The following is a 53940-nucleotide window of genomic DNA, read 5'->3' as shown; positions in this document are numbered from 1 at the left end:
AGCATCGCCGCCCGGCCGCGGATAGCATCCTGGGTCCGGCCCATCTCTCTCGCGATAACCGTCACGGGTTCGCGAGAGACGACGCGCCGGCGCAGCTCAGCGTCCGCCTCCTGCGTCCAGCGCGCGCCCTTTCGCCCGGTCATATCGCCCTCAAGGGTGCAGGTGGTGATTATCCTCGCACGCTTCGGCCAGCGCCTCGGTCTGGATCGTGCAATGCTCGATGCCGAACTGGCGATCGAGCGTATCTGCGACCGCCTTCCTGACCGCATCGGCATCGGCGCCTTCGGCGAGGGTGACGTGCGCGGTGCAGGTGATGTCGTCCGACGACATCGACCAGACGTGAAGGTCGTGAACCCCGGAGACGCCGGGAAGCCCGGCGATTCCCGCGCGCAGCTCGGGTAGCTTGATCCCTCCGGGGACGCCTTCCAGCAGGACGTTGGTGGTATCGCGGAGCAGCACCCAGGTTCGTGGCAGTACCCATAGCCCGATGCCCACTGCGACGATCGGATCGACCCACGTCCACCCCGTGAAGCGGATCGCAACCGCGCCCGCGATCACGCCGATCGAGCCGATCATGTCCGCCCATACCTCGAGGTAGGCGCCCTTGACGTTCATGCTCGCGTCCTTGCCCGACGTCAGCAGCTTCATGGATACGAGGTTCACCACGAGCCCGATCGCGGCGACGATCATCATGCCGGTCGACTGGACGGCTTCGGGTTGACGGAAGCGCTGGATGGCCTCCACCAGCACGTAGATCGCTACCGCGAACAGCAGCAGCGCGTTGAAGGCCGCGGCGAGGATCTCGAACCTCTTGTAACCGAACGTCCGCTTGTCGTCGGCCGGCTTCTGGCCGAACCGGATCGCCATCAGCGCGATCACCAGCGCGGCGACATCGGTCAGCATGTGCGCCGCGTCGGACAGCAGGGCGAGGCTGTTGAAGACGAACGCGCCGACGACTTCGGCGACGAGATAGGCGGTGGTCAGCGCCAGCGCCCACCCCAGCATCCTGGCGTTGGCCCCGGCGGTATGATCGTGGGCGTGTCCGCCCGCTGCATGGTCGTGCATCGTCTGGTCTTTCAATGGGCCGGAGCGGGGAGGGGGGGCAGTTCGAGATGGTCGCTCGACGGTGCCGGCAGCGTGCGCGCGCCGAAGCGCGCGTAGAGCGTCGGCAGCACGAACAAGGTCAGCAGCGTCGCCGAGATCAGGCCACCGATGACGACGGTGGCGAGGGGCTTTTGCACCTCGGCACCGGCACCATGTCCCAGCGCCATCGGCACGAAGCCGAGCGAAGCGACGAGCGCGGTCATCGCCACCGGCCTGAGCCTGGCGAGTGCCCCTTGGTGCGCCGCCACGGCCCGATTCACGCCGGTACGCATCAGGTCGTGGATGGAAGACACCATGACCAGCCCGTTGAGGACGGCGATACCCGACAGCGCGATGAAGCCTACAGCTGCGGAAATCGAGAACGGCATCCCACGCAGCACCAGCGCCAGCACGCCGCCCACCAACGCCAGCGGCACGCCGGTGAACACGATCAGCGCGTCCCGCACCGAACCGAGCGCTCCGTAGAGCAACAGCATGATGACGGCGAAGCAGATCGGCACGACGATGGCGAGCCGGTCCCGCGCCGACGCCAGGTTCTCGAACTGTCCGCCCCATTCGAGATAGGTGCCGGCAGGCAGTTTCACCTGGGCGTCGATCGCAGCGCGCGCGTCGGCGACGACGCCCGCCACGTCGCGGTCGCGGACGTTCGCCTGCACCACGACACGCCGCTTGCCGTTCTCGCGGCTGATCTGGTTGGGGCCGTCGACCACGGCGATATCCGCAACAGTCGACAGCGGCACGAAGCCGCCGCTGGCTGTCGGCACGGGCACCTGCGCGACCGCAGTCAGGTCGGAGCGTGAGCTTTCCGCCATCCGGATCACGACGGGGAAGCGTCGATCCCCCTCGAAGATGACGCCCGCCTGTCGTCCTCCGATCGCCGCGGCGACCGTGTCCTGCACGTCGCCGGCCGTCACCCCGACCCGCGACATGGCGGTGCGGTTGGGGCGGATATCGAGCATCGGGAGCCCCTCGGTCTGCTCGACCCGCACGTCTGCTGCGCCTTGTGTCCGGCGCAGGATGCCGGCGATGCGATTGGCGGTCGCGTTCATCTCGCCGAAGTCGTCGCCGAAAACCTTGATCGCGATGTCGCCGCGCACGCCCGCGATCAGCTCGTTGAAGCGCATCTGGATCGGCTGGGTGATCTCGTAAGCGTTGCCCGGCAGAGTAGAGAGACGCTTTTCCAACCGCTCGACCAGCGCCTCCTTGGACAGGCCGGGGTCGGGCCATTCCTTCTTGGGTTTCAGGATGACGAAGGTGTCGGTCGCGTTCGCCGGCATTGGATCGGAGGCGATCTCCGACGTGCCGGTGCGCGAGAAAGCGAACCGAACCTCCGGCGCCTTGGCGAGCGCCTTTTCGACCTGGAACTGCATCGCCTGGCTTTGGTCGACCGACGTGCCGGGGATGCGGACGGCCTGCACGAGGACGTTGCCTTCATCGAGCTGGGGCAGGAACTCTTGGCCCAGGGTGGTGAAGGCGACGCCGGCGAGCGCCAGCGCGCCGATCGCGACGCCGATCGTCAGGCTCGGCCGGCGCATGGCCGCGTCGAGGCCCGGTTCGTAGCGTTGCCGCAGGAACGCCACGACGCGGCTTTCCTTCTCTTCCACCCGCTCGCTGAGCCAGATGGCGATGGCCGCGGGCACGAAGGTCAGCGACAGGATGAAGGCGAAGACGAGCGCGATGATGACGGTCAGCGCCATCGGCTCGAACATCTTGCCCTCGACGCCGGTGAAGGTGAGGAGCGGCGCATAGACGAGGATGATGATCGCCTGCCCGTAGACCGACGGGCGGATCATCTCGCGGGCGGACGCAGCGACCAGGCCGAGCCGCTGTTGCATCGTCAGCTCGCCCTCGCGACCGTGTTGGGCCTCGGCAAGGCGGCGTAGCGCATTCTCGACGATGATGACGGCACCGTCGACGATCAGGCCGAAATCGAGCGCGCCGAGACTCATCAGGTTCGCCGACACGCCGGCTTCCAACATGCCGATGCTGGTGAGCAGCATCGTGATGGGGATGACGAACGCGGCGATCAGCGCCGCCCGGAAATTGCCGAGCAGCGCGAACAGGACGACGATGACCAGCACCGCGCCTTCGGCAAGATTGCGGGCGACCGTGGCGATGGTGGAGTTCACCAGCTCGGTTCGGTTCATGACCGGCTTCACCACCACGTCGACGGGCAGCGATCGGCCGATCTGCGTCAGCCGCTCCGCGACGCCCGTCGATACGGTCCGGCTGTTCTCGCCGATCCGCATGACCGCGGTCCCGACCACGACCTCATGGCCGTTCTCGGATGCCGAACCCATGCGCAGTGCCTGGCCGGTGCGGACGGTCGCGATCTGGTTGAGCAGGATCGGCACGCCCTCGCGCGTGGCAACGACGGTTCGGGCAAGCTCGTCGGCATTGCGCACGCGGCCGTCCGAGCGGACGGCAAGTCCTTCGCCGTTGCGGTCGACGACGCCCGCGCCGGCGCTGGTATTGTTGCGGTCGAGCGCGGTCGAGAGATCCTGCAGCGTGAGGCGCATCGCGGCCATCCGCTGCACATCGGGGACGACGAGATATTCCTTGGTGTAGCCGCCGAGTGAGTCGACGCCGGCGAGCCCCGCCGCACTCTTGAGCTGTGGCGTGACGATCCAGTCCTGCACCGTGCGCAGATAGGTCGCCTTGTCGGCATCGCTGACGAGGTGATCGCCTTCGGGCGTGATGTAACTGCCGTCGCGTTGCAGCCCGGGTTCGCCGTTGCGATGGTGGACCTGATCGAGTTCACGATATTCGACCGTCCACATGAAGATGTCGCCGAGCCCGGTCGCGATCGGCCCCATTTCCGGGTTCACGCCTTGCGGCAGATCTTCCTCAGCGGTGCGCAGTCGCTCCGCGACCTGCGCCCGCGCAAAGTAGATGTCGGTCTTTTCGGTGAAGACGGCGGTGATCTGCGCGAAGCCGTTCCGACTGAGCGAACGGGTATATTCTAGGCCCGGGATGCCGGCGAGCGCCGTCTCGACGGTGAAGGCGACCTGCTTCTCGATCTGGTCGGGCGATAGGGCAGGAGCGACGACGTTGATCTGCACCTGGTTGTTGGTGATGTCGGGAACGGCGTCGATCGGGAGCTGGCGCAGCGCGCCGATCCCGAGCAACGCCGCGGCGATCGTGAGGAGCAGGACCAGCCAGCGCTTCTCGACGGAGAGGGTGACGATGCGACCGATCATGGCTCAGTCCTCGTCCTCGGCCGTGCCTTTGCCGAGTTCGGCCTTGAGCGTGAAGCTGTTGGTGGATGCGATCCGCTCCGAGCCGGTGAGGCCCGACGTCACGACGACCTGACCGCCGTTGGTCCGGCCGAGTGTCACCGGGGTCGCGCGGAAGCCGGTCGGGGTGCGGACGAAGACGAACGGCTTGTCCTCGATCATCTGCACCGCGGCCGATGGCACGGCGACGGTGCGGTCCCCGCTGGCGGGCACGAGGATCGACACGTTGACCGTCTCGCCGACCCGCCACGTGCTGCCGGCATTGTCGAGCGTCGCGATCACCGGCACCAGTCGGGTGGTCTCGTCCAGCACGGGCGAGACGAACGTCACGCGTCCCTCTTGGCGACGGCCGGGAGCCGTCACCTCGACGCGCGCACCCGGCTTCACCCGACCCGCATCGTTCGGCACCAGCGACGTCGTGACGGTGACTTTGGAGAGGTTGGCGACGCGGAACAGTTCGGCGTCGGCCGCGACCGTCTGGCCGAGCGTGGCGGACCGCGCGATGACCTGACCGCCGATCGGCGAGCGCACGGCGATGCGGTTGAGCGCACCACCCCCGCTACCGGTCGCCGACAATTGCTGCTGGGCTAGGCGCAGTGCGATGCCGGCTTCCGTGGCGGCCGTGCGCGCGGCGACGAGATCCTGTTCGGGCGATACGCGCTCGGCGAACAGGCGTTGCTCGCGGCGCAGGTTCGATTGAGCGAGGGCGGCGCGCGCGCGCGCCGCTTCCACCTCGGCCTTGAGCGAGGCCGCCTCCCGGCTCTCGATGATCGCGAGCGGATCGCCGCGCCCGACCGACTGGCCGAGATTGCGGGTCAGCGAGACGAGCCGTCCTCCGACCGCTGCCGACACCACCTGGACGCCCTGCGGGTCGCCCTCGATCGTCGCCGACAGCTCGATCGCGCCGGCTTCGCCGCCTACGGTCGGCCGCGTGACCTCGATACCGGCGTCCGCGACCTGCTGGGCGGACAGCGTGACGATATCCTTAGGGGCCTCCTTGCCCTCGGCACCTTCGGCCGCCTCCGTCTTTTCGGCGCCGGCATTGCCGCCTGCCTCGCTCCCGCCCTTGCCGCACCCGGCCAGGAGGATCGCCAGTGTCACGGGCGCGAGCGCCCGCACGATGTTCTTCTTCATCGGTCGTTTTCCTCGCGCGAGGGCGCCGCGGCAACGAGCCGTTCCAGGCGTGCCTTGGCGTCATGATAGGTGGCGAGCGCGTCGATCGCGGCAGTGCGCGTCTCGGACAGGGTGCGTTCGGCATCGAGAAGGTCGAGCTGCCCGAACTTGCCTTCGCGGTAGCCGATCCGCGCGATCCGCGCGGCCTCGGTCGCGGATGCGAGTGCCGGTCCGCTGGCGTTGCGGGCGGACGTGGCCGCATTCGCCACCTCGACCTGGGCGCGGGCGATGTCCTGCGCCGTGTCCAGCTCGGCCGCACGCCGGAGCGCCTGTGCCTGATCGCTCTGCGCGCGCGCCTGCGTCACGCCCGCGCGACCGTTGTTGAAGAGGGGAATCGGGATCGACACGCCGAACACCGCGGCGACGTCGTTCGTCGCTTCGAGACGCCGCGCGCTGGCGCTGAGCGTCACGTCGGGAATGCGCTGCGATCGGGCAAGCCTGACCTGGGCCTCGGCGCTGGTTGCATCGGCGCGCGCTGCGGCGAGCGCGAGCGTGCCGGCCGGTGCGATCGGCTGCGCCGGCCCATAGCCCTCGACGCGATCGTACCATGCCATGTCGAGGACGCCGGTGACGGGCTGCCCGATCCGGCGCGCCAGATTGTCGCGGGCGACGTCGGCAAGGCGCTGCGCGCGCTCCACGGCGGTCTCGGCGTTGATGCGCAGCACGTCGGCTCGCTGCTGTTCGAGCGGCGAGGCACGCCCGGCCTGCACGCGAACCCCGGCCGCACGCAATGCCTCGCGAGCGATGCCCGCCTGTTCGCGCGCGGTGACGAGACGCCGTTCCGCCGCAGTGGCCTCGATATAGAGTTGGGTGACGGCGAGACGTAGATCGGCCTCGGCAAGGGCCGAGCCGATCCGGGCGCGATTGCCGATCGCGTCGGCGACGGCGATCCGCGCCGAGCGCTTGCCCCCCAGCTCGATCGGAAACGCCAGCCCTGCCGTCGTCTCGGCGCTGCGCACGCCGCGGTACTGGCCGCTGCCGGCGATATTCTCGGTTTCGGCGACGATCGACGGGTTGGGACGATAGCCGGCAACGGTGCGACCGGCCTCGGCCGCGCGCACCCCCGCTGTCGCTGCTTCGAGCGTCGGCGCGGCTGCGCCGGCAAGCGCCAGCGCGCGTTCGAGCGTGAGCGGGGGACTGGTCGATGCCGGCTCGGATGATTGCGCGTGCGCGATCGACGCGCACGACGCCACGGCCAAAAGGGCCGCGATAAAACGCTGCATGGGTAACGGACTCCTGACGAACGCTGGATTCCGCGCGGGCGTGCCCGGCGGAGCTTAGACGTCGCTCAGGCTTGGGGTGGTCGAAGCGCCGGGTCCGAAGGTGCGCGCGGCATCGGACCCTTGTCCCATGCCGACAGGGCTACGCGCAGTCCGGTGACGGACGCCACGGGATCGGGCGCCATCGGAACGCCGATATCGTGGCCGTGGCATCCACCATGATGATGCGGATAGCCCTTCTGGCTATCGGCCGGCACCTGATCGCCATCGCCATCGGCATGGCCGATCGACGTCACCGTGGACACCTCGACGCCCGGCCCCTCGGCCGCGTGCGCGACCGATCCGAACCCGAGCGACAGCACGAGCATCAGACAGAGGAAAAGGGCCGACAAACGGTGCATCGACCCTGCCCGTAGCAGTTTACCGGCTGCCATGTAACGATCCCTGGAAATCGACGGGCGCGGAAGGCGGGAAGGACCGCAACTCAGCACGGGCCTGCCGCATGATCTGGATGCCGCCCGACAATCCCAGCGCGGCCATCAGCGCCGCGACGACAAGATCGGGCCAGGCACTGTTCAGGCCGAAGACGCCGCCCGCGGCCAGGACGACCGCGATGTTGCCGATCGCGTCGTTGCGCGAGCAGATCCAGACCGATCGCATGTTCGCGTCGCCCTCACGGAAACGGTAGAGCATGACCGCCACGATGAAATTCGCGATCAGCGCGGCGATGCCGACGATCCCCATCACCTCGGCGTGGGGCGCGGCGCCGTAAACGGCCGCCCAGCCCGCGGCGGCGAGAACATAGAGGCCGAGCAGCGCGAGAGTCGCCCCCTTCAACATGGCCGCACGGGCGCGCCACGCTATCGCCATTCCCGCGACGCCGAGGCTGATCGCGTAATTTGCGGTGTCGCCGAAGAAGTCGAGCGCGTCGGCCTGGAGCGCCTTCGATCCGCCGGTGATACCGGCGACGATCTCGACGCCGAACATGGCGCCGTTGATCGCAAGCGCAATCCACAGCGCGCGCCGCCATTTCGGGTCGTTGAAATTGCCCGCCTTGTCGGACGCGCAGCTCGTGCAGGCCATGTTTCCGCCACCTCGATAGAATCGATCCGGCAGCCTATATGCACCCTCTAGTCACTAGAGGGTCAAGCGCCATGTCCGGCCAACTGACGATCGGAAAACTGGCCGGGGCGACCGGCACCAAGGTCGAGACGATCCGCTATTACGAGCAGATCGGCTTGCTGCCGGCGCCAGCGCGATCCGCTTCGAACTACCGGACCTATGACGCCGGGCATCTTCGCCGCCTGTCGTTCATCCGGCGCGCGCGCGATCTCGGCTTCTCGATCGACCAGGTGCGGGAATTGATGGGGCTTGCCGACCGGCGCGACCAATCCTGCATGGCTGTCGACGTCATCGCCAACCAGCACCGCGATGCGATCACCCGCAAGATTGCCGACCTGACGGCGTTGGCCAGCGAGCTGGATGCGCTGATCGATTCCTGTAGCCGCAACACCGTCGCCGACTGCCGGATCATCGAAGCCCTGGCTCCAAGCGTTTAGTGAAGCCGGCGCGGAGACAGCATTAGACAAGCTCCGTATATCCACTATGCTGGATACATGGAAAACGACTCAGCTATCGTTGCGCTAGGCGCACTTGCGCAGAGCACGCGCCTCGACGTGTTCCGGTTGCTGGTGCGTCACGAGCCGGACGGCATGGCCGCAGGCGATATCGCCCGCCAGCTCGACGTGCCGCAGAACACCATGTCGGCGCATCTTGGCATCCTCGCGCGCGCCGGCTTGGTCCGCTCCGAACGGCATAGCCGCTCGATCATCTACCGTGCCGATCTGGACGGCCTGCGCACATTGACGCTGTTCCTCGTCAAGGATTGCTGCGCCGGCAATGCGGCGCTGTGCGCGCCCCTTGTCGCCGAACTCACCCCCTGCTGCTGAAAGGACGTCCCATGGCCGTCGATATCGTCATCTATCACAACCCGGAGTGCGGCACGTCGCGCAACACGCTGGCGATGATCCGCAATGCCGGCATCGAGCCGCATGTGGTCGAGTATCTGAAAACCCCGCCCGCACGCGCGCTGCTCGTCGAGTTGATCGACCGCGCCGGCATGACACCCCGCGAACTGCTGCGCGAGAAGGGGACGCCCTATGCGGAGCTGGGCCTTGGCGACACGTCGCTGTCCGACGACGCGCTGGTGGACGCGATGATGGCGCATCCGATCCTCATCAACCGGCCCCTGGTCGTCTCGCCGCTCGGCGTGAAGCTGTGCCGGCCGTCCGAAGCCGTCCTCGACCTGCTGCCGAGCGACCAGCTCGGCGCGTTCGCCAAGGAAGACGGCGAGCAAGTGGTCGATGCTTCGGGCCAGCGCGTCGCCTGATGCTCCTTGCCGTCCTGATTTTCGTCGCCACGATCGCGCTCGTCATCTGGCAACCCAAGGGACTCGGCATCGGGTGGAGCGCGATGGGCGGGGCCGTCGTCGCGCTGCTCGCGGGCGTCGTCACGCTGTCCGACGTGCCGGTGGTGTGGGGTATCGTCTGGAACGCGACGGCCGCGTTCGTCGCGATCATCGTCATCAGCCTGCTGCTCGATGAGGCCGGATTCTTCGAATGGGCGGCGCTCCACGTCGCCCGCTGGGGCAGGGGGCATGGTCGCCGGCTGTTCGTCCTGATCGTGCTGCTCGGCGCGGCGGTGTCCGCGCTGTTCGCAAACGATGGCGCGGCGCTGATCCTGACGCCGATCGTCATCGCCATGCTGCGGGCGCTGGGGTTCAAGGACAAGGCGACGCTGGCGTTCGTCATGGCGGCGGGATTCATCGCCGACACCGCCAGCCTGCCGCTGGTCGTCTCGAACCTCGTCAACATCGTGTCGGCCGACTTCTTCCACGTCGGCTTCGGCGACTATGCGGCCGTGATGGTGCCGGTCGACCTGGTGTCGATCGCCGCCACGCTGGGTGCGCTGCTGCTGTTCTTCCGGCGCGACATACAGGCAGACTATGACGTGAGCGCTCTGCGCGCGCCGCGCGACGCGATCCGCGATGCCGCGACGTTCCGCGCCGGATGGATCGTTCTCGCGCTGCTGCTCGCCGGCTTCTTCCTGCTCGAACCGCTCGGCGTGCCGGTCAGCGCCGTGGCCGCAGCCGGCGCGATCCTGCTGTTGGTGATCGCGGGGCGGGGCCATGTGATTCAGACCGGCAAGGTGCTGCGCGGCGCACCGTGGCAGGTCGTGATCTTCTCGCTCGGCATGTATCTCGTCGTCTATGGCCTGCGGAACGCCGGCCTGACCGACCATCTGGCGGCGCTGCTCGATCGTACCGCGCAAGGCGGCGTATGGGGTGCGGCGCTGGGTACGGGCGTCATCGCGGCGGTCCTGTCGTCGGTGATGAACAACATGCCGACCGTGCTGGTGGGCGCGCTCTCGATCGACGCCACCCACGCCACGGGCGCGATCAAGGAAGCAATGATCTACGCCAACGTGATCGGCTGCGATCTCGGCCCCAAGCTGACGCCGATCGGGTCGCTCGCGACGCTGCTCTGGCTCCACGTCCTCGGGCAGAAGGGCGTTCGGATCGGATGGGGCTATTACTTTCGGGTCGGCGTCACGCTTACCGTGCCGGTGCTGCTCGTCACGCTCGCGGCGCTCGCGATCCGGATCAGCCTCGGGTGACGGGACTGACCATCACGGCGCTTGAACCCGCCGAGCTGGCCGGGCTGGCCGGGCTGGCATGGTTTCTCGATGCCGCCAGCCTGCCGAGCGCTGATCTCGCCGATCCCGGCCGCCTGTTCTTCCGGTTCGAGGCTGATAGCCTCGTCGGATATGGCGGCCTGGAGGGGGAGGGGGCCGACCGCCTGCTCCGCTCGATCGTCATCCTCGCCGATCGTCGCGGGCATGGCCTGGGCCGGGCGCTGGTCGCCACCCTCGAACAACAGGCGCGCACCCTCGGGGTGCGGCGCCTTCATCTGCTCACAACCACGGCCGTGCCATTCTTCCGGGCGCTCGGCTATGCCGACGCCGATCGCGGCGCGGCCCCCGCGGCCGTGGCCGCATCGCGCGAGTTTACCGCGCTATGCCCAGCGTCGGCCGTCTATCTCGTGAAAGCTCTCTGATGCCGCTCCGCACGCTTCCCGATCCCGATACCCTGCCGGCACTCGATCCCGCCTATGCCATTCAGCGGCCGGCGCTGGGGCTTGGCCCGCTTGATCCCGCACCGCGTATCCTTCTGCTCTACGGTTCGCTGCGCGAACGGTCCTTCTCCCGGCTGTGTGTCGAGGAAGCGGCGCGCCTGCTCCGCTTCTTCGGGTGCGAGACGCGCATCTTCGATCCATCGACCCTGCCGTTGCCCGACCAACATGCCGGCGACGATCATCCAGCCGTCCACGAGCTGCGTGAGCTGTCTTTATGGTCGGAGGGTCAGGTGTGGTGCAGCCCGGAACGTCACGGGCAGATCACTGGCATCATGAAGCTGCAGATTGACCATCTGCCGCTGTCGATGGGCGGGATGCGCCCGACGCAGGGGCGCACGCTCGCGGTCATGCAGGTATCGGCCGGATCGCAGTCGTTTAACAGCGTCAACACGCTACGCGTGCTGGGTCGCTGGATGCGGATGGTGACGATCCCGAACCAGTCGAGCGTCGCCAAGGCGTTCAACGAGTTCGATGACGCCGGACGCATGAAGCCGTCCAGCTACTATGACCGGATCGTCGATGTGATGGAGGAGCTGGTCCGCTTTACGGTGCTGCTGCGCCCGCACGCCGCCCAGCTCGTCGACCGCTATTCCGAACGCAAGGAAGCGGGCGTGCCGGTCGATACGGCGACGGATCTATCAAGCATCGCGACTGCCCGCGAAGGATAGCAGCCAACTCGATAGATAGCCGAGCGGAGCCATAGACGTTATCTTGGTGGTCAATCGAACCTAGCCGCAAGAGGACAGGAGATGGCGATCAATACGATCATTCAGCTCGGCGCGCACAGGGCAAAGACCTGTAAGACGCGGTTCGGCAATGTGACAGTCACGGCTCCCCCGCCCTCTAAGGCGATGGTCCAGCACAACGTGAAGGCCAGCACGCAAGCGCTCGAACGGGTAACGAAACGTTTGGCTAAAGCCGGCGTCCGTCTTTACGCTAAAAAAGACGTTCCTCTCTACTCGCTCGACAGCGACAATCCCGACGTGATGATCCGCAAGCTAAACGGGAAGGTCGAGCGAGGGAGCTTCATCGACGGCGCGTTTAACGCGGAGGCAAGGTAGGGTCGGCAGGAGGGTCGTTCGCCAGGTTCGCGTTCAAACTCTCACGATTGACCACCCATGTGCATCATGGTTGTCCTTTGTCGCGTAGTTTTCTAGATAGAAGATACTCGCGGCCTTCCTTTGGAAGTGTCCGTTTCCCGTAAGGGAACTAACAGGCCAGGGCCGTCCGAAAGGGCGGCCCTTGGTTTATCCGCCGCATCGTAAGCAGTGCCACGTGGCACACCCTCCGGTTGTCAGCGCTGAGCGCGCGCGCTCTCGATCCTGATAGTACATTGAACCGGCTTCCCGGTTTTGGTTGCCGCGCGCTGACACCGCTCGACTGCTGTGCGATTGGCGGTGACGATCCGGTCGCCCGCGGCGATATTGGCGAAGGCATCCGGCGCTGCGGTCCGCATCATGCGCTGCCCGCCTTCCCACATCGGCATGTCGAGCGTGCGCGCAGCCATCCGCTCCGACCATTGCCAACCTGTCGGCACTGAACGTGCCACGACGCCGGCGAACACTGCCCATACGATCATGCCGACGACGATCCCGCCGATCGCCGCCCGGACCAGCCATCGGTTCTGCTCGTCACCGCGCCGGGCTGATGCCGCGACACCATGCAGGGCACGCGTGGCGTCGCGCAGCTCGCCCGCCGCAGTTTTCACCGCCTGCCGGTCCTCGGCGACGGCACCCGTGATGCGGTTGGCGACTTGGCGGGCGACCGCTTCCTCCTCGATCGCCTTCCGCATGAACTCGGCGCGCTGGAGGGTGGCGTTCGCCAGCTTTGTGATCTGACCCAGCGTCTCGCCATAATCGGGCGGTTCGGGTCGATCGTCGCGCGCCGCGATCCCCTCGATCGCGCGCCTGAGCAACGCCAGCTCGCCGCGCACGCCCTCGAACGCTTCGGCCGCGGCATCCCGTTCATGATCTTCGTCGTCCATCCCGCCTCCTTCTCGTATCCGAAAGCACGAACTCTAGCGGCTCATGCCCCTGTCACGGTCGAGCGCCGGCCCGATCGATCGCGCCAGCGCATCGCCGATCGACCGCTCACGCTCGATCCTGATTTCCAGCTCGGGCGCACGACGGCGCAGCGCGGACTCAAGTTGCGGATCGCGGGCAAGCCCGCCCGCCGCCTGCGCCATGCGCCCGCGCGTCTTCTCCGCACCTTCATGGTCGCCGGCCCGTTCCAGGCCGGCACGCTGGCGCTGCATCGCCTGCCAGCCCGTCACGAACCGATCGGCACGCGCGTCCGGATCAAGCCGGATACGCTGCTCCTCGGCCATCGCGCGCGCCGCACCGCCCGTGTTGCCGCCCGATGCCTGCTCGATCAGCGACGGATCGCGACGGATCGCCGCGGCGAGATCACGCGCGGCATCGGGCCGGACGGCGTCCAGCGCTGCGCCCGCCTTGCGCAGCGCGTCTTCCTGATAGGGCAGCACGGGCAAGTCCCTAGCCGTCTGCCGGGCGATATCGCCGGCGGCACGGGCATAGTGTCCGATCGCCCTGGCCTGGTCGGGACGGTCGTTACCGATCGCCGCCCCGCCCCTTTCGGTTGCCGGTGCCTTTTCCATCGCGGGCTTCGGTTTGAACCCCGCGAACATGCCCCGCGCCTTGTCGCGCACCTTCTCGACCACTTGGCGCGCGAGTTCCGGGAACCGGATCTCGCGCCGATCGGCGAACGCGCGGGCATGGTCCTGCTCGCCACGTGTCGGCGCATAGTCGCCGGCCATGTCCTTGCCGCGGTCGCGCGACAGGGCCCGGACGAGCTGACGCTGATCGGCGAAGTCGTCGCGGCCATAATGGAGCTGCACATCGTCGCGATGCCGCGACATGCCGACATAGGCGCTGTGCCGGTCCATGCCGGGGGTAGCGAGGATGTGCGCGCGATCGACCGTCACGCCCTGCGATTTGTGGAATGTGGCAGCGTAGCCATGATCGACATGGGCATAGTCCTTTGCGTCGAACGCGACCTGACGCCCCCCGTCCAGCCGGACGGTCATGCCCTCCGGCGTCACCTGCTCGATCGTGCCGAGCGTGCCGTTCTTCACCCCCAGCGACCGCTCGTTCCGCAGGAACATCAGGCGGTCGCCGCTCGCGAACTGGCGCGCGCCCCGATCGGCGCTGAACGTCACGTCGCCGCCAAGGTCGCCGGTCGCGCGAAGTCGCCCGCGCGCCTCCTCGTTCAGCTCGCGAACCTCGGCGTTGGTGTGGGTGAGGATGACGCGGGATTTGTCCGGCTCGACCTGCCGCGCGCGATCCCAACCGTCCACCAGCTCGCCCCGCGCCTGCTCACGCGTGTCGGCCGCGTGGACCATGCCCTTGGCATCATAGGCATGGATCGCCTCGCCGGTGCGCCCCGTCGCGAGCGCGCGCGTCGCGTCGCGCTGCCAGTCCTCACGCTGCCGCCTGATCTCGGTAATCTCGGCCGCGCCGTGCCGCTCGGTGACACTGCGGAACGCCGCGCCGGCCTCGATCGCCTGCAACTGCTCGGGGTCGCCTACCATGACGACCTTGGCACCGGCGTCGCGGGCTTGGCCAAGCACGCGCTCCATCTGGCGCGTGCCGATCATACCGGCCTCGTCCAGGACCAGCACGTCCCTGGGGCCTAGCTGCTCGCGCCCCTGGCCCCATGCGTGTTCGAGGCTGGCGATCGTCCGCGACGTGATGCCGGACCCGCCCTCAAGGTTCTCCGCCGCGATGCCGGACAAGGCTGCGCCGCGCACCGTGTAGCCCTCCCGCTCCCACGCCTCGCGCGCGACGCCGAGCATCGCCGACTTGCCGCTGCCGGCGTAGCCGACGACGGACGCCAGCCCGGCGCTGCCGGTGACATGATCGAAGGCGTCGCGCTGCTCGGCCGAAAGGACAAGCCCCTTGGCGCTGGCCGCGTCGATCGCGGCGTCACGGTGCCGATCGCCGACGCCATGCCCGGCGCGACCCGCCAGCTCGTCGCCGGCCCGCTCAAGCCGGGCTTCCGTCGCGATCATGTCGCGGGACGTGAACCGCTCCTGGTCGCGCCCGTCCTTCCCCAATGCTACCAGCTCGGAGCTGCCACGCACCGCGCCCATCACCTGGTCGAACTGATCCTTGCCGTCGCTATGCCGAAACGCGAACGTTGCAAGGTCGCGGGTGGTGAACGTCGCCTGGCTGCGCGTGATAGCGTCCAGCGCAATTCCCGGATCGGCGATGATCTTCTCGCCGTTTTCGCGGGCGATGCGCGTGTGATCCTCGATCCGCTCGGCCTCAAGCCCCTGCTCCGGTCGCCGGGACGCTGCGGGGCCGATCTTGTGCTGCGGCTCCAACCCGATCCCCTGCGCCTCGTAGGAACGGTGATCGATCCGCCCCTCCAACCCCAGCTCGGCCATGCGCTCGTTGACGTGCGCCGCCCACGCCTCGCGCCACTCCTTCAACAGCTCGGTGCCGTTCCAGTCGCGGTTCTTCCTGCCAAACCCCTCCGGGCCTACGTCGCGCATGGTCATCATCACATGCGCGTGCGGCTTGGGGGTGCCGTCCTTCGCCTTGTCCCAATGCACGTTCAGGTCCGCGACCATCCCGCGATCGACAAACTGCCTCTTCACGAAATCCCGCGCGAGCTGGACGCCCTGCTTCTCGTTCATCTCGCGCGGAATCGAGAACTCCACCTCACGGGCAAGCTGCGCGTCCTTGCGCTTCTCCCCTGCCTCCACCTCGTTCCACAAAGTCGAGCGGTCGTTTAAACGTTCCGGCGCGCCCTCCGGCAACATCACTTCGGAATAGATGACGCCGGCCTTGTTGCTGAAATCATGATCGCGTCCGAGCCGGTCGTCGTGCAGCTCGGATGCCGAACGATAGGCAGCACTCGCGACGGCGCTCGATCCGTTCGCGCGGCTTACGACCTTGGCGGAGAAATGGTAGATCGCCATGACGCTTCGTACACTGCCTTACTTAGCGCACGTCGGCAACGACGTATAAGCGCGCACTCACGATCTGCTGCGCATCTCCTGACTGACTTGATGCTGCTTTCTGTTCGTTCCGGCTTTACCCATGTGCCGGACGCGCTAGGATGCTGCTGACCGATACGCGGAAAGGTGAAGGCGATGCGGAAGGTTCGCGATTACGATGCCGAGTTGAAGGCGCTGGGTGACAAGACTCGCGCACTCAAGGCGAAGCGGGTCGAACAGCTTGGCCAGCTTGTCACCGCGACCGGAGCCGACGCGCTCGATGCAGAAACCCTCGCCGGCGTATTGCTCGACGCGATCGGATCGAAGGATGCGGGTGCGAAGGAGGCATGGCGCGCGAAGGGCGCGGCCTTCTTTCAACGGCGTGGGCGCAAAGGTGGCGGCGCTGCTGCAATCGACGGATCGGGCGCTGCGGCTGAACCGGGCGGCGATGCTGCGGGCGGAAGCGGCGGAGCGGCGAACGGATAGCAGGGTCTGGGTCGTGCAACGTCGGACAAGAACACGCCACCTGATTGAGCTGGGCGGGCTGGTCCAGAAAGCCGGGCTTGTCGAACTGACGGATGACGATCGCGCCACGCTCTACGGCGCGCTGCTTGATATCGCCGGACGCGCGCGCGGCGATGATGCCGGTGATACGCTGGCGTTGTGGAAGCGCCGCGGCAGACGGGCGTTCGACGCGGAAGCGGAGAAGGTTGAATGACCGGGTTGAACATTGAAGCAATCCGCGCCGAAGTTCGCGCGCTCGACTATGTGCGGGGCACCCTGACCGACGCCGCGATGTGGCGCGAGGACGACGAGGATTCCCGGGCCAACCTCGCGATCGAAAACATGGCGCTGTCTGCTGAGGATGACGCGCTGTTCGACATGCTGCGCGACGAATGCGTGCCCCCTCCCCTCGCCACGCAAATACTCCTTAAACTGCTCGGCCATCCCGACGCCGATCCGGCGCTGGCGATCACGCCTGCCGGTGCGAGCTGCTGATGCCAGCGCGCATCGGACCGCTAGCGGCGCTGTTCATCGGCTTCGTGGTGCTGATGGCGAGCAATTCCTGGCTCAAAGGGATCTTCGGCGTCGGTGAAATCGCGACCGATGTGCCGTTCCTGCTGACGGGCCTGACGCTGTTCGCGATCTGGAAGTTCAATCGCCGCGGCGGCAACCGCGGTAACACCCTGTTCGGCTCGGCCCGGTTCGGCGATCGGCGCGATCTGGCGAAGCTTGAAGGCGCGGGCGATCTCATCATCGGCCGTTCGGGCAAGACCAACAAGCTGCTGCACTATGGCGGCGCGGCACACCTGCTGACGATGGCCCCTACCCGGTCGGGCAAGGGCGTCGGCACGATCATCCCCAACCTGCTGCTGCTCGATCGCGCCGTGATCTGCATCGATCCCAAGGGCGAGAACGCGCGCGTCACCGCCCGTGCGCGCGCCGCCAAGGGCAAGGTGTGGTGCCTCGATCCGTTCGGCGTCTCGGGTCAGCCGGTCGCGCGCTACAACCCGCTCGATCGGCTCGATCCCGCCTCGATCGACCTCGCGGAGGATGCCGGCACGCTTGCCGACGCACTGGTCCATGACGCGCCCGGCCAGGCCGGAGAAGCGCATTGGAATGAGGAAGCCAAGGCGCTGATCGCCGGGCTGATCCTCCACGTCGTCACCACCGAACCCGCCGATCGCCGCACGCTGGCGACGCTGCGCGAGCTGCTGACGCTTCCCCCTGCCCGCTTCGCGGCCCTGCTCGATGCCATGTCGGACAGTCCGGCCGCCGGCGGTCTGGTGGCGCGCGCCGCCAACCGCCACCTCAGCAAGTCCGATCGGGAAGCCGCGGGCGTGCTGTCTTCGGCTCAGCGTCACACCCACTTTCTCGACAGTCCGCGTATCGTGGACAGCACGTCCACGTCCGATTTTCGTTTTGCCGATTTGAAGGAGCGCCCCGCCACGGTGTTCCTCTGTCTGCCGCCCGATCGGCTTGACACTTACGCGCGCTGGCTGCGCCTACTGGTTGCGCAGGCCGTTACCGATATGGCGCGCTCCCCTGCCCGTCCCGATAAGCCCGTGCTATTCCTGCTGGACGAATTTGCCGCACTCGGCCGATTGGAGCCGGTGGAGCGGGCGATGGGTCTGATGGCAGGCTACGGGATGCAGCTCTGGCCGATCCTCCAGGACATGCATCAGCTCAAGGCCACCTATGGCGAACGTGCCGGCACGTTCATGTCCAATGCCGGCGTGATCCAAACGTTCGGCGTCAACGATCACGCTACGGCCGATATGCTCTCGAAGACGATCGGCGACACCACGATCGAATACACCACTTTTGGCTCGTCCGGCCCGGGAAGCGTATTCAGCAGCGGCACATATTCCGAAAGCTCCAGCAGCCACGTTGCGTCGCGCCGGCTAGCGACGCCCGATGAAATAATGCGGATGGACTCAGACAGCCTGCTACTGTTGCGGCAGGGCCAGATCCCTCTCGTAGTCGGCAAAATCCGCTATTACGCCGAGCGCGAATTTGCCGGCCTCTACGATCCGGGCTGAAAGGTCGTCGAAAGCACGAAAGGCATCCGAAATCCGCTTGCCAGTCGGCGCGACCACAGTGGTGGCCCTTCTGATCCATAAAATTTGCGGGCAGATTCGTGCTTTCGGCGACCGATTGATCCTGCCGCAGAAGGCCAGCCTAATCGCTGCCCTCCCTGTATACGCGTATACCGCGCAGACGTCTCCACCTGCCTGGCGTGAAAAGTGAGTTTTGGGGTAGTTCCTCACCGTTTGAGGGTAACAGTCGACACTGACCCGAACTGAACACCACAAGCGTCGCTGGCATCGCGGTTTAAGCGCCGCTGGTGGCGTGCGCTGCGTCCGGTACCCGGTTTGGTCCCGGAATGCCCTTCTCTCGCTCTCACAGCGCTTCTGTGCGGCTCTGGGGTGTAATCAGGCCCCGGCCGCCCTTCTTCTTCTCGCATAGCCTGCGGCGCTTGCGCCGCTCTGGTGACGGCGTAGCCGGCACGCGGCAAAAACGTATCGGCCGTATGGCCGATTCCTCATTATCTGTTTCTCTTGGTTATCCACAGATCGGCCTACCCTAAAGCTCACTTTTCGCCATTCAGATTCTCTAATTCTTCTGATTCAAGATTCAGGGTGCTGAAAGGCCAGGATTTCTGGGGAAAATCGGGCCTAACGGTGAGCTTTAGGGTCGATTCGCGTGAGTTTCGGGGTAGCGTGCGGTGAGCTTTGGGGCCGGTAAAAGTGAGTGTTCGGGCCGGTTGCGGTGAGCATTGGGGTAGCTGGCCGGCAGTGTCGGGAGTGACGGTGAGTTTTGGGGTAGCCCCTCACCGTTCTATCGGGGAGCCGGATCATTTGCCTGGCTCACTTTTCGCGTTTAAGGTGAGGCGATAAGTCCCTCTTGCTCACCGTTGGTCAAGTCTATGTCGCAACCTGCCGTGGTCGATATGTCGTTCCGCACACTGGCCCAGAAGGGGCGCGGCAACCCCTTTGATCCCGCCAACTATGGGGAAATCGTCAAACCCGGCGAGCTGGTCGATATTGTCGAGCTGAGCCCCCTCACCCTCGCCGATCGCCGTATCTATAACCTGCTCATCGCCAACGCCTGGGAGCGCATCGGCGAGCCGATCATCCATCGCATCGCAAAATCGGGACTGAAAGGGACGCATCAGGGCAATGAGCGCGTGGAAAGCTCGCTGCTGCGTCTCATGGGCACCATCGCGATCGTCACGATCCGCAAGGACGGCAAGAGCTACAAGCGCCGTGTTCAGCTCCTCGGTCCCAGCGATGAAAGCCTCGAGAAGGACGGCTTCCTTCACTACCGCATCCCGGAAGAGCTAATCGAGATACTACGGAACAGTCAGGTCTATGCCCGTCTCAAGACGCAGGTGATGTATTGCTTCGAGTCGAAGTACGCCCTTTGCCTCTATGAGATGATCGAGCGGCGTATCGGCCTCGAATACAAGCAGAAGGAGGAGTTCACGATTGAGGAGCTGCGTGGCTTGCTCAACGTCCCCGAAGGCAAGCTCGAACGCTTTGCCGATCTGAACAAATACTGCCTCAAGGTCGCCGTTGAGGAAATCAACAAGCTCTGCCCCTTCTATGTCGATTTCACGCCGATCAAGAACGGGCGCAAGGTCGAGCGGGTGGCACTCCATTGGTTCCCGAAAACGTCCAGCGGCAAGCGCGACGCACAGAACCTGATCGATCAACACAGCATCGTGCGGCGCGCCAAGCTGCGTGGCGGGATACCCGAACTGCCCGTGCTGGTGGATTTCAGTACGCCAGCCGCGCAAAGGTGAGGCGCTACCCCAAAACTCACTTTTGGGCCAAGGCCGTGTCAGTATAGCCGTATACGGCTATACTGACACGGCCTTGGCCCACTTGGCATCGACACTGCGCTACCGCTCATCCTCCATCTCGTTTTTGAAGGCGTGCGATCTAGGCTCGGCGGCTTTCGTTGCGCGCCTTCCGCACCTCCCACATCCGTTCCGCATCGGCCCAGCGTTCGTAGTGCAGTTGGAAGACGGCAATCAGGTGCTTTCTGACAGGCCGCTACGTGCTAATTCCATGTAGGTGGTAGCTGTGAGCCAACACGCCTCCAGCGCCGTCGCTTGTCCTAATTTCACGTGAGTTTGCCGGTCGAGAGCAAGCCGATCGCCTATCATGTGGCAAGCTCGCCCTCATAAATTATTACGAGTAAATGGATGCCCTATGCCATGGGTGAGCCGTGGTGGTGGCGCTATTTCGTCGCCTGTGATTCCTAGATTGACGGGTAGAGACGATATGGCAGTTTATGCGGTTTGGAATAACAAGGGCGGTGTTGGAAAAAGCTACCTGACATTCCAGGTCGCGTCTGAATATGCCCGAACGCATCCTAATCAGCGAGTTCTTGTCCTCGACCTCTGTCCACAGGCTAATTCGTCCAGTATGATTTTGGGCGGGATTGAAGCGGGTGAAGCTGCTATTGAACAGCTTTCGGGGATGACGCCTCCCCGGACGATTGCGGGTTACATCAATGATCGCATTGTCAGTCCGTATGTCGACACGCACAGCGGAGCCAGTTATCTTACGCAAGCTCGGACCATTAATAACGCCGTTCCCGCCAATCTCTACCTTATTTGCGGTGACGAGGAATTGGAAATGCAAGCGTCAAGAATTCAACTTGCTTGTACGGCTGGTCCGCCCAACGCATGGCAGATTGTCCATACTTGGATACGAAACCTCATTGATGACGTTCGGAACTCGTGGAATCAACAAGATATAACGGTTTTTATTGACTGTAACCCAAGCTTCACGGTCTATACCGAGTTGGCGATTTCCGCCGCCGATCGGCTAATTATTCCTTTCTCGGCGGATGGCTCTTCAAAGCGAGCGGTTCGCTCGGTTTTATCGCTTGTATATGGTGTGGTCCGCCGCCCGGGGCAGATCCAATCTCAATACTACCGGAACACGCAACAGTTTCTTATGAGGCTTCCTCAGATATATAGCTACGTGGGTAACAGGCTCACGCAAATGAATAGCAGTTCGGCCACAGCATTTAGGACGGTCGTTCTTGAGATCTTTGCCGAGGTATTCAGGGTTTATCAGTCAAACCCTGGATTGTTTGCTATACACCCCGGGGGCAGCCCCGCTCCTATAAATAGGGCTACTTTTCGTGCAATGTTCGAAGAGCAGATCAATGATGCAAATACCGCATCGGTGGTTTCTGGTGCGAAAGGTATTCCGATTTGTTTCCTAACCTCGGGAACTAAGCAATTTTCAGGACGAACAGTTCAAGTGAATCAGTCGCAGCTAGATAAACAACAGCCAAACATTCGAGACTTTGTCGCCAGAATTGAATGATTCCGTTGGGCACCCGTCCTTTCGCGGCCTTCGCACTTTCCCTACTAGTATAACTGTATACGCCTATACCCGCCTACTTGCCCGGCTGCGTCCCTTCTTCACAAACAGGTCGTCCAGCGCCTCGCCCAGCAGGCTCTGCACAGTCGTCCCCTCCTCAGCCGCTAGGATGCGGAGCTGCGTGCTGACCTCCGGCGCGAAATGCCCACCGATCAGCTTGGTCCCTTGTCGTCCCGCCTGCGCGGGTTTGGCGGGGGTTGGCGTTGCCGCGACGGACGGGGCGGGCGTTGCCGGCGCGTCGCCGCCAGCCTTGGCCCGATCAAGCATCGCCTGAAGTGTATTGCCCTTCGCCATCATACCGCCTCCACTTCATCGTATAGGCGTATAGCCGTATACTCGTATAGACGCTTGATTTCCGCTGCGGCGGGGCCGTTAGGCTCGAACTCCTGCACTGCCTGGCCCGCAGCCTGAGCGCGGAAGAACGCCTTGCGGTTGCCGATCGTCACCGGACAAACCGCCGCGCCCAGCTCCTCTACCGCCTTCATCGCGTCGCCCGTCTCCTGTCCCTGCGGGGGGACGAATGTCAGCACGACGGCGAAGGCGCGATCGAGCTGCCGCACCACGTCGAGTGTGTGAGTCATGCTCATGGTGTCGAACACCGCCGTCTTCGTCGGTACGAGGATAAAGTCGGCGTGCCGCGCAGCCTCATAGGCAACATCGCGCGCAACGGCAGCGCCGTCGATCACCACAAGGTCTGTGCCGGCGTCGGCACACGCCTTGAGCATCGCCGCGAGCCGCACCGGCTGGATCGAAGCGACGGCCGGCGTATCGAGCTGGCGCACGTCTTTCCAGAACGATGCTGTCGCCTGCGGGTCCAGATCGATGATCGCGGCTTCCTTGCCCGCCTGCTCGGCCGCTACGGCGAGGCACGTCGCCAACGTCGTTTTTCCAACGCCGCCTTTCTGGGACAGGATGGCTAGAACCTTCATGCTGCACTCCTGCGGTATAGAATTATACTTGTATACTTATATACGACGTGGATGGGAAGGGAAGCGTTACGGCTTCGGATCATCGCCGTCAGTGTTGAGCGGATCATGATGCATCGGCCCGTGCCCCCAACCGGGCATAGCGGTGCGCCGGCCGTCTCGAGCCACTTGCGCGCGGTCCTGACGGTATAGCCACATGTCCCGCACTCGCATTTGAGCAACCGCGTCGCCTGCTTCTTCGGGCGCGTCGTCTCGCCGCCGGTATCGAGCCGGGCATGGGGAAGGGGGCCTGCAGCCGCGAGGATGGGCGCAACTGCGGAGAGGAAAGCATCGCCCGGCGTCGTGGCGGTCAGCCGCCAAGCGAGCGCGGGGCATCGCTGAATATTAGCAGCCGCTCTGGCTCGGCAGCAAACCAAGCGTAGCTGCCCCAAGCGAGGCTATCGACCGTCTTCTTGAATGGCCCAGCGCTGCGATCGAGAAACGCCGTCACGAATGCAACATGCTCGGCGGGGAAGCCCGTCTCGGCGACCAACGCCTCCAGCGCCTCCTTTCGACGTTCACTGATCGGGCCATCGGTCGCGACCACCTCTACGAACACCAGCAACGGATGCGTCGGCCCAAGGTCGACGAGGATCGTGTCGGGCAGGTTCCGGTCGGCTTGAATCGCGAGGCCGATCGACCGCGCCAGCTCGTCGTCGCGCGCGACCACCTTGTTGCCGCTCTCGCTGAGGAACAGGACGGCGGGATCGGTGAGGAAGGTGGGGGCGAACACCTCGACCACCGCCTTGGTGATCGCCGAACTGGGGCCGGGCTTCATCCGGCGCGTCTCGCCGTTCGGGAAGGTGACCAGTACCTGATCGGCGCTGACGCCGGCACCGCGGCGAACGATCGCCAGTCGGGCGAGCGCACCCTTGTTCAATGCCTCGGCCTGCCACGCCGCGATCCGGACCCGCAGCGATTCGTCGGCGAGGTCCGGGTCGAACAAAGCGGCGAAGCCCGCCTTCAGCGCATAGCGCGGCTTGCTCGACGTAGTGGCAAGGTCGGTGCGCTCGGTCACTGCGCCGATCGCCACCAGTCCCTCGCGCAGCGTCTCATCACGGATCGGCTCGCGGGTGTTGTCCTGATACCAGCGTCGGCCCTCGACTTGGCTCCCGGTGCGCAGAACGCCGGTCGCATAGCTGGCCCGGTCGGCAGCATCAGTACGCGCCGCCCGTTCGTCGGTCATGCGATAGACGTGCTTGGGACCGAGATACGTCCCGCTGCCCTCAACCGCGTCGATATAGAGGGCGACGAACACTGTGCTCGCCGCCAGCATCCGGGTCAGATAGGCGCGATTGGGCGCTCCATCGGGGAAGATCTCCTGCAGCCGGACATGGACCTGTTCACGGGTTAGCAGCGGCGTCATGGGACGACCTGCCCATAGAGGCGCGCCAGTTCGTCCTCGATGGCGGCACCGCGGCGGACCAGCGCCTCCACCGTTTTCATCGCGGCGGGTGAGGGCAGGGGCAGCGCCTCCATCTCGAACGCCGATACCGCGACGCTACCGTTGATGCAGCGGAAGAGCTGATCGACGACCGCGCTGTTCAGCACCGCCGCGACCGTCGCCGGCGATACCGCGGGCCGCGCGGAGGGCCTGACCATGTTCAGGTGGTTCTCGACCACAACGCCGCCATGCTGCACGATGAAGTCCGCCGGCAGCTCGGCCGCGATCAGGCGACGCGCCTGCTCCTTCGCGGTGGTGCGCTGGACGAGGACGCATGCCTCCTCGACAAGCAGCCAGGCATCGCCCCGCTCGACCTTGAAATAAGGCGCGTGATTGCGCTTCTCGGCCCGGAACGCGAAGCGACCATCCGCCGACACCGCCTCCGCCCAGATCAGCGGATGTGCGCCGCGTGCGGGGCGGAGCCGCATCTGGTCCTTGTAGCGGTTCCACACCAGCGGTCCCGTCGAGACACGGTAACCCCAGTCGGCAAGCCGCGCTGGCATCGTCTCGGCCTTGGCGATCAAAGCGCTGTGCCGTGGCTCGCGCGGTGCGAGCCACGGTTGCGACGCCGGGGAGGGCAGGCCGATCGTACCGTTGCGGATGACGCGGGCCTCGCGCTCGTTCGCGACCTCGACATAATGGATCTGAGCGCGGCCAGGCTTTGCGCCGCGCTTGTAAGCCGCCAGCAACGTCTCCTGCAGCACGTCCTCGAACACGCCGCGCCGGGCATGGACGAAATCGATCGCGACGGGCGGCGCCTCCTTGGCGATCAGCTCACGCAGCGCGGAATAGTAACTGCCCGACAGGAAACTGGTCGGCGTCAGATAGGCGATGGTCCCGCCCTTCTTCGTCCAGCGCACGGCGATATCCGTGAACACGCCGTAGAGATTGGCGTGGCCGTAAAGGCTGCGTGCGAACCGCTGGCGCTGTTCGGGCGTGAGAGTGACACGGCCATAAGGCGGATTGCCGATCACCAGGTCGAAGCGGGCCACCGGCGCTTCCTCCAGCGTGTCGGCGACGCGCACGACGATCGGGGCTGCACGGCCTGCAGCGGCAGTCACATCCGCCAGCAGCAGTTCGATCGCATTCTGCCCGAAGCCCGCGGCATAGGGATCCAGCTCCAGCCCGGTCAGGCGGGTGCCGATCTGCCGCAGTACGATCGCCGGCTCGGCCGCGGGAAGCGCAGCGATCATCCGTTCGGCTGCAGGCAACAGGAACGCGCCTCCGCCGCTCGCCGGATCGAGCACGCGCGCACGGGTCCAGTCGATCCCCTGTTCCTCGGCCATGTCGAGCAACCGGTTCGCCAGCGCCGGCGGGGTGTAGAACGCCCCCATCGCCCCGCGCTCCCGTGCCGCGAGCAGGGTCGTGTAGAGGCCGGTCAGGAAATAAACCGCCTCGGCGATCGGCAACGGCGCGGCCTCACGCCCCACCACTGCAGCCAGCTCGGCGACCGCGCGATCGAGCCGGCCATAGGGTGCGGCGAATGGTGGACTGAGGATCGCATGGGGTCGGGCCTCGGCGCGATAGGTGTCGATCGCATCGCGAGTGAACAGCGCGGCCATGTCCCGGCGTCGCGGTTCGGGCAGCGTCTCTGCCCATGCCCGAGCGAGCTGGCGGGCACGGGCCAGCTCGTAGCGTTGCGCATCGAGGTCTGCAGGCAAGTCGCGGAGCAGGGCAGGGGCAAGGCTCATGCCACGGCCGATCGGTTACGATGGTCGCGAAGCACCCGCTGCACGGTGGAGCGAGAGACGCGGAACAGGCTGGCAAGCTGCGCCGGTGATCCTTGGCCGGATTCCGCTTTGGCGACGATCTCGGCGCGCTGCTGCCGAGTGAGGCTTGGTCGGCGACCCAGCAGACGCCCAGCTTGGCGCGCGTGCGCGAGCCCACTCATGGTGCGCTCGCGGATCATGGCGCGCTCGAACTCGGCGAAGGCGCCAAGCGTCTGTGTCATCAATCGTCCCGCCGGCGTCGTCGTATCCACGGCCTCGGTCAGCGAGCGGAATCCGGCACCGGCCGCCGCGACTTCCTCCAGCGTGAACAGAAGGTCACGCAGAGAGCGCGACAAGCGATCGAGCTTCCACACCACCAGCACGTCACCCGGCTGCAGGCTCCTGATCGCGCGCGCCAACTCGGGCCGATCGGTCTGTCCGCCTGAGGCTTCCTCGCGAAGGATCGGATCGCACCCCGCTGCAGCAAGCGCGGCGACTTGGGCATCGAGGTCTTGGTGATCGCCGCGAGACACCCGCGCATAGCCGATTTGCATACCGGCCTTCTGACACGGGATTCTGACACCTGTAAACCCGCGGAAATGCGTGTGTCAGTCGGTGGTGTCAGAACCGGACGGCTCCGACACCGTCCCGATTGGGATGGTATTTCGGGATTATGGAAGTAGATCGGTTAGCCGGTTCCACCTGAGACATCAGGAGCCACTTTGGGGTCCGGGTCCTGCGCCTTGCCGGTCGCGGGTGCCACCTTCTGGCTCGGCATAGCGGTGAGATAAGCAACGATCGCATCGACGTCCTTCTCGGCCACTGGCGCCTTATACACCTCACGCATCTTGGTGACGGTCGCCTTCCACTGATCCGCCGATAGCGCAGGCTGGGTCAGCGCCATGCTGGCTGAGTGGCACGAGGTGCAATTGGCATTGATGACGTCGGCGTGCGGACCGTCGGGGTAGGTCGCGTCGTCGGCCGGCAGGTCGACGCTGGTCGAGGCAAGCGAGAAGCCGCGCGCTGACACGCTGGCGGCCGGTGCCGGCTCGGATGTCTCGGAGATCGGAACGGGCGCCTTGCGGCTGCTCGGCGCGCCGATCGAGACGAGGATGATGCCGGTCAGGCCGATCAGGCCAGCAGCCATCATGCCGGGAGACGGAGTCTTCATGATTTGCTCGCTCCTCAGGCCGCGATGATGGTGGTGGTTTCAATGTTGCCGCGCATGAACCCGCCGGGATTCCAGATCGGCTTCATCGGCTGAGCGACACCGTTGGTGTTCCAGCAGCGCACCATGATGGGGTTAGGCCCGCGTCTCAGCGGCACCCGCCCGTCCCAGCGCCGGAAGCTGTACCTGCCCTCGTCCGCTCCGAGCGTCGTCCTGTACCAGGTGCGGCCACCGTCCGACGACACATCGACCTTGACGACGCCGCAATCGCCGCCCATTGCGATGCCGCCGACCGGGATCGACGCTTCATAGGCGATCGCCTGACCATCGGGCAGGCTGGTCATCCAGCTACGCGGGATCATGCGATTGATCGGTACGGTCGGGAAGTCCTTGGCACCGGGCGCGACATTCGCGCCGGGTGTCGCGGGGATCTTGTAGGCCTTGGCCATCCAATACTGGTCGTCAGGGCCGGGCAGTACCTCGATCGCGTTCAGCATCTTGACCCAATAGGTCGAGTACCAGCCCGGCACGATCAGCCGGCAGGGAAAGCCGTTGAGGAGCGGCAGTTGCTCGCCGTTCATGCCGAAGGCGATCATGACCTCGCCGTCGCGGGCATGGTCGATGTCGAGTGCCTTCTCGAAGTCAGGAGCGCCCGCCACGACCGGCTGATCGAGAGCGCCGAAGCGCACCTGCACCGCGCCTGCCTTGACCCCGGCGAGGTCGAGCACGTCGCGCAGGCGAACGCCGAGCCACTTGGCGTTGCCCATCGCGCCATTGCCCCATTGCGCGCCGGCGACGCGCGGCTGGAACAGCCCGCGGCTGTTGCCCGAGCACTGGTTCACCGCCGCCATCTCGACCCGTGGAAGGCGCAGCAGCTGAGCGAGGCTGATCGACAGCGGCCGATTGACGTGGCCGAAGACGTTGAGGCGGAAACTTTCGACGTCGATCGAGGTCGGTATGTCGGCCCAGTGCCAGCGGACGAAGAACTGGTCGTTGGGCGTGAACACCGACTTGTCGAAGACCTCCATCGGCGTCTCCAGCAAGGGTGGATGGACGCGCTGGAGGATCATGCTGCCCTTGCCGGGAAAGGCGCTGGTCATCGGCCGCTCGGCATTGCCGCCGGGCAGCTTCAGGTCGACGAGCTGCTGCGCCAGTGCCGGCGCGGCGGCAAGGCCGGCGGTGCCGAGCGCGGCATGGCTGAGGAAGCGGCGACGGCTGGTCTCACTCGCCAGCCCGGCGTCGAAATTGTCCATGACAAGGCTCTCCTGTGGCCAGTCACGCTGGCGGATCGAAGGGGCATTCTGCAAGTGATCGGACCGACTGATCCGATCATCATGGCAGATCAGTTCGGGGTGGCGATGCAGGGCGAGACGAACAGGTTGCCCCGCCATGCACCGGCTAGCGTCTTGGCACCGACCAGCAGCCACATCGCCGCGAGCGCAACCGTCAGCACCGTGCCGACGATACCGAAAAACATAAGGTTCAGCGTCGTGCCGAGGCGGAAGGTGGCGACGGTGTAGACGCCGAGCGGGAAGGTGTAGCCCCACCAGCCGAGGTTGAACGGCACGCCCGCGCGCCAGTAGCGGATGGTGATAAGCGTCGCGAGCGCCAGCCACCACAGGCCGAAACCCCAAAGGCAGAGCCCGGCGACAACGCCGATCCCCTGCGCGACGGTGCCGACGCCGGCTAGCCCGTGCGCGGTGAGGATCGCCGGCGCATCCGCGCCGAGCACCAGCATGCCCAGAGCACCCGTGCCGATCGGCCCCAGCGCCAGCCAGGAAGATGCCGCCATGCTTTCATGCGGCAACTTGTGGAGTGCCATGCGCAGGATGAGGATGGCGAGGATGCCAAACGCGACCGGCACCGAATAGGCCCACAGCACATAGGAGGTCGCGAGCGTCACTATCTGCGCGTGGGGATCGGTTAGATGCGGCGCGAGCAGCCCGCCGCTGGCGCCCGCCACTTCGGCAGCGACGACCGGCAGCAGCCATACGGCGGTCATGCCGTCCAGGCTGTGCTCGTGGCGGGTAAACATCAGGTAGGGGATCAGCACGCCGCAGGCGAGCGACATGGCGACGTCGATCCACCACAGGATATGCGCGACCGGCACGATGCCATTTCCGAACCGCGCGATGCCGAAGGCGAGACAGCCGTTGATGATCGTCGCCAGCCCCATCGGAATGGTCCCGATGAACATCGACACGGTGTTGTGCCCGAAGATGCGCCGCGCCTCGTGCCCGAACATCACCCAGCGCGCGCCATAGAGGCCGGCGAACAGCGCGAAGAGCGCGATATTGAAGAACCACAACACCTCGCCGACAGGTTTAAGCGAAGGCCCGATGCCGGGCACCTGCGGCAGCGCGAGGGCAAGGATGCCCGTGCCCATCGTCGCGGCGAACCAGTTGGGCGTGAACTGGCGGATCATCTCGCGGGGGTGATCGAGCCGGCTGAGCGGCTTGAGGCCGCTGAGAACGGAGTGCGTGTCGGCAGTCATGCGACCTGCTCCTTGATGAGATCCGTCAGCGCGTCGGCCGCGCGGGTGCGATAGCGTTCCTTGTGGCGCAGCGCGTGAAAGGCGCGGTCGGGCAGCCCGAGCGGCAGCTCGACGAGATCGCCAGCCTTGAGCGCGCGCGCGACGACCAATCGCGACAAGACGGCAACGCCGGCACCGGCCTCAACGGCGGTGCGCACCGCCTCGTTGGACGGCAGCGTCATCGCTATCGTCAGCTGGGCCGGATCAAACCCGCGCGTTCGCAGCACGTCCTCGAAAGTCGAGCGCGTACCCGATCCCTGCTCACGGACGATCCAGCGTGTAGTGCGCAGCCAGGCCTCGTCGATGCGTTCGGCTTCCTCGCGGCCGACCAGCACCATTGGGTCATGCCCGACATTCCAGTGGGCAAGCGCCGGTTCGTCCACCTCGCCCTCGACAAAGCCGAGTTCCGCCGCGCCGCTCAACACCTGCGCTGCCGCGCCTTCGGTGTTGTCGATCGCCAGCTCGACCGCGATCTGTGGGTGGCGTTCGTGGAAGGCGGCGAGCTTTGCCGGCAACCAATAGCTCGCGATCGTCTGGCTGGCGACGATCCGCAACGAACCACGCGCGAGCCCGGCATAGTCCGCGAGCATCGTCTCGGCATGCGCTGCCCGCCCCAGCACCGCGCGCGCTTCCTCCAGAAAGCCGCGGCCTGCCTCGGTAAGCTGGATGCCACGCCCGACGCGGTGGAACAGCGGAACGCCGTAGCGCGCTTCGAGGGCCGCAACCGCCCCGGAGGCAGCAGACTGCGTGACGTTCAGCGCCTCCGCTGCCTTGGTGACGTGTTCGCGCTCCGCGACACCGACGAATATTCTGAGCTGCTCCAAAGTCATGCAGCATATATCGCGTACTTAGATCGATACGACCAACCGTTTGATATGGTCATTCCAATCTGGATATCGGAATGGTCGGCAGCCTTTCGTCTGCGATGGTCTCGAAGACTTGAAGCGTTACGCGTGCCCGCGACGTTTGATCGTCCATGACCGATATGATCGAGCGCAGTTCTGATCCCTACAATGCCGAGCCGACGCCCGGTGCGTTGATCGAGCGGTTTCTGACGCCGCAGGCGCTGTTCTACGTGCGCAGCCACGGGCCGGTGCCGGATCTGCCCGCCAATCATCGGATCGAGGTGAGCGGGAGGGGCATGGCGAGCCGCTTCTTCTCGGTGCAGGAACTGAAGAGCACGTTTGCCACGCGCACGGTAACGGCGGTTCTCCAGTGCGCCGGCAACCGGCGTACCGATCTCCAGCAGGTCGCCAACACCTCCGGCGATCCGTGGGACGTAGGCGCGATCGGCAATGCGGAGTGGACCGGCGTACGCTTGGCCGATGTGCTCGATGCGGTCGGCGCGCCGGATGCGTCCGAGCTGTTCGTGGCGTTCACCGGCGCGGACGAGGTGGACGTGGAGGGTGAAGAAGCCTTGTTCGGGGTATCGATCGCCATGAGCAAGGCGCGGGAGCCCGACGTACTCCTCGCCTGGGCGATGAATGGCGAGCCGCTGACGCCCGAACATGGCGCCCCGCTCCGCATGGTGGTGCCTGGCTATGCCGGGGTCCGCAGCGCCAAATGGCTGACACGGATCGAGGTGCGTGAAACGCCCTCCGAGGCACCGATCCAGGCGCACGACTACAAGCTCTTCCCCGCCGCTGTGACGAGCGACACCGTCGACTGGAGCCAGGGTCTGACGATCAATGCCATGCCGCTCAACGCCGCGATCTGCTCGCCCGGTGCGGGCGAGAGTTTGGCCGCCGGAGAGGTGCGGATTGAGGGATATGCCATTGCCTATGACCGCCGTATTTCTCGGATCGAAGTGTCGGTGAACGGCGGTCGCGACTGGCAACAGGCGACCTTCGCCGATGATCCGGAGACGCGCTGGGGCTGGCGGCGCTGGATCCTTGACGCCACACTTGCCAAGGGACGCCAGCACCTTGTCGCCCGTGCCTTCGACGAGACCGGGCAGGGACAGCCCGAGCGGCCGGATACGATGTGGAATTTCGCCGGCTATCTGTGCACCGCCTGGCATCACGTTCACGTGCTGGTCGAATGATCGAAGCATCAGCGGCACCGGACGTCGCTTTCTGGATCGATGCGATTGGCCGGCTGGTGGTGGCGACCGCGGCCGGGATGGTGCTCGGCTGGGAACGCTCGCGTGAGAACCGGCAGATCATGGGCCTGCGGACGCTGGGTCTGGTCGGTCTGGCGAGTTGCATCGCCGTTCAGGCGATCGTGCATAGTGGCTTGCCGAACGTGAACGCCGATGCCGCAGGACGGGCGATGCAGGGCATTCTGTCCGGCGTCGGCTTCATCGGTGCCGGTGCGGTGCTGCGGGTCGGCCAGGGTCAGGAAGTGCATGGATTGGCGACCGCCGCGTGCATCTGGGTGACAGCCACGATCGGCGCGGCAGCAGGGTTGGCGGTGTGGCCGCTCATCATCGGCGGGGTGAGCCTTGCAATGCTCGTCCTGTTCGTCGGCGCGCCGCTGGAACGCCGCATCCGCGAGCGAGCCCGTCTGACGCCGGCCGAGACCGACAGGAAGGATGTCGAGCGCAAGCCGTGATCGCGCTGGACCGCCCGGTGCCCGTCGGCGCCGGGAGGCGGCAAGGCGCTATCAGGACACAAGCGCGGCATCTGCCTGACGCCGGACTTCATCGGCGATCGGATGCAGTTCGGCCGCGGGTCGCTCGCCCACCACACTATAGCCGATCCCGTCGACCGCCCATGTGACCCGGCCCATGGTCCCGCTGGACGTGCTGGTCATGCTCGCGGTCTTGTCGATCTGCATGGGCCTCGTCAGCACCGCAAGTTTCGACGCTTGCGGTCCGTCGTAGAGGAGCAGTGCCGCAGGGCCGTGGGGCGTCGCGACCAGTCGCCCCCCGCCATAGCGATAGCCGGCCGTGCTGAGGTCCGGGATCGTGACGCGCTCACCCAATCGAGCGGAGGTCCATCGGATCAGCATGGCGCGCTGGTCGGGGCCGATCTCCGCCGGTCGTATCCGGTCGGCGGCATAGACACGGAAATTATCACTCGCCTCGTTGGCCAGCGCCGCGATGCCCGCGCGGGGTTCGCCGCTCCACCGCGCGCTCGACCAGCCACCGCCAAACCCCAACGCCAGCAGAAGTGACGCGGCGATGGCGAGCTGCCAACGCGGTTGCCGTTGCCGTCCCCTGATCGCTGCCACGCGCATCGTCGCCGGGATCGGTTCATCCGCGACGGGGGCGAACAGGGATGCAAGGGCTCGCGCCTGCTCCGCCTGCTCTCGCACACGGGCATGCACGTCCGGCTGGCCTTCAAGATAGGCGTCGACCAGGCGCTGCCGCTCGGGCGACAGCCTGCCATCGATCCATGCGGCCAGATCGTCCTCGCCGATCGGGCTGGTCATTGCACGCTCCTCAATCGCGGCCGTTCACCCTCCCGGAGGAGGGTCGCCAGACGGTCGCGCCCCCGCGATATGCGCGACATTACCGTGCCCAGCGGCACGCCGACTACGGCAGCGACCTCCGCATAGGGCAGGCCCTCGACCGAGACCAGGAGCAGCACCGTTCGCTGTTCTTCAGGCAACGCATCAAGCGCGCGCAGCAGGTCGCGGTGGTGCAGGCCTGTGTCCTGATCGGCCGGGCGGCCGAGCGCGGCGTCGTCCACGAGGTGGAGCGGAACCGCCGTACCTCGCCGGCTATGCTGCCGCTGATGATCGACCAACAAATTGTGCAGGATCGCATAGACCCACGGGCGGACCTCCGCACCCCGTCGCTGTCGCCAGCGCCCGACCGCGCGCTCCAGGCAATCCTGCACCACGTCATCCGCCATCACCCGGTCGCGCAACCACGACCGGGCATAGCGGCGCAGCCCGGGGATCAGCGGTTCGATCGCGGCGGCAAGCGGGTCCATCTCAGTCGCGCTGCACCTGCACGATGCGCCCCGGCGCGCCGTTCACCACCTCCGCAACCGCCAGAAAGCGCCGGGGTGTCGCGGTGCTGCCCTGAACGATCTGGCGGATCGGACCCGATGCGTTGACGATCGCCGCACCTGCCGGGTTGCTCATGAAGTTCGCAAGCGGCTCTACAGCGCCGCTGCCGTCCGCATTGGCGGTCAGTACGAGCATGTAAGGCTTCTTGGGCTGCAAACCGGTAACGGCACTCTGCACGACCTGAATGATGCCCTGGTCGAAGAGGGTGATGCTGCTTGCCGTACCTTTGCCGCCAATCGGCCCCATGGTCAGATGCAGCGCCTTGCCCGCTGTGCCGAGCGGCTGGAGATTGTCGGTGCCGGGGCCTGTCGGAACTGCGTTCGACACATAGGCGATCGCCTGCGGTGCCTGTCCGACCGGCACGGTAGCGACGACCGTGTTGCCGGCAGTGTCGATCGCGGCCAGCTCATCGGAATTCTCTAGCCCGACATAAACGCGCCGGCCGTCGCCCGATGGCCAAACACCGTGCGGCATCTTGCCGACCGGAATTGTTGCCACCGGCGTGAAGTCGGACGTGCGGAACACCTTGACCACATTCTCTCCGCCGACCGTCACATACGCGAACTGCCCCTTGGCCGTGCGGGCGAAATTGACATGGTTCGTGATAGGCCCGGTATCCAGCACCTTCAGGATCGCGAAGGGTGGCCGAGCATCGAATGCGACCGTCTTGCCGATGTCCTTCAGCGTAAACCACACTTGCTTGCCGTCCGGCGTCGCGGCGATGTTGGGGCAGAAGGGGCTTGGCTGCGCCACCTGTCCGACCTGCGCGTGGGTCGCGACATCGAACACAGCCAATACCGGATTGAACGAAGAGCAGACATAGCCGTACCGGCCATCGGGAGAGAAGATCGTCATGCCCGGACCACCGGGCGTCTTGATGCGCCCCGTCTCCTTGTACGTCGTGGGGTCGAGCACGGCGATATAATCCTCGCCGCGGACCGTGACCCACACCTCCTTGCCGTCCGGCGTGAAGAACGCCTCGTGCGGACTGCGCCCGACATAGGTCGTGTGCTTGACGGTGTTGGTGGCGGTGTCGATCCACGACACGGCGTTCGATCCGATCGACACGACCGCCAAGGTCTTCCCGTCCGGCGAGAAGCCCAGGCCGTGAACCAGCACCTGTCCCTTGTAGAGCGGGGAGAAGTTCATCGGCTGGGGATCGCCGAGTTTGATGACGCCGAGCAGCCGGTTGTCGGCCGGGTCGGTCACCGACACCGTGTTGGAGAATTGTTCAGACGCATAGACGCGGTCGCGGTGGCTGACGGGCATGTCCTTAGCGTTCCACGGCGCCTGCTGGGCCATGGCGAGGCCCGGTGCGGCGCTCATCAGCAAGGCGGCCGAGCGCAGGATGGTCCGGATCATGTCAGTGCTCCATAGGGCTATGGTGGTCGCCGCCCTGCGTCGGGGCTGGCGTCGAAGGCGGTAGCGGCTGGCCGATCGCCAGCTTCATGGCGGCGATCTCCTGCTGCTGATCGATGATGATTTCCTGCGCGATGCGCTTGAGCTGCTCGTTATGGCCGTAGCGCAGCTCCGCCACCGCCATATCGATGGCACCCTGATGATGCGGAAGCATCATCGCCACGAAGTCGCGGTCGACGTCACCGGACGGCTTGACCATCATGCCCGCCATCATCCGGTCCATCGCGACAGACATCATGGTAGCGTAGCCATCGGCGGGGGCGGCCGCGACTGCGCCGGTAAGTAGGGCCGAAGCCGTCAGACCCAGCATCCAATCTCGTCTACGCATAAGCCTCCAGCGCATCGGTCTCGAAAGCGTAGACGATGCTCGTCGGGGTTTATTCCGTGGCCAAAGCCATTTTATCGGTCCTCACCAAAACGATAGTCTCATGCTTCTGCGGTTGGTTGACCGGGTCGCGGTCGGACAGCATATGCGCAGGCACGGCGATGGATTTCCGCCGGGCCATTCGGTCGAACCGCCCTCGCAAGGGCCGATGATTCCTACCAGGCGCCGCAAGGCAGCAAGGAGGAATCGTGCGCGCGACATTTCGCAATCTCTATGACCAGTTCAACATGGCAGCGTTCATTCGCGATCGCCGCACCCATGCCACGTCGGTACTGCGGTGGGCTTTGATCCTGGTCCCGATGGCCGCAGCGGTGGGAACGCTCTGCGCGGCCTTCCTGCGGAGCCTCGACGCCGTAACCCGGCTTCGCTTCGCCTTTCCCTGGCTGCTCTACCTGCTGCCGATCGGCGGGTTCGTGGTCGGACTGCTCTACCATCTGACAGGGCGCTCGGTCGAAGGCGGCAACAACCTCATCGTCGAGCAAATCCACGAACCGGGGGGCGGCGTGCCGCTGCGCATGGCTCCGCTCATCTTCTTCGGCACGGTCGTGACACATCTGTTCGGGGGATCGGCGGGACGTGAAGGCACCGCCGTGCAGTTGGGCGGCAGTCTTGCCAGCGGGTTTGGACGCGCGCTCAGATTGGATGCGGAAGCGACACGCACCCTCCTTATGACCGGGATCGCGGCTGGGTTCGGCGCGGTCTTCGGGACGCCGATTGCGGGCGCGGTCTTTGCACTGGAGGTGCTGGCGATCGGTCGGGTCGAGTATCGCGCGCTGGTGCCATGCCTGGTCGCGGCGCTGGTCGGTGACTGGACCTGTCTTGCCTGGGGCATTCATCACGGCGTCTACCATGTCGATGCGCTGGTGCCGGTCGACGCGCTGCTCGTCGCCAAGGCCGGTGTCGCCGGCATTGCCTTCGGTCTGACCGGGCTGACCTTTGCCGAGGCCAATCACGCGCTGGGCGGATGGTTGAAGCGCGTGATCCCCTATGGCCCACTACGACCCGTTATCGGCGGGCTGGCCGTGATTGCGCTGGTCTGGCTGCTCGGAACCCGCGACTATCTTGGCCTGGGTACGCTCGCCGCGACACCGGACAGCCTGACCATCGCCAGCTTCTTTGGTCCCGATACGCACTCGTGGAGCTGGGCGCTGAAGCTGCTCTTTACCGTCGTGACCCTGAGCGCGGGCTTCAAGGGGGGCGAGGTCACGCCGCTGTTCTTTATCGGCGCGGCGCTCGGCAATGCGCTCGCGCCGATGTTCGGAGTACCGTCGGGGCTATTCGCAGCGATCGGCTTCGTCGCGCTGTTCGCGGGCGCGGCCAACACACCGCTGGCTTGCACGTTCATGGGGATCGAGTTGTTCGGCGCGGCCTATACGGTGCCGATCGCAGTCGCGTGCTTCGTCGCCTACCTCTGCTCAGGCCACAACGGCATCTACCTGTCGCAGCGCGTCGCTGTGCCAAAGGTACCTGCCGCACACCTCACACCCGACGCGACCCTGCGCGATGCCCGCACGCACCGCGCTTCTCGCCGGCGCACGCGCGCCTGATCCTGTTTCCTGTCGAAAGCCCGTCATGCCCAATCGTTTCACCGTCCATCACCGCGAAGTCGGGATGCTGCGCATCTATCTGAAACCGTCCGACAAGATCGGCCCGCGTCGCTTCTGGGGGGCAAAGCCGCTCTATCGCGAGCTGATTCGCACCGCGAAGGCGGACGGCATCATCAACGCCGTCGCGCAAAATACCCATTACGGCTTCAGCAATCACGAACCGATCCGGGAGAACGGCTCGGAAATTGCCGATCCGCATCTGACGATCTGTGTCGAACTGGTCGGCGATCGCGATCAGCTCGACCTCTTCTGTCGCCGGCATGGAGATCTGATCGGCGACAAGGTGATCGTCTACAAACGACTGGAGCATTGGACTATCACGCGCAAAACTGAGCTAACCAGAGCCTGATCGGCGTTCCCGTAAAGGAACCTCCAACGGGACGGATCGGACCAGCATAAAAATGCGCCCGATGAACGCCGGAGCTTTCCCAAAATATGTTCCCGAAATATGAGTCCCGAAATTCGCTGTTCGAGTTGGGATAACGGGACTCATGCTGGTTGGTTATGCGCGTGTCTCGACGTCCGATCAGGACCTGACGCTGCAAACCGATGCGCTGACCAGAGCCGGGTGCGAAAAGCTGTTCACCGACAAGGTTAGCGGCGCGAAGCTGAACCGGCCCGGCCTGATCGAGGCCCTCAATTTCGTGCGGGCCGGCGACACGCTGGTCATCTGGAAGCTCGATCGGTTGGGCCGCTCGATCCAAGGCCTGATCGAACTGGCGGCCGACCTCTCGGCGCGCAAGGTCGATTTCCGGTCGCTGACGGATGGGTTCGACACGTCCACGCCATCGGGGCGGCTGCTGTTCCATATCCTTGCCTCGGTCGCGGAAATGGAGCGCGAGCTGATAAAAGAACGGACCATCGCCGGCCTAGCGGCAGCGCGTGCCAAGGGTGGCACCGGCGGGGGTCGCAAATCGGTGATGACGCCAGACATGCTCGACACTGCGCGCAAGCTGCTGGCGGCGGGCGACAGCCCCGCCAAGGTCGCCAAACTGCTGCAAGTCGGCCGCTCGACCTTCTACCGTCACTTCCCAGCCGGCGAACGATAGCCGGTGTCATAACCGGACGGTTTTGACACCTTCGTGCTATCCATGCGATATCAAAAGTCGAACGCTGTTAGGATAGGGCAGGGGCCTTCCGATCCAGTGCCGCACTCCTGCGCCAAGCGCTGAAGCGATGCACGAACACGGCTAAGTTCCTCGATCTGGGCATCCAAAGCCGCGATCCGCGCACTGGCAAGCTCACGGGCGCGAGCTCGATCATCGGTCGCGTCGAGCGCTACCAGCTCGCCGATCTGCTCCAGCGTGAAGCCCGCTGCCTGAGCCGATCTGATGAAACGCAGACGACGCACATCGTGCGCACCGTAGCGGCGAAACCCGCCGGCTGACCCGGAGCCCTCGGGCCGATCCGGCGTGTCGAGAAGTCCTCGGCGTTGATAGTAGCGGACCGTCTCGACACCGACGCCCCCCTCGCGCGCAAAACCGGCGATCGTGAGGGATACCATGCTTGACTCCGTACTATACTACAGACCCCATATAGGGGTCGCGAGTACACGGAGAAGACGATGGCAAACGCGGCCCCTAAGAGAGCGACGATCTATCGGATGGTGATGCCGGAGCACACCTGCCCTTACGGCCTGAAAGCGAAGGATCTGCTTCGGCGACAAGGCTATGAGGTCGAGGACCACTGGCTGCGCACGCGGGAGGAAACCGACGCGTTCAAGGCAAAGCACGGGGTCAAGACGACGCCGCAAACCTTCATCGGGAGCGAGCGGGTAGGGGGCTATGACGATCTGCGCCGGTTCTTCGGAAAGACGGTGCGCGATCCCAAGGCCGTCACCTACCGCCCGGTGATCGCGGTGTTCGCCATGACGGCGCTGATGGCCCTTGCCGCCAGCTACGCCGTGTTTGGCACGCCCGTCACGGTGCGTGCGGGAGAGTGGTTCATCGCCTTCTCGATGTGCGTGCTCGCGATGCTCAAGCTCCAGAACGTCGAGAGCTTTTCGAGCATGTTCCTCAACTATGACCTGCTCGCCAAGCGCTGGGTGCCCTATTCCTACATCTACCCCTACGCGGAAGGTCTTGCGGGCGTGCTGATGGCAGCGGGCGCGCTGACTTGGCTCTCGGTGCCGGTCGCGCTCGTCATCGGGACGATCGGCGCGGTGTCGGTCATCAAGGCCGTCTATGTCGACAAGCGCGAGCTGAAGTGCGCCTGCGTCGGCGGAGACAGCAACGTGCCGCTCGGCTTCCTGTCGCTGACCGAGAATGTGATGATGGTCGCGATGGCGATCTGGATGATCGCCGCGCCGGCAGCGCTCTCGATGGCTCATTGACATCGATCGTCGATCGGGATCGATAAGCCTGTGGATCGTCGACTGAACCGCCTTGCCCGCCCGCTTCGCCTGGCGGTGCTGACTATGCTGGCGGTGATGCTCGTCCTGCGCCTCGGCCCGATCTGCGAGGCCGTGGCGAACGCCGCGCCAGTCGCATCCGAGATGGCCGGTTGCGAGGGAAGTCACAAACCCACGAAGGCCCCGCAACAAGCGGCCTGCTCGACGCCCTGCCTAGCGGTTCGGGGGGAAGCCTTGGCACAGGCCGGGCCTACCGCCCCGGTTCGCATAGCGATCAAACCGCTACCCGTCGCGGGACTGATGGGAATGCCCGTTCCGCCTGCGACCCCCCTCCGCGAGCTGTGTGACGATCCGAACCACACACATTCAATCGACGGAGTTACTGATGACCAAGTTCAAATTGATCGGCGCTGCCCTGGCGCTGGCGATTCCCGGCGTTGCATTCGCGGCCGATGCCGGCTGCTGCGGCGCGGACAAGACCTGCTGCAAGGACGGCAGCGACTGCTGCAAGAAGGATTGCTGCGCGGACATGAAGAAGGGCGGCGATCACGCCGGCCACGACATGTCGGGCATGAAGCACTAATCTGATGGCGGGCGGGAGCGGTTCACCGCTCCCGCCCGCTACCTAGCCGTGCCGGGCATAGATGCGGCGACCGCCAGGGCCGAACGCGATGACGGAGAATGGCTGGGACTTCATACCCGCCACCTCCATGCCGGGCGATCCGAGCGGCATCCCGCCGACTGCCAACCCACTCACGCCTCTGGGGCGCTGCGCCAGAACGCGCTTCATGTCGGCGATCGGAACATGGCCCTCGAAGGCCATGCCGTCGACGATGGCGGTATGACAGGAAGCCTAATCCGCCGGGACGCCGACGCGACGCTGCAAAGCGCCGCGATCGGCATCGTCAATGATCCGCACCTTGCGGCCGAATTGCTGGCGGACCTGCTCGGCCCACTTCTCGCAGCAACCACACCCCGGATCGCGGTGCATGGCGATGTCGGCTGCGGCCATCGCGGTCGCGGGAAGCCCCATCAACAAGGCGGCAATCGCGGCTCGAAAAGGTCGGTTCATCATCGGCTCCTCGATAGCTGCCCTGTGTCGCCCAAAGGCGAGGGCGGGTCGGCTACTGTGGGTTCTTGCCCATTTTGCGCAGCATGGCGTTCAACGTCGCGATCTCGCGATTTTGGCTGTCGATCGTCTTCTGCGCCTCACGACGGATTTCCGCATTCCGGGTGCTGCGGAGCGCCGTCTGCGACATCGTGACCGCGCCGCGATGATGCTCGATCATCTGACGAATCCACGTCTCACCGGCATCGGCGCCCTTCGCCGCCATCATCCGCTCATGCATCTTCATCATGTCGGGGCCGTAGGGGTTGGCCGCGCTCGGCTGCATCATGCCCGAATGATCCATCCCCTGATGGCTCATCCCCTGGTGCCCGGCCTGCTGCGCCAATGCCGGGGTAGCGGCGAGCAGTGCGGCGGTCATGATCGCGATCGTCTTCATGTCTGATTTCTCCTCGTCACCCCGCCCATGCGAATAGGTACGTGCGCCAGCACGCCACCCCTCAACCACGGCCGATCTATCGGATCGGCTGCAAGGTGTTGATGCCGGTGCTCTGATCCGTCTCGGGGGGCGGAGGCGGCACCTGCCGGTCACGATAGGAAGGCAAGTCCGGCGCGTTCGGGGGCGTGGGGTTCGCTTCCAGTCGGGCGATCATCTGCTTCATCTGCGTAATTTCGCGAACTTGGGCGTCGATGATGCCATCGGCGAGCTTACGCACTTCCGGGTCTTTGATATGCGCCCGCTCGCTCGTCATGATCGCAATCGAGTGGTGCGGGATCATCGCCTTCATGTAAGCAACGTCCCCGACAGTCTCCTGGCTGCGGACAAGCCACAGCGCGCCGGCGAACACGATGACAGCGCCTGCCACGATGCCGAGATTGGCGCGGCGGCTCGGGTACATGCCCCACATGAAACCGAGCATGATGATCGCCATCACGGCGCCCATGACGATCGCCATCCATGTCCGGGTCTGGCTATATTCGACGTGGCTCAGGGCATAGGTGTTGAGGTACATCAACCCGAACATTACGACGGTCGATGTCACGATCATGGCGGCGAAGCGCCCGTAGCTCATGCCCATTCCGCCACGTGGGCCGGATCGGTGCTGGTCGTGGTCCATCGCCCGTTCTCCTCTGGCGCCCCCACAAGAGACTACGCGGCGGTTCGGCCTGTCCCTTGCGCTTTTCTTCGACGGCGCCGGGGCCAGCGCATGAAAAGCAGGATCGCGCCCGCGACGCCGAACACGAGGCCGCCTGCGGCGAAGGCCATAAGCCAAGGCGTGTTGAACCGTTCGTGCTCGGTCCAGTCCATAATGTGAAGGCCCCAGAAGAAGTCGTAGAGCCGCCACGTTCCGGTGCGCACGGAGGTCAGCCGGCCGGTTTCGGCCGCCACGTAGATGCGCGTCGCATCGTCATCGGCGAACGACGCCCGCCATGCGGGAAGGGCACCCCGGTATTCGGTGCTCGCGCGCTCCACCCATTCGATCGTCGGAACTGCGGTTCCGCCCCGATAGGCCCTGCCGGCAATGGCCGCCGCGGCCCTCATGTCGATCGGCGGGAGCGGCGCGGCGGTCCGGGCGTCCAGCAACCGAATTTTGCCATCGGCAAGCTGCGCCTCGACGACGGGTCGCCCGAGCAGCATCCGGTGCTGAAGCTGGCGGACAGGCGCGCCGGCCGTCGCGAGCAAGGCGGGAACCGGCGCGAATGTCTGATCGAACGACAGCGCAGGCTCGGCGTTGCGATCGATCCGGTGATCGCCGTGCACCGTGTCGATCGGCAAGAGGCTCATAATGAGCCCGCTGGTGAACCAGACGATCACCTGCGCCCCGATCAGGAGAGCAAGCCAGCGATGGACCTTGCTCGCCCCGATATGAAGGCGCAGCCGCGGGCTCAGAACCAGGTCCTCACGCCCGCGACGAAGCTGAACCCGCCCGTGTCACCGCCGCGTGCCCGACTGTATCGCGCTGTGTCGCCGAACTGCCGTTCCCACGACACGCCGATGTACGGCGCGAACTCGCGGCGGCCCTCGTACCGAAGCCTCAAGCCCGCCTCCAGGTCGGTGAGCCCCGATCCGGTGCCGGTTTCCGGCACATCCTGCGCGGAGAAGTTGGCCTCGACTCTAGGCTGAAGCGTGAAATAGTTGGTGATGCGCTGGTCGTAATAGCCCTCGGCACGACCCAGCACTTCGCCCTTGTTCGACAGGAACAGCGCACCTTCTACCTCGAACCAGTAAGGTGCCAGCCCCTCGATACCCACGGTCGCATAGGTCCGGGAGGGATTGGGCTTGATGTCATAGCGGACGCCCGCCTGGAGGTTCCAATAGGGGTCGAGCGCATGGCTGTAGAGCGCCTGGACTTCAGCGCTGTCGAGCGACTTGCCGAAGCCACCTTCGCCCTCCGACTTCAGCCACAGGCGATCAATGTCGCCTCCGACCCACGCCTCGCCATCCCAACGATACCCATCGCTACCCTTGCGAGCCTGGTATTCGGCCAAATTGAAGAGCACCTGATAGTAGGTCATCCCGCCATGCTCGCGACGCAAATCGTCCTCGCGAGAGGTAGCCATCGCCTTTGCTCCCCAGAAACGATCAGCAAGATGATCGTCGGAAGGCGCGGGAGCGGGCTTGTTGCCGGGGGGCAGGTCGGTCCCGACCTTGGCGCCGCCCTGATCGCCAGCCATCGCCATGCCCGGCATCGCGCTCATGTCGTGCCCGGCGTGCGGGTCCTGCGGCGTGCCTGCCGGGGCATCCATCCCGGACATGGCGGACATGTCGTGGCCCGCGTGCGGGTTCGCGGCAGGAGCGGATTGCTGGCCGCCCATGTCCATCCCCTGCATCCCGCCCATATCGTGACCGGCATGCGGATCGGTCGCTGGAGCTTGGGCCTGCGCACGTCGGGACGCCGCCTGTCTGGCAGGTGCCTTGCGCTTGGACGCCGGCTTTGCGGTCGCCTTCCGCGTGGGTTTTGGGGCGGCCTTGGCGGCAGGCTTAGCCGGCATGGTCATGCCCGGCATGTTATGCATGGAATGATCCATGCTCTGGCCGAAGGCAGGTCCGGCGATGACGGCCGATGCAAAACCGGCAAGGAGGATCGACCGGCTCATGCTGCGGCCTCCCCTGCCTTGCGGACCTGGACGACGCGCATCATGCCCGCGTGCATGTGGTAGAGCATGTGGCAGTGGAACGCCCAGTCGCCTTCCTCTCCCGTCACGTCCCAACTGACGGTTCCGCCCGGTTGGACCAGCACGGTATGCTTTCGGGGCGCATAGGCGCCTTTCCCCGTCACCAGCTCGAAGAAGTGACCGTGGATGTGGATCGGGTGGCCCATCATGGTGTCGTTGATGAGGGTGACGCGCACCCGCTCGCCATGCAGCAGCGTGATCGGATCGGGGTTCTCCGACAGCTTTTCGCCGTCGAAGCCCCACATGTAACGCTCCATGTTGCCGGTGAGGTGGAGCTTGATCTCGCGCTCTGGTGCCCGCGTATCGGGGTTGCGATCGAGCGCCGTCAGGTCGCGATAGGTGAGGACGCGGTGCCCGACGTTCTCCAGCCCCTGTCCCGGGTCTCCGGTCCGGTCGACCGGCATCGCCGAGATGGTCTGCACACCCGGCCCCTTCTTGACCTCGGGCGCCTTGGAGAAGTCACGCATGTTCATGTTGCCCATGTCCATGCCGGCCATCGACTGATCGCCTGCCATGCCGGGCATCGTGCCCGAGCCATGATCCATCCCGGTCATCGTGCCGCTTTGGCCCTGCGGCATCGTCATTCCGGCCATCCCTCCGGCAGCGGCACCGGCCGCGCCGCGGTTCATCTGGGAATGGTCCATGCCCTGCATCGAGCCGGCGCCATGGTTCATCGCGCTGTGGTCCATGCCCGCCATCGAGCCGGCCTGCGCGCCTGTCGCGCCGTTCCCCATGCCTTGCATGGCGCCGTGATCCATGGTGCCCATGTCGTGGCCGCCCATACCCATGTCCTTCATGGTCGCGAGCGGACGCTTGCGTAAGGGAGGAACCTCGGCCGCCATGCCTTCGCGGGGCGCGAGCGTCGCACGCGCCATGCCTGAACGATCGACGCTTTCGCCCACCAGCGTATAGGCGCGCATGTCGGGAGGCGAGACGATCGCGTCATAGGTTTCGGCGGGACCGAACTGAAACTCGTCGATCTGGACCGGCCGCACGTTCAGGCCGTCCGCCGCGACGACCGTCATCGGCAAACCCGGAATGCGGACGTTGAAGGTGGTCATGGACGATGCGTTGATGAAGCGGAGCCGCACCCGCTCGCCGGGCTTGAACAGCGCGGTCCAGTTGTCGCGCGGGCCATGGCCGTTGACCAGATAACTGTAGGTCGATCCGGTCACGTCGGCGACGTCGGCCGGGTCCATCCGCATCTTGCCCCACATCAGCCGCTCTTGCAGCGGCTGATCCTTGCCCGCGAGCAACCCGGCCAGGGTCTGACGCTGGCGATTGAAATAGCCCGACTCCTTCTTGAGCCGATCGAACAGGTAGTGCGGATGCTGGAAGCTGTGGTCGGACAGCACGATGACGTGCTCGCGATCGAACTGCACCGGGTCCGGGTTCTTTGGATCGATCAGGATCGGGCCGTAATGCCCCTCCTGCTCCTGCAACCCCGAATGGCTGTGATACCAGTAGGTGCCGCTCTGGATAATCGGAAATTCATAGGTGAAGGTCGAGCGCGCCGGGATGCCGGGGAAGGAGATGCCCGGAACGCCGTCCATCTGGAACGGCACCAGCAGCCCGTGCCAGTGGATCGACGTTTCCTCATCCAGGTCGTTGACGACATGGATGCGGACGTTCTGGCCTTCGCGCAGACGGATCAGCGGCGCCGGCACGGTGCCGTTGATACCGATCGCGTGGCTTTCCCGCCCGTCGATCATCATCATCTGATGCGCGACCTTGAGCGTAATGTCCTCGCCCGAGACGGTCGGCAACGGCTTGGCGATACCCGCAGAAACCGGCTGCGCCCACGCCGGCATATACGCCGACAGGGCAAGACCGCCTCCCGCCATGGTGGCACCGCGCAGCACTTGGCGGCGATCGAGAACGCGCGACATCGAAGCTCCTCAAGGGTCGGGCCGCGATCGGCCCTCACCCCTTCTACGCGTCTCGCCCGTCCATCCCTTGGCCGGCGTTCAACTTTTCCATGAGCCGCGCACGCGCGCGGTAGAGGCGGGTTTCCACCGCCTTCTGGCTGATGCCCAGCACCTCGGCCGTCTCGGCCTGGCTCAACCCTTCGATCGTTCGAAGCACTAGCGGCTCCTTCAGATTGGCCGGCAAGGTCGAGATAGCGCGCGTCACCCGATCAAGCTCCTGGCGATCGGCTGCGCTGTCATCGATCGCCACGGCGTTGTCGGGGAGGGTGTCGGCCTGATCCTCGGCCGCGAAGCCGAAGGACAGAAAGCGGCGGACGGCGCGCTTCCTCGCCCAATCCCGGCATTTGTTGATCGCGATCGTCGACAACCATGCCTTCATCGCCCGCTGCGCGTCGTAGCGCGGCAACGCCTGATGCGCGGCGACGAAGGTTTCCTGCACCAGATCGAGTGCCTCGTCGGGCTCACCGACACAGGCGCGCGCGAGCCGGAAAACCGGCTGACGGTAACGGCGCATGATTTCCGCGAAGGCCGCCTGACGGCCGGCGATGCTGAGCGTCGCCAGTTCGCCGTCAGACAACGCGGTCCAGTCGAGGCTCACCCCTGACCGTCGGTGAGCGCCTTCACCACCGCGGCATCGAATTGGGAGGTCTGATCGGTTCGCAGCAACTGTCGCATGGCGAAGATATGCGCGAGCGTCGCCTTTTGCAGCTCGCCCATCGCCGCATGGCTCTGGTCCACCGCGGCTGCGACCTTGGGGCCGTTGCCGTGTTCGGTTTCGATCGCTTCGGCGAGCCGGGTGTTGGCAGCGCGCATTTCAAGCTCAAGCGCACGCCGCTGCATCGCGAAGCGATCTTCCAGCACCTTCAACCGTGCCTGCTGACCGTCATCAAGCGTCAGCTTATGGTGCAACACGTCATGCAGCGCGGCGCCTGGCTGCTGGGGTTGCGGCAACAGCGCCCGCCCGACGAACACGCCTCCGATCGCGGCCAGAAAGGCGAGCACGACACCGAGAACGATGCGCGTCGTCGAGGTCATTGCTCGCCCAGGAGCAAGGAGGAAGGCGCAAGCGGCGACGCTCCGCCAAGCGGGGCCAAGGAAACGGTCGGGCGGGCAGCGGCGGGCAGTTCGGCTCCCACGATGCCGATCGCGAGCGCCGCTGCCGTCACAACGCCAAGGCCGATGCCGGCCTGCCGCACGACGGGCCGCGAGCCGATCCGTGCAAGTACCTGCGTCTCGATGCCATCCAGCTCAGCCGGGGCGGGTGCGCCTGCCAGCCTCGCCAATGCCCTGTCCAGTTCGTCCATGCTTTCCACTCCGCCCCACTAGCATTTCATACGCAGGATTGCCCGACATCCCTCATCGGGCGGGTGAGGGGTGCGCGACCGCGGCGCGTAGATAGGGCACGAACCCACGGAGTAACCCCATGCGTCGCATCTTCCTCCCTACTGCCATTGCCATTCTCGGCGTAGCCAGCGCAGCGCAGGCTCATCCAAAGCTGGTGACAGCCTCGCCGGCCGCAAACGCGACTGTCGCCAAGCCGGCCCGTGTCGAGCTGCGTTTCAGCGAAAAGCTGATGCCGAAGTTCTCCGGCGCCGATCTCATGATGACCGGACATGGCGGGGCGACGCACGCGCCGATGAAGGTCACGGCGACGGCTGCCGTCGCCGGTGACGGCAGCACGCTTGTCCTGACACCCAAGGCGCCGCTCGCCCCGGGCCGCTACACGGTCGCCTGGCATGTCGTGTCGAGCGACACGCACCGCGTCGCAGGCAACTACGCCTTTGCGGTAAAGTGAAGTGGAAACCGACTGGCCGCTGATCGCTGCCCGCTTCGCACTCTATCTGGCGCTGGGCGGGCTGTTCGGCCTGTCGGCATTCGGCCTCTACGGCCTCAAGGCAGGCGAGCGCGCCAGTGCGTTCGCGTTGCGCCCCTGGCTCGTCGGGCTCGGGCTGCTGGGTCTTCTGCTCTCCGCCATCGCGCTAGCGCTACTCGCCGCGGCGATGGCAGGCACGCCGCTCTGGCCGATCGATCGCGAGGCGATCGGGATGCTGCTGTCAGGGTCGACCATAGGCACGGCATGGAAAGCACGCGTGATCGCGCTGGTCGTGGCGTCGGGCGCCGCATTGATGGCGGCCGGACGTACGCCCCTCCTTGGCGTCGTGGTGATCGCCAGCGCTATCGCGGTCGCAACGCTCGCCTGGACCGGGCATGGTGCAATGGACGAGGGCGCAAAAGGCTGGACGCACCTCCTTGCCGACATCCTTCACCTGCTCGCAGCCGGCGCATGGGTCGGGGCGCTGCTTGGCCTTATCCTGCTTGTGGCTCGTCCTGCCCGCCGGGCCGATACGGCTCATCTGATTCTTACGCATCGCGCACTGCACGGGTTCGGCCTGATCGGTACGATCGTGGTCGGCACCCTTATCGTTACCGGCCTCGTCAATACATGGCTGCTAGTTGGCTTAGGCAACCTTCCGAAGCTCGCCGCGTCCCTTTACGGTCAGCTCCTGCTTGCCAAGCTCGTCCTGTTCGGCGCGATGCTGGTGCTGGCATCGCTCAATCGCTACCGTCTGACGCCCGCATTGGAGCACGCGATGCCGCGTGGCGATCAACGCGGCGCACTCAGCACCTTACGTCGCAGCCTCGGCATCGAGGCGCTCTGTGCCATTACGATCCTCGCGCTCGTCGCATGGCTCGGAACGCTCGAACCACTCATGTCGGCGATGTGAAGAATGGGGCGGCCGATCACGGCCGGGTAGAAATTGCAAACCGCTGTGCCGCCCTTGGTGTCACAACCGAACGGTTGTGACACCAGGACGAAATTCAAGAAATTTGCACCGCCCTACCCTCTCTCTAGAGGCCGCCGTTCAATCTACGCCAAACGCGTTTACAAGGCTGGTCTCAGCGTCGTTCGAGTCTAACGACGATTCTCCATTCATCCGGCTGCCACGCCTGCCGCTTACACTCGACACAGTAGCTTGCGTTGTCTTCTCACAAATGACACCCTGTACCAAAGTGAGGGGCTCATATGAAAATCGAGAACGTCCGTATTCAGCGGCTTCGTGGATACGACGACGTTTCGATAGATTTTAACGAATACACCTGCTTTGTCGGAGCAAACGGCGCAGGCAAATCGACGGTTCTATGCGCGCTAAACATCTTCTTTCGTCAGACGGAAAATACCGGAACCGATCTCCTCAAGCTTGACAAAGAGGATTTTTATAGGGGATCGACGGAAGAGCCAATTAGAATAACCGTCACCTTCGGTGGGCTTTCCGATCGTGCATTAGAGGTATTTAAGGATTACGCTCGCGGCGGATCGCTAGTTATCACGGCACAGGCGACCTTTAGTGAGGACACCGGCCGGGCTGATGTAAAGCACTTCGGGCAGCGCTTAGGAATGGCTGCCTTCAAACCATTCTTTGCGGCATTCGGTGACGGTGCATCTGCAGCGGATTTGAAGGTTTTGTATGAGGGACTGCGCGAGGCATTTTCTGAACTTCCGAAGGCGGGCACCAAGGAAGCGAATAAGAGTCAACTCCTCGAATATGAGGCAAGTCGCCCGGGTGAGTGTGAACTCATACCCAGCGAAGATCAGTTTTACGGCGTGTCGAAAGGCGCCAACCGGCTCGCCGAGTTCGTACAATGGGTTTACGTACCTGCTATAAAGGACGCGGTTAGTGAGCAGGTTGAGGCTAAAGATAGCGCGTTAGGTAAATTGCTCGCTCGCACGGTTCGGGCTAAAACCAATTTCTCGGATGTGCTCGACGCATTGCGGATCGAAACCAGCAACCGGTATCAGGAGCTTCTAGACGCCAACCAAGCTGCGCTAGACGAAATATCGCAATCATTGACCGTACGACTTGCCGAGTGGGCGCACCCTGACACGTCTCTACGACTTCAATGGCAACAAGAGCGCGATAAGTCGGTGCGGATTGACGAGCCGTGGGCGCACGTAAAAGTCGGCGAAGGGCAATTCGCAGGCAAGTTGGCGCGCTTGGGGCATGGGCTTCAACGATCTTATGTCATCGCTCTTTTGCAGGAGTTGGCGGCAATCGACGGGGATGATGGACCGCGCCTACTACTCGCAATCGAAGAGCCGGAGCTCTATCAACACCCGCCTCAGGCAAGGCACCTCTCTGGAGTGCTTGCAAAGCTTTCCATGGAAAACGCTCAGGTCATGGTTTCCACCCATTCTCCCTATTTCGTCTCTGGGGAGGTTTTCCAGGACGTTAGAATGGTAAGACGCCCTAGTAACGAGGGCAGCGCAACAGTTACCTGGTCACAGCTCTCGGCGATCTCGGCAGATATGGAGAGCGCAACAGGCAAGCCGTTCGGAAAGCCTTCGGGAGTGATCGCTAAGCTTCAGCAGACACTCCAACCTAACCTGACAGAGATTTTCTTTGCTTCTAGGGTCGTTCTTGTCGAAGGCCGAGAGGATGTCGCTTATTTGCAGACCTATTTACAACTATCGGGTCTATGGGATGATTTTCGTAAGCATGGATGCCACATCGTACCAGCGGACAAAAAGAGCGAAATGCTACGCCCTCTGATCGTTGCGAAGCACACGAACATTCCGGCATTTGTCATCTTTGATGCGGATGGACACGAGCAAAAAGACGCTCGGCGCGCGATGCATCGTCAGGACAATACCTCGCTTATGAAGGCTTTAACCGGCAAGTGTGATAATCCTTTTCCAGACTCAATCGTCTGGAACGACAACCATGTCATTTGGCCGGATTGCTTTGGTGAACGTATTCGCGCTGATGTTGGTGATTTGGCATGGACGAAAAGCCAAGCTTCAGCAGATAAGCAATTTGAACATGCCGGTGACTTGAAGAAGAACGTTTTGCACATAGCAGCACGCCTGGAAGACCTCTGGAACGACGGTGCCCGGCCCGCCTGCCTTGAAAAACTAGCTGCTCAGGTTATGGCTTTTGCGAGAGCATAAGGGCATAGATCGGCGGCAAAACCTGATAAGGTATCACTGGTTGAAAATTCTCTGCTCGACCGATTTACCGTAAGCCCGTGCTAGCGTGCCGTTTCACTCGTCCACGTCACGAAAGAGTGCAGCAAGGCCCGATGACCGTGGTGTCGAACTGCTTACAGGCGCTGATGTGGAAGACGCAGGCTCATAGTCTTCTTCCATGGAGGCGACGGCAGTCTGCACTGCTTTTCTGAGGTCCGCTAGCGCAGCGGTATCGTCTGTTGCCACATCCTCTAAAATTCTCTTTACGGCTTGTTCCAAGTCGTAAAAGTAGTCTTCAGGCGGATATTCTTTATCCCATTCCGCTTTCAGACGGGCAACGTGGTTGCCAACCTTATTGAGCACTTCGTTTTTTGCCGTCTGCCGAGCGATGTTTAACTCGTCGGCGTCCAAGACGTTTTTTAGACTAGTCTCCTCGAAGATGCTGCTGTCTGCACTGTCAGCAATAGCTTCGATTACGGCCGTAGCGAAATTAGCGCGAGTTTCCTCATCCAACAAACCGAGAGCATGCAATCGCGCCAACAACTGTGAGTCTGGATCGTCCTTGATCGGAGTGACAAAGCTACTTAACCCACTTATCAGGTCGGGCCGTCGCTTGATAACCGCCTCGGTAAATGTCCGATTTGCACGGTATGTTACAAAGGTTCTGAGAAAGCTCTTGTCTATCCCAGCGAGTTTGTCAACGAGCACGTTGACCAAGGTATCGGGAATTATGAGCGGGGCCCCTTGAATTGATATACCCGCGCAAACGACTTCGTAGATGACCGAGTAGGGCTTAGCTCCACGCAGGTAAACTTCCACTAGTTCGGGCTTGCTAGCGAGGTACTTAGCAAAAGCGTCGCTGACGGTTGGGTGCTTATACGTCCAAAAACCGCCTGCCTTGTCTTGCGCTAACAGCAGTAGGCTTCCGTCCAAGGCTTCCAGCTGTGCACGCACACCACCAGGCTCTGCGCCGAAGGCCGTCGCGCCAGCAGCGATATTCTCTGAACTGACGGGCGACCGGGCGATCCCGCCATTCAGGAAAACGGTCGCGATCGCTGCCCGGCAGTCGATCGAGAGCGATACCACCGTGTCAAAAAGAAAGTCCTGTGGCTTTGCAAAGAACTTCTCGACGTTCGCTGCATCTGGCTTTAAGCCGTTAGCGAAGAAGCGTGACCCAAAGCGCCGGGCCGTTTCGGGCAAAAAGTCCTTACGCTCAGCCAAGGTCGGCAACAAGTCCTTTACTGCTGCTCGAAATGTGGCAGGCTGATCACCCATTTTTAGATGATTGTAAAGCATCTGCGCCTTCTCGGCGGTAGAAAGCTTTTGGACATTGATGACAACTTGGCTTTGGCGCAACGTTGGTATGGCGCTGAGCTTTAGGTCGCGTTGCGCTGCGTGCCAAATGTAGTCGCGAGAGGTTATCAGAAACCGCGTGTCCCGGCGCATAGCACCCTGCATAAGGGGAAAGACCTGGTTCCAGCGCTCTGCCGTTTGCTGTTGGTATTGGGTATTGCCCCAAGCGTCGTCGATCCAAAAAAACTGGGAGCCCTTGGGGTCGAGATGCCGCTGCACGTCCTCGGGTGAGGTCGCACGTATGGTATTGCTCTGCCAAATGTCGGCCGCGCCGATCGCAATGCTAGCCCCGATGGTCGACTTCCCGGCCGCTGGTGCTCCCAAGAGCAGCACAAGGTTATGTTCGCTTATCGCCCTGACACTACGCCGATGAGCGTCGGTCACAACCAATCGCTCCAGGTCGTTCCCCATGGCGCTCAGGATCAACTGCGCCTGCTCGTAGGCCCGGGCGTCTATCAGTTCAGTGAGATCGCCCATTCCGTATAAGCGCGGAGCCATCATCCGGAGTCGCGGTGACGTCTTGATTTGTCGGCTGATCCAGTCGCTACCGAAAATGCGGCACCGCCCTACACCTTCTTTCTGAAAAGCTTCCCGGATAACAAGATCGCTTGCACCGGTGACCGGGTGGTTGGTCAGTATTATATAATCATGCGCTAGGCCTTTTGCCGCAAGTTTGGCTGCCTTCGGTAGTTCGTCGGACAACATTGAAAGGGTAAGGTTCAAACCTTCCTTGGACGTGAATTTACATTGGATGGTCGACTCGCCGGAAGCTGGATCGTCGCCGTCCCACTTGCCCACGAAAGCACCGTCACGCCCTGCATCTGCCGATGGCAGAAAGTTTTGCACGGGTCGGCGAAGGCACTCCTCCGCCACACTGACGCATAGGTCCTGAAACGACTTCCAGCCAAGCCGATGCAGCGGATAGTCAGCGTTAGCGCTCAAAATTGAGCCGTCGATTCCAATCGTCATGCTCCATCATGTCAGTCTGGGGCCTAAGGCGGAACTACCGACGTGAGGTTCGTTTCAGTAAGCAGTCACGTCTGCGCTTTCAGCCCAAGCCGTGTCGTGTAGCGAGGCGAGAGGCGCGTACGCTTTGCGGTATAAAGACCAATGAGCTTGGAGGGATATCGGGTCGCAAGACGGAACGACGGCGATCATGCCGGCTCGTGGGGCTTCTACTCGGACGCCCGTAACCGTTGGCTGGATCTCGTCTATCCGACCGAGCGGGAAGCGACCGAAACGATGAAAGCTGTCGGGGCGAAGCCCCGCACTCGGCAGGTCCGCTGATCGCCGATGGTTGTGCGCGATCGACGGTCGATCTACGAGGCTGGCATGTCGCTCCGGGTCGTCCCGTTTTTCCAATTCGCGCGCACCGCGGCGATCGTCGTCCTGGCGGTGATGATGCTGGTGAGGCTCGGCCCGCTCTGCGAGACGGTAGCGATGGCCGCGACACCGATCGCGTCCGCGACGATGGATTGTGCGGACACGCCGGGCCATACGCCAACCAAGAAGATCCCACCCTCGGCGTGTGCCATGCCGTGCGCGGCGATGCCTGGCGAAACGATCGCGCAGATCGAACCGATACCGTTCGCGCCGCTCTCGCCCTGGGCGGTCGCCCATTCGGGCCTGCTTGGGCTGACCAGCGCGCCGGCTACACCCCCTCCGCAGATCGTGTGACGTCGAACCGACCCCACACGAATCTATTCAAACGGAGAATATCATGACCAAGATCAAGCTCATCAGCGCCGCTTTCGCCCTCACGCTCTCGACCGGCGCGTTCGCCGCGGTCGCGAACTGCTGCGCCGACATGGCGTGCTGCAAGGACGGTGCTGACTGCTGCGATCATGGCGACAAGGCGAAGGGCGGCGATCATGCCGGCCACGCCATGCCGAACATGAAGTAAGACGACGGGACGGGGGCGGGCGACCGCCCCCGTCTTCATTCCTTCCCGGTCGGCTGAGGGATCGATCGCGGCATCCGCGGTCCCCGCTTCACGGTCTCGCGCCACGGGCGCATCGTGGACGGCAGGGCGATACGCAGCATCGCCGCCCGGCCGCGGATAGCATCCTGGGTCCGGCCCATCTCTCTCGCGATAACCGTCACGGGTTCGCGAGA

At 64.5% G+C, this 53940-nt stretch carries 56 protein-coding genes, 2 pseudogenes and 1 riboswitch; of the genes and pseudogenes, 25 read left to right on the top strand and 33 right to left on the bottom strand.

What is annotated here, in order from left to right; all coding sequences use genetic code 11:
* Positions 1-150: 150 nt before the first annotated feature.
* The 6 genes from ILT43_RS19360 to ILT43_RS19335 all read right to left on the bottom strand — a co-directional run bounded on the left by ILT43_RS19360 (position 151) and on the right by ILT43_RS19335 (position 7816).
* A complete protein-coding gene (locus ILT43_RS19360; RefSeq protein WP_184040658.1) occupies positions 151-1065 on the bottom strand; it encodes a cation diffusion facilitator family transporter in 915 nt (304 codons plus the stop codon).
* Between the two features lie 11 nt (positions 1066-1076).
* Positions 1077-4304 carry an efflux RND transporter permease subunit gene (locus ILT43_RS19355; RefSeq protein ID WP_184040661.1) on the bottom strand — a complete coding sequence of 1076 codons (3228 nt, stop codon included), beginning with the start codon at positions 4302-4304 and terminating at the stop codon, positions 1077-1079.
* A 3-nt stretch (positions 4305-4307) separates the two neighbouring features.
* Entirely contained in the window at positions 4308-5474 is a 1167-nt protein-coding gene (locus tag ILT43_RS19350) for an efflux RND transporter periplasmic adaptor subunit (protein ID WP_184040664.1), read from the bottom strand.
* Positions 5471-6736, bottom strand: coding sequence for a TolC family protein (locus ILT43_RS19345; RefSeq protein ID WP_184040666.1), 1266 nt, complete (start codon positions 6734-6736; stop codon positions 5471-5473). Before ILT43_RS19345 ends, ILT43_RS19350 begins: the two co-directional genes overlap by 4 nt.
* 65 nt (positions 6737-6801) lie before the next feature.
* On the bottom strand, positions 6802-7134 hold the full coding sequence (locus ILT43_RS19340; RefSeq protein WP_204200600.1) for a hypothetical protein: 333 nt from the start codon (positions 7132-7134) through the stop codon (positions 6802-6804).
* Between the two features lie 19 nt (positions 7135-7153).
* On the bottom strand, positions 7154-7816 hold the full coding sequence (locus tag ILT43_RS19335) for a cation efflux transmembrane domain-containing protein (protein ID WP_184040671.1): 663 nt from the start codon (positions 7814-7816) through the stop codon (positions 7154-7156).
* Positions 7817-7887: 71 nt separating this feature from the next.
* Here ILT43_RS19335 and ILT43_RS19330 point away from each other — a divergent pair, with 71 nt between their 5' ends.
* The 7 genes from ILT43_RS19330 to ILT43_RS19300 all read left to right on the top strand — a co-directional run bounded on the left by ILT43_RS19330 (position 7888) and on the right by ILT43_RS19300 (position 11987).
* The gene (locus ILT43_RS19330; protein WP_184040674.1) at positions 7888-8292 is read left to right on the top strand and encodes a MerR family transcriptional regulator; all 405 of its coding nucleotides are present in this window, start codon (positions 7888-7890) and stop codon (positions 8290-8292) included.
* Between the two features lie 57 nt (positions 8293-8349).
* Positions 8350-8682 (top strand): ArsR/SmtB family transcription factor, encoded by a 333-nt coding sequence (locus ILT43_RS19325; RefSeq protein ID WP_184040676.1) that lies wholly within the window; start codon positions 8350-8352, stop codon positions 8680-8682.
* 11 nt (positions 8683-8693) lie between these two features.
* The gene (gene arsC, locus ILT43_RS19320) at positions 8694-9122 is read left to right on the top strand and encodes an arsenate reductase (glutaredoxin) (RefSeq protein WP_184040679.1); all 429 of its coding nucleotides are present in this window, start codon (positions 8694-8696) and stop codon (positions 9120-9122) included.
* Positions 9122-10408, top strand: a complete 1287-nt coding sequence (locus tag ILT43_RS19315) for an arsenic transporter (protein WP_184040682.1) — start codon at positions 9122-9124, stop codon at positions 10406-10408. The genes arsC and ILT43_RS19315 overlap by 1 nt, the downstream gene beginning before the upstream one ends.
* Positions 10405-10848, top strand: coding sequence for an arsenic resistance N-acetyltransferase ArsN2 (gene arsN2 / locus ILT43_RS19310; protein WP_204200599.1), 444 nt, complete (start codon positions 10405-10407; stop codon positions 10846-10848). Before ILT43_RS19315 ends, arsN2 begins: the two co-directional genes overlap by 4 nt.
* Positions 10848-11594 carry an arsenical resistance protein ArsH gene (arsH, locus tag ILT43_RS19305; protein WP_204200598.1) on the top strand — a complete coding sequence of 249 codons (747 nt, stop codon included), beginning with the start codon at positions 10848-10850 and terminating at the stop codon, positions 11592-11594. The genes arsN2 and arsH overlap by 1 nt, the downstream gene beginning before the upstream one ends.
* An 81-nt stretch (positions 11595-11675) precedes the next feature.
* A complete protein-coding gene (locus ILT43_RS19300) occupies positions 11676-11987 on the top strand; it encodes a hypothetical protein (RefSeq protein WP_184040685.1) in 312 nt (103 codons plus the stop codon).
* Positions 11988-12220: 233 nt separating this feature from the next.
* Here the strand turns inward: ILT43_RS19300 and ILT43_RS19295 are convergent, their stop codons facing one another.
* Positions 12221-12910, bottom strand: coding sequence for a DUF6118 family protein (locus tag ILT43_RS19295; RefSeq protein ID WP_184040688.1), 690 nt, complete (start codon positions 12908-12910; stop codon positions 12221-12223).
* 33 nt (positions 12911-12943) lie between these two features.
* A complete protein-coding gene (gene traA, locus ILT43_RS19290) occupies positions 12944-15868 on the bottom strand; it encodes a Ti-type conjugative transfer relaxase TraA (protein ID WP_204200597.1) in 2925 nt (974 codons plus the stop codon).
* A 174-nt stretch (positions 15869-16042) separates the two neighbouring features.
* Between traA and ILT43_RS19285 the strand changes: the two genes are divergently transcribed.
* From ILT43_RS19285 to ILT43_RS19260, 6 genes are all read left to right on the top strand, one after another.
* Entirely contained in the window at positions 16043-16372 is a 330-nt protein-coding gene (locus ILT43_RS19285) for a conjugal transfer protein TraD (protein ID WP_184040694.1), read from the top strand.
* 13 nt (positions 16373-16385) lie between these two features.
* Positions 16386-16604, top strand: a complete 219-nt coding sequence (locus ILT43_RS19280) for a conjugal transfer protein TraD (RefSeq protein WP_184040733.1) — start codon at positions 16386-16388, stop codon at positions 16602-16604.
* Entirely contained in the window at positions 16601-16885 is a 285-nt protein-coding gene (locus tag ILT43_RS19275; RefSeq protein ID WP_184040697.1) for a hypothetical protein, read from the top strand. Before ILT43_RS19280 ends, ILT43_RS19275 begins: the two co-directional genes overlap by 4 nt.
* Positions 16885-18429: a type IV secretory system conjugative DNA transfer family protein gene (locus ILT43_RS19270; protein ID WP_204200595.1), complete on the top strand. Its 1545-nt coding sequence runs from the start codon at positions 16885-16887 to the stop codon at positions 18427-18429. Before ILT43_RS19275 ends, ILT43_RS19270 begins: the two co-directional genes overlap by 1 nt.
* 887 nt (positions 18430-19316) lie before the next feature.
* Positions 19317-20195 carry a replication initiation protein gene (locus ILT43_RS19265; protein WP_088368471.1) on the top strand — a complete coding sequence of 293 codons (879 nt, stop codon included), beginning with the start codon at positions 19317-19319 and terminating at the stop codon, positions 20193-20195.
* Positions 20196-20616: 421 nt separating this feature from the next.
* Positions 20617-21738, top strand: a complete 1122-nt coding sequence (locus ILT43_RS19260) for an AAA family ATPase (RefSeq protein WP_204200594.1) — start codon at positions 20617-20619, stop codon at positions 21736-21738.
* A gap of 63 nt (positions 21739-21801) precedes the next feature.
* Here the strand turns inward: ILT43_RS19260 and ILT43_RS19255 are convergent, their stop codons facing one another.
* The 10 genes and pseudogenes from ILT43_RS19255 to ILT43_RS19215 form a co-directional block, all read right to left on the bottom strand.
* Complete coding sequence (locus ILT43_RS19255) at positions 21802-22092, bottom strand: ribbon-helix-helix domain-containing protein (protein WP_204200593.1); 291 nt, start codon at positions 22090-22092, stop codon at positions 21802-21804.
* The gene (locus tag ILT43_RS19250; RefSeq protein ID WP_184040597.1) at positions 22089-22724 is read right to left on the bottom strand and encodes a nucleotide-binding protein; all 636 of its coding nucleotides are present in this window, start codon (positions 22722-22724) and stop codon (positions 22089-22091) included. Before ILT43_RS19250 ends, ILT43_RS19255 begins: the two co-directional genes overlap by 4 nt.
* A 66-nt stretch (positions 22725-22790) precedes the next feature.
* Positions 22791-23074 (bottom strand): annotated as a pseudogene (locus ILT43_RS19625) (transcription elongation protein SprT); the annotation flags it as partial.
* Positions 23071-24126: a BsuBI/PstI family type II restriction endonuclease gene (locus ILT43_RS19245; protein ID WP_204200592.1), complete on the bottom strand. Its 1056-nt coding sequence runs from the start codon at positions 24124-24126 to the stop codon at positions 23071-23073. The gene ILT43_RS19245 and the pseudogene ILT43_RS19625, both read right to left, overlap by 4 nt.
* Positions 24123-25895, bottom strand: a complete 1773-nt coding sequence (locus ILT43_RS19240) for an HsdM family class I SAM-dependent methyltransferase (protein WP_184040602.1) — start codon at positions 25893-25895, stop codon at positions 24123-24125. Before ILT43_RS19240 ends, ILT43_RS19245 begins: the two co-directional genes overlap by 4 nt.
* On the bottom strand, positions 25892-26467 hold the full coding sequence (locus ILT43_RS19235) for a recombinase family protein (RefSeq protein ID WP_204200591.1): 576 nt from the start codon (positions 26465-26467) through the stop codon (positions 25892-25894). Before ILT43_RS19235 ends, ILT43_RS19240 begins: the two co-directional genes overlap by 4 nt.
* A 134-nt stretch (positions 26468-26601) precedes the next feature.
* On the bottom strand, positions 26602-27084 hold the full coding sequence (locus ILT43_RS19230) for a c-type cytochrome (RefSeq protein ID WP_112384036.1): 483 nt from the start codon (positions 27082-27084) through the stop codon (positions 26602-26604).
* 14 nt (positions 27085-27098) lie between these two features.
* Positions 27099-28334 (bottom strand): molybdopterin-dependent oxidoreductase, encoded by a 1236-nt coding sequence (locus ILT43_RS19225; protein ID WP_204200590.1) that lies wholly within the window; start codon positions 28332-28334, stop codon positions 27099-27101.
* Between the two features lie 89 nt (positions 28335-28423).
* On the bottom strand, positions 28424-29575 hold the full coding sequence (locus tag ILT43_RS19220) for a TDT family transporter (protein ID WP_007406242.1): 1152 nt from the start codon (positions 29573-29575) through the stop codon (positions 28424-28426).
* Positions 29572-30444 (bottom strand): LysR family transcriptional regulator, encoded by an 873-nt coding sequence (locus ILT43_RS19215; RefSeq protein ID WP_007406272.1) that lies wholly within the window; start codon positions 30442-30444, stop codon positions 29572-29574. Before ILT43_RS19215 ends, ILT43_RS19220 begins: the two co-directional genes overlap by 4 nt.
* Positions 30445-30590: 146 nt before the next feature.
* Between ILT43_RS19215 and ILT43_RS19210 the strand changes: the two genes are divergently transcribed.
* Both ILT43_RS19210 and ILT43_RS19205 read left to right on the top strand, forming a co-directional pair.
* Positions 30591-31658, top strand: coding sequence for a molybdopterin-dependent oxidoreductase (locus tag ILT43_RS19210; RefSeq protein ID WP_007406227.1), 1068 nt, complete (start codon positions 30591-30593; stop codon positions 31656-31658).
* Complete coding sequence (locus tag ILT43_RS19205) at positions 31655-32167, top strand: MgtC/SapB family protein (RefSeq protein ID WP_007406274.1); 513 nt, start codon at positions 31655-31657, stop codon at positions 32165-32167. Before ILT43_RS19210 ends, ILT43_RS19205 begins: the two co-directional genes overlap by 4 nt.
* Positions 32168-32218: 51 nt before the next feature.
* Here ILT43_RS19205 and ILT43_RS19200 read toward each other — a convergent pair whose 3' ends face one another.
* The 4 genes from ILT43_RS19200 to ILT43_RS19185 are packed head-to-tail and all read right to left on the bottom strand — an operon-like array spanning position 32219 to position 35303.
* The gene (locus ILT43_RS19200) at positions 32219-32989 is read right to left on the bottom strand and encodes an anti-sigma factor family protein (RefSeq protein WP_007406229.1); all 771 of its coding nucleotides are present in this window, start codon (positions 32987-32989) and stop codon (positions 32219-32221) included.
* Entirely contained in the window at positions 32986-33495 is a 510-nt protein-coding gene (locus ILT43_RS19195; protein WP_007406239.1) for an RNA polymerase sigma factor, read from the bottom strand. The genes ILT43_RS19200 and ILT43_RS19195 overlap by 4 nt, the downstream gene beginning before the upstream one ends.
* A 1-nt stretch (position 33496) precedes the next feature.
* Complete coding sequence (locus tag ILT43_RS19190; RefSeq protein WP_007406255.1) at positions 33497-34936, bottom strand: YncE family protein; 1440 nt, start codon at positions 34934-34936, stop codon at positions 33497-33499.
* Position 34937: 1 nt separating this feature from the next.
* Complete coding sequence (locus tag ILT43_RS19185) at positions 34938-35303, bottom strand: DUF305 domain-containing protein (RefSeq protein ID WP_219994278.1); 366 nt, start codon at positions 35301-35303, stop codon at positions 34938-34940.
* Positions 35304-35466: 163 nt separating this feature from the next.
* Positions 35467-35543, top strand: a riboswitch (Fluoride riboswitch).
* Positions 35544-35566: 23 nt separating this feature from the next.
* Between ILT43_RS19185 and ILT43_RS19180 the strand changes: the two genes are divergently transcribed.
* From ILT43_RS19180 to ILT43_RS19170, 3 genes are all read left to right on the top strand, one after another.
* A complete protein-coding gene (locus tag ILT43_RS19180) occupies positions 35567-36925 on the top strand; it encodes a voltage-gated chloride channel family protein (RefSeq protein WP_007406263.1) in 1359 nt (452 codons plus the stop codon).
* Complete coding sequence (locus ILT43_RS19175) at positions 36882-37334, top strand: DUF190 domain-containing protein (protein WP_204200589.1); 453 nt, start codon at positions 36882-36884, stop codon at positions 37332-37334. The genes ILT43_RS19180 and ILT43_RS19175 overlap by 44 nt, the downstream gene beginning before the upstream one ends.
* Positions 37335-37476: 142 nt before the next feature.
* A complete protein-coding gene (locus ILT43_RS19170; RefSeq protein ID WP_150426770.1) occupies positions 37477-38034 on the top strand; it encodes a recombinase family protein in 558 nt (185 codons plus the stop codon).
* A gap of 50 nt (positions 38035-38084) precedes the next feature.
* Here ILT43_RS19170 and ILT43_RS19165 read toward each other — a convergent pair whose 3' ends face one another.
* Positions 38085-38489, bottom strand: a complete 405-nt coding sequence (locus ILT43_RS19165) for a MerR family transcriptional regulator (protein WP_184040615.1) — start codon at positions 38487-38489, stop codon at positions 38085-38087.
* A gap of 60 nt (positions 38490-38549) precedes the next feature.
* Between ILT43_RS19165 and ILT43_RS19160 the strand changes: the two genes are divergently transcribed.
* Complete coding sequence (locus ILT43_RS19160; protein WP_184040618.1) at positions 38550-39317, top strand: glutaredoxin family protein; 768 nt, start codon at positions 38550-38552, stop codon at positions 39315-39317.
* A 403-nt stretch (positions 39318-39720) separates the two neighbouring features.
* Positions 39721-39918, top strand: coding sequence for a hypothetical protein (locus tag ILT43_RS19155; protein WP_019368240.1), 198 nt, complete (start codon positions 39721-39723; stop codon positions 39916-39918).
* Positions 39919-39960: 42 nt separating this feature from the next.
* Here the strand turns inward: ILT43_RS19155 and ILT43_RS19620 are convergent.
* From ILT43_RS19620 to ILT43_RS19105, 9 genes and pseudogenes are all read right to left on the bottom strand, one after another.
* Positions 39961-40368: pseudogene (locus tag ILT43_RS19620) on the bottom strand (DUF411 domain-containing protein).
* A 91-nt stretch (positions 40369-40459) separates the two neighbouring features.
* Entirely contained in the window at positions 40460-40840 is a 381-nt protein-coding gene (locus ILT43_RS19140) for a DUF305 domain-containing protein (RefSeq protein ID WP_184040621.1), read from the bottom strand.
* A gap of 76 nt (positions 40841-40916) precedes the next feature.
* Positions 40917-41519, bottom strand: a complete 603-nt coding sequence (locus tag ILT43_RS19135) for a DUF305 domain-containing protein (RefSeq protein WP_204200586.1) — start codon at positions 41517-41519, stop codon at positions 40917-40919.
* Between the two features lie 32 nt (positions 41520-41551).
* Complete coding sequence (locus ILT43_RS19130) at positions 41552-42268, bottom strand: PepSY domain-containing protein (protein WP_318293511.1); 717 nt, start codon at positions 42266-42268, stop codon at positions 41552-41554.
* Between the two features lie 20 nt (positions 42269-42288).
* Positions 42289-43500, bottom strand: a complete 1212-nt coding sequence (locus tag ILT43_RS19125; protein ID WP_184040624.1) for a copper resistance protein B — start codon at positions 43498-43500, stop codon at positions 42289-42291.
* A complete protein-coding gene (locus ILT43_RS19120; protein ID WP_184040627.1) occupies positions 43497-45467 on the bottom strand; it encodes a copper resistance system multicopper oxidase in 1971 nt (656 codons plus the stop codon). The genes ILT43_RS19125 and ILT43_RS19120 overlap by 4 nt, the downstream gene beginning before the upstream one ends.
* A 43-nt stretch (positions 45468-45510) precedes the next feature.
* Positions 45511-46104, bottom strand: a complete 594-nt coding sequence (locus ILT43_RS19115) for a sigma-70 family RNA polymerase sigma factor (RefSeq protein ID WP_184040630.1) — start codon at positions 46102-46104, stop codon at positions 45511-45513.
* Positions 46101-46541, bottom strand: coding sequence for a periplasmic heavy metal sensor (locus ILT43_RS19110; RefSeq protein ID WP_184040634.1), 441 nt, complete (start codon positions 46539-46541; stop codon positions 46101-46103). The genes ILT43_RS19115 and ILT43_RS19110 overlap by 4 nt, the downstream gene beginning before the upstream one ends.
* On the bottom strand, positions 46538-46810 hold the full coding sequence (locus ILT43_RS19105) for a hypothetical protein (RefSeq protein ID WP_184040637.1): 273 nt from the start codon (positions 46808-46810) through the stop codon (positions 46538-46540). The genes ILT43_RS19110 and ILT43_RS19105 overlap by 4 nt, the downstream gene beginning before the upstream one ends.
* Before the next feature lie 119 nt (positions 46811-46929).
* Between ILT43_RS19105 and copC the strand changes: the two genes are divergently transcribed.
* The 3 genes from copC (at position 46930) to ILT43_RS19090 (ending at position 50454) form a co-directional block, all read left to right on the top strand.
* On the top strand, positions 46930-47301 hold the full coding sequence (copC, locus tag ILT43_RS19100; RefSeq protein WP_184040640.1) for a copper homeostasis periplasmic binding protein CopC: 372 nt from the start codon (positions 46930-46932) through the stop codon (positions 47299-47301).
* 1 nt (position 47302) lies between these two features.
* Positions 47303-48232, top strand: coding sequence for a copper homeostasis membrane protein CopD (copD, locus tag ILT43_RS19095; protein ID WP_184040642.1), 930 nt, complete (start codon positions 47303-47305; stop codon positions 48230-48232).
* 299 nt (positions 48233-48531) lie between these two features.
* On the top strand, positions 48532-50454 hold the full coding sequence (locus ILT43_RS19090) for an ATP-dependent nuclease (RefSeq protein WP_204200584.1): 1923 nt from the start codon (positions 48532-48534) through the stop codon (positions 50452-50454).
* 93 nt (positions 50455-50547) lie between these two features.
* On the opposite strand, the gene ILT43_RS19085 is transcribed toward ILT43_RS19090, so the two are convergent.
* Positions 50548-52794 (bottom strand): nSTAND3 domain-containing NTPase, encoded by a 2247-nt coding sequence (locus ILT43_RS19085; protein ID WP_184040648.1) that lies wholly within the window; start codon positions 52792-52794, stop codon positions 50548-50550.
* 363 nt (positions 52795-53157) lie between these two features.
* Between ILT43_RS19085 and ILT43_RS19080 the strand changes: the two genes are divergently transcribed.
* Both ILT43_RS19080 and ILT43_RS19075 read left to right on the top strand, forming a co-directional pair.
* Positions 53158-53502, top strand: coding sequence for a hypothetical protein (locus ILT43_RS19080; RefSeq protein WP_184040651.1), 345 nt, complete (start codon positions 53158-53160; stop codon positions 53500-53502).
* Positions 53503-53545: 43 nt separating this feature from the next.
* Complete coding sequence (locus ILT43_RS19075) at positions 53546-53728, top strand: hypothetical protein (RefSeq protein ID WP_184040654.1); 183 nt, start codon at positions 53546-53548, stop codon at positions 53726-53728.
* Positions 53729-53940 lie beyond the last annotated feature (212 nt).

The sequence above is a fragment of the Sphingomonas longa genome, assembly GCF_016892685.1.
Classification (GTDB): domain Bacteria; phylum Pseudomonadota; class Alphaproteobacteria; order Sphingomonadales; family Sphingomonadaceae; genus Sphingomonas; species Sphingomonas longa.
The sequence above is the reverse complement of the archived record's forward strand: the minus strand, read 5'-3'. Positions and strand labels throughout refer to the sequence as shown.

What these genes read in the sequence shown, in the direction of transcription:
- ILT43_RS19360 (WP_184040658.1), bottom strand. Translation starts at nt 1,065, where the DNA reads ATGCACGACCATGCAGCGGGCGGACACGCCCACGATCATACCGCCGGG.
- ILT43_RS19355 (WP_184040661.1), bottom strand. Translation starts at nt 4,304, where the DNA reads ATGATCGGTCGCATCGTCACCCTCTCCGTCGAGAAGCGCTGGCTGGTC.
- ILT43_RS19350 (WP_184040664.1), bottom strand. Translation starts at nt 5,474, where the DNA reads ATGAAGAAGAACATCGTGCGGGCGCTCGCGCCCGTGACACTGGCGATC.
- ILT43_RS19345 (WP_184040666.1), bottom strand. Translation starts at nt 6,736, where the DNA reads ATGCAGCGTTTTATCGCGGCCCTTTTGGCCGTGGCGTCGTGCGCGTCG.
- ILT43_RS19340 (WP_204200600.1), bottom strand. Translation starts at nt 7,134, where the DNA reads ATGCACCGTTTGTCGGCCCTTTTCCTCTGTCTGATGCTCGTGCTGTCG.
- ILT43_RS19335 (WP_184040671.1), bottom strand. Translation starts at nt 7,816, where the DNA reads ATGGCCTGCACGAGCTGCGCGTCCGACAAGGCGGGCAATTTCAACGAC.
- ILT43_RS19330 (WP_184040674.1), top strand. Translation starts at nt 7,888, where the DNA reads ATGTCCGGCCAACTGACGATCGGAAAACTGGCCGGGGCGACCGGCACC.
- ILT43_RS19325 (WP_184040676.1), top strand. Translation starts at nt 8,350, where the DNA reads ATGGAAAACGACTCAGCTATCGTTGCGCTAGGCGCACTTGCGCAGAGC.
- arsC (WP_184040679.1), top strand. Translation starts at nt 8,694, where the DNA reads ATGGCCGTCGATATCGTCATCTATCACAACCCGGAGTGCGGCACGTCG.
- ILT43_RS19315 (WP_184040682.1), top strand. Translation starts at nt 9,122, where the DNA reads ATGCTCCTTGCCGTCCTGATTTTCGTCGCCACGATCGCGCTCGTCATC.
- arsH (WP_204200598.1), top strand. Translation starts at nt 10,848, where the DNA reads ATGCCGCTCCGCACGCTTCCCGATCCCGATACCCTGCCGGCACTCGAT.
- ILT43_RS19300 (WP_184040685.1), top strand. Translation starts at nt 11,676, where the DNA reads ATGGCGATCAATACGATCATTCAGCTCGGCGCGCACAGGGCAAAGACC.
- ILT43_RS19295 (WP_184040688.1), bottom strand. Translation starts at nt 12,910, where the DNA reads ATGGACGACGAAGATCATGAACGGGATGCCGCGGCCGAAGCGTTCGAG.
- traA (WP_204200597.1), bottom strand. Translation starts at nt 15,868, where the DNA reads ATGGCGATCTACCATTTCTCCGCCAAGGTCGTAAGCCGCGCGAACGGA.
- ILT43_RS19285 (WP_184040694.1), top strand. Translation starts at nt 16,043, where the DNA reads ATGCGGAAGGTTCGCGATTACGATGCCGAGTTGAAGGCGCTGGGTGAC.
- ILT43_RS19275 (WP_184040697.1), top strand. Translation starts at nt 16,601, where the DNA reads ATGACCGGGTTGAACATTGAAGCAATCCGCGCCGAAGTTCGCGCGCTC.
- ILT43_RS19270 (WP_204200595.1), top strand. Translation starts at nt 16,885, where the DNA reads ATGCCAGCGCGCATCGGACCGCTAGCGGCGCTGTTCATCGGCTTCGTG.
- ILT43_RS19265 (WP_088368471.1), top strand. Translation starts at nt 19,317, where the DNA reads ATGTCGCAACCTGCCGTGGTCGATATGTCGTTCCGCACACTGGCCCAG.
- ILT43_RS19255 (WP_204200593.1), bottom strand. Translation starts at nt 22,092, where the DNA reads ATGATGGCGAAGGGCAATACACTTCAGGCGATGCTTGATCGGGCCAAG.
- ILT43_RS19250 (WP_184040597.1), bottom strand. Translation starts at nt 22,724, where the DNA reads ATGAAGGTTCTAGCCATCCTGTCCCAGAAAGGCGGCGTTGGAAAAACG.
- ILT43_RS19245 (WP_204200592.1), bottom strand. Translation starts at nt 24,126, where the DNA reads ATGACGCCGCTGCTAACCCGTGAACAGGTCCATGTCCGGCTGCAGGAG.
- ILT43_RS19240 (WP_184040602.1), bottom strand. Translation starts at nt 25,895, where the DNA reads ATGAGCCTTGCCCCTGCCCTGCTCCGCGACTTGCCTGCAGACCTCGAT.
- ILT43_RS19235 (WP_204200591.1), bottom strand. Translation starts at nt 26,467, where the DNA reads ATGCAAATCGGCTATGCGCGGGTGTCTCGCGGCGATCACCAAGACCTC.
- ILT43_RS19230 (WP_112384036.1), bottom strand. Translation starts at nt 27,084, where the DNA reads ATGAAGACTCCGTCTCCCGGCATGATGGCTGCTGGCCTGATCGGCCTG.
- ILT43_RS19225 (WP_204200590.1), bottom strand. Translation starts at nt 28,334, where the DNA reads ATGGACAATTTCGACGCCGGGCTGGCGAGTGAGACCAGCCGTCGCCGC.
- ILT43_RS19220 (WP_007406242.1), bottom strand. Translation starts at nt 29,575, where the DNA reads ATGACTGCCGACACGCACTCCGTTCTCAGCGGCCTCAAGCCGCTCAGC.
- ILT43_RS19215 (WP_007406272.1), bottom strand. Translation starts at nt 30,444, where the DNA reads ATGACTTTGGAGCAGCTCAGAATATTCGTCGGTGTCGCGGAGCGCGAA.
- ILT43_RS19210 (WP_007406227.1), top strand. Translation starts at nt 30,591, where the DNA reads ATGACCGATATGATCGAGCGCAGTTCTGATCCCTACAATGCCGAGCCG.
- ILT43_RS19205 (WP_007406274.1), top strand. Translation starts at nt 31,655, where the DNA reads ATGATCGAAGCATCAGCGGCACCGGACGTCGCTTTCTGGATCGATGCG.
- ILT43_RS19200 (WP_007406229.1), bottom strand. Translation starts at nt 32,989, where the DNA reads ATGACCAGCCCGATCGGCGAGGACGATCTGGCCGCATGGATCGATGGC.
- ILT43_RS19195 (WP_007406239.1), bottom strand. Translation starts at nt 33,495, where the DNA reads ATGGACCCGCTTGCCGCCGCGATCGAACCGCTGATCCCCGGGCTGCGC.
- ILT43_RS19190 (WP_007406255.1), bottom strand. Translation starts at nt 34,936, where the DNA reads ATGATCCGGACCATCCTGCGCTCGGCCGCCTTGCTGATGAGCGCCGCA.
- ILT43_RS19185 (WP_219994278.1), bottom strand. Translation starts at nt 35,303, where the DNA reads ATGCTGGGTCTGACGGCTTCGGCCCTACTTACCGGCGCAGTCGCGGCC.
- ILT43_RS19175 (WP_204200589.1), top strand. Translation starts at nt 36,882, where the DNA reads ATGCCCGCACGCACCGCGCTTCTCGCCGGCGCACGCGCGCCTGATCCT.
- ILT43_RS19170 (WP_150426770.1), top strand. Translation starts at nt 37,477, where the DNA reads ATGCTGGTTGGTTATGCGCGTGTCTCGACGTCCGATCAGGACCTGACG.
- ILT43_RS19165 (WP_184040615.1), bottom strand. Translation starts at nt 38,489, where the DNA reads ATGGTATCCCTCACGATCGCCGGTTTTGCGCGCGAGGGGGGCGTCGGT.
- ILT43_RS19160 (WP_184040618.1), top strand. Translation starts at nt 38,550, where the DNA reads ATGGCAAACGCGGCCCCTAAGAGAGCGACGATCTATCGGATGGTGATG.
- ILT43_RS19155 (WP_019368240.1), top strand. Translation starts at nt 39,721, where the DNA reads ATGACCAAGTTCAAATTGATCGGCGCTGCCCTGGCGCTGGCGATTCCC.
- ILT43_RS19140 (WP_184040621.1), bottom strand. Translation starts at nt 40,840, where the DNA reads ATGAAGACGATCGCGATCATGACCGCCGCACTGCTCGCCGCTACCCCG.
- ILT43_RS19135 (WP_204200586.1), bottom strand. Translation starts at nt 41,519, where the DNA reads ATGGACCACGACCAGCACCGATCCGGCCCACGTGGCGGAATGGGCATG.
- ILT43_RS19125 (WP_184040624.1), bottom strand. Translation starts at nt 43,500, where the DNA reads ATGAGCCGGTCGATCCTCCTTGCCGGTTTTGCATCGGCCGTCATCGCC.
- ILT43_RS19120 (WP_184040627.1), bottom strand. Translation starts at nt 45,467, where the DNA reads ATGTCGCGCGTTCTCGATCGCCGCCAAGTGCTGCGCGGTGCCACCATG.
- ILT43_RS19110 (WP_184040634.1), bottom strand. Translation starts at nt 46,541, where the DNA reads ATGACCTCGACGACGCGCATCGTTCTCGGTGTCGTGCTCGCCTTTCTG.
- ILT43_RS19105 (WP_184040637.1), bottom strand. Translation starts at nt 46,810, where the DNA reads ATGGACGAACTGGACAGGGCATTGGCGAGGCTGGCAGGCGCACCCGCC.
- copC (WP_184040640.1), top strand. Translation starts at nt 46,930, where the DNA reads ATGCGTCGCATCTTCCTCCCTACTGCCATTGCCATTCTCGGCGTAGCC.
- ILT43_RS19090 (WP_204200584.1), top strand. Translation starts at nt 48,532, where the DNA reads ATGAAAATCGAGAACGTCCGTATTCAGCGGCTTCGTGGATACGACGAC.
- ILT43_RS19085 (WP_184040648.1), bottom strand. Translation starts at nt 52,794, where the DNA reads ATGACGATTGGAATCGACGGCTCAATTTTGAGCGCTAACGCTGACTAT.
- ILT43_RS19080 (WP_184040651.1), top strand. Translation starts at nt 53,158, where the DNA reads ATGTCGCTCCGGGTCGTCCCGTTTTTCCAATTCGCGCGCACCGCGGCG.
- ILT43_RS19075 (WP_184040654.1), top strand. Translation starts at nt 53,546, where the DNA reads ATGACCAAGATCAAGCTCATCAGCGCCGCTTTCGCCCTCACGCTCTCG.